This window comes from Crateriforma spongiae, assembly GCF_012290005.1.
GTDB lineage: Bacteria > Planctomycetota > Planctomycetia > Pirellulales > Pirellulaceae > Crateriforma > Crateriforma spongiae.
In genome coordinates this window covers 115,344-173,014 of record NZ_JAAXMS010000005.1, presented here as the reverse complement: position 1 = coordinate 173,014, position 57,671 = coordinate 115,344, and the positions used below count along the sequence as shown (strand labels likewise).

46 protein-coding genes (2 of these 46 cut by a window edge) are annotated in these 57,671 nt (G+C 58.0%); 30 read left to right on the top strand and 16 right to left on the bottom strand.

All coding sequences use genetic code 11. The features are described from left to right. On the bottom strand, positions 1–434 hold the 5' portion of the coding sequence (locus HFP54_RS14810; RefSeq protein ID WP_168565727.1) for a fumarylacetoacetate hydrolase family protein. 385 nt of this gene lie to the left of the window's left edge; the window shows 434 of its 819 coding nt (coding positions 1–434); it begins with the start codon at positions 432–434; the stop codon falls past the left edge of the window. A gap of 403 nt (positions 435–837) precedes the next feature. Between HFP54_RS14810 and HFP54_RS14805 the strand changes: the two genes are divergently transcribed. Next, positions 838–2,394: an arylsulfatase gene (locus tag HFP54_RS14805; RefSeq protein WP_390657576.1), complete on the top strand. Its 1,557-nt coding sequence runs from the start codon at positions 838–840 to the stop codon at positions 2,392–2,394. Positions 2,395–3,037: 643 nt separating this feature from the next. On the opposite strand, the gene HFP54_RS14800 is transcribed toward HFP54_RS14805, so the two are convergent. Then, the gene (locus HFP54_RS14800; RefSeq protein ID WP_168565725.1) at positions 3,038–4,165 is read right to left on the bottom strand and encodes a hypothetical protein; all 1,128 of its coding nucleotides are present in this window, start codon (positions 4,163–4,165) and stop codon (positions 3,038–3,040) included. Between the two features lie 894 nt (positions 4,166–5,059). Between HFP54_RS14800 and HFP54_RS14790 the strand changes: the two genes are divergently transcribed. The 3 genes from HFP54_RS14790 to HFP54_RS14780 all read left to right on the top strand — a co-directional run bounded on the left by HFP54_RS14790 (position 5,060) and on the right by HFP54_RS14780 (position 8,037). Then, on the top strand, positions 5,060–6,409 hold the full coding sequence (locus tag HFP54_RS14790) for a sulfatase-like hydrolase/transferase (RefSeq protein WP_235951837.1): 1,350 nt from the start codon (positions 5,060–5,062) through the stop codon (positions 6,407–6,409). Positions 6,410–6,668: 259 nt separating this feature from the next. Further along, positions 6,669–7,391 carry an SRPBCC family protein gene (locus tag HFP54_RS14785; protein ID WP_168565722.1) on the top strand — a complete coding sequence of 241 codons (723 nt, stop codon included), beginning with the start codon at positions 6,669–6,671 and terminating at the stop codon, positions 7,389–7,391. A 148-nt stretch (positions 7,392–7,539) separates the two neighbouring features. Further along, positions 7,540–8,037 (top strand): DUF427 domain-containing protein, encoded by a 498-nt coding sequence (locus HFP54_RS14780; protein WP_168565721.1) that lies wholly within the window; start codon positions 7,540–7,542, stop codon positions 8,035–8,037. Between the two features lie 100 nt (positions 8,038–8,137). Here HFP54_RS14780 and HFP54_RS14775 read toward each other — a convergent pair whose 3' ends face one another. The 5 genes from HFP54_RS14775 to HFP54_RS14755 form a co-directional block, all read right to left on the bottom strand. After that, complete coding sequence (locus HFP54_RS14775; protein WP_390657574.1) at positions 8,138–8,368, bottom strand: YecH family metal-binding protein; 231 nt, start codon at positions 8,366–8,368, stop codon at positions 8,138–8,140. A 111-nt stretch (positions 8,369–8,479) separates the two neighbouring features. Then, positions 8,480–10,888: an ATP-dependent helicase gene (locus HFP54_RS14770; RefSeq protein WP_146414319.1), complete on the bottom strand. Its 2,409-nt coding sequence runs from the start codon at positions 10,886–10,888 to the stop codon at positions 8,480–8,482. A gap of 326 nt (positions 10,889–11,214) precedes the next feature. Further along, positions 11,215–11,751: a hypothetical protein gene (locus HFP54_RS14765; RefSeq protein WP_390621864.1), complete on the bottom strand. Its 537-nt coding sequence runs from the start codon at positions 11,749–11,751 to the stop codon at positions 11,215–11,217. Between the two features lie 608 nt (positions 11,752–12,359). Further along, positions 12,360–13,514: a BON domain-containing protein gene (locus HFP54_RS14760; protein WP_146413149.1), complete on the bottom strand. Its 1,155-nt coding sequence runs from the start codon at positions 13,512–13,514 to the stop codon at positions 12,360–12,362. A gap of 283 nt (positions 13,515–13,797) precedes the next feature. Then, positions 13,798–14,175, bottom strand: coding sequence for a hypothetical protein (locus tag HFP54_RS14755; RefSeq protein ID WP_168565720.1), 378 nt, complete (start codon positions 14,173–14,175; stop codon positions 13,798–13,800). Here HFP54_RS14755 and HFP54_RS14750 point away from each other — a divergent pair. The 6 genes from HFP54_RS14750 to HFP54_RS14725 all read left to right on the top strand — a co-directional run bounded on the left by HFP54_RS14750 (position 14,174) and on the right by HFP54_RS14725 (position 19,272). Next, positions 14,174–15,532 carry an arsenate reductase/protein-tyrosine-phosphatase family protein gene (locus HFP54_RS14750; RefSeq protein WP_235951835.1) on the top strand — a complete coding sequence of 453 codons (1,359 nt, stop codon included), beginning with the start codon at positions 14,174–14,176 and terminating at the stop codon, positions 15,530–15,532. The two genes, HFP54_RS14755 and HFP54_RS14750, sit on opposite strands and share 2 nt — an antisense overlap. Before the next feature lie 11 nt (positions 15,533–15,543). Further along, complete coding sequence (gene rpiB, locus HFP54_RS14745; RefSeq protein ID WP_146413147.1) at positions 15,544–16,005, top strand: ribose 5-phosphate isomerase B; 462 nt, start codon at positions 15,544–15,546, stop codon at positions 16,003–16,005. Then, on the top strand, positions 16,002–17,108 hold the full coding sequence (locus HFP54_RS14740; protein ID WP_315853899.1) for a DNA polymerase III subunit: 1,107 nt from the start codon (positions 16,002–16,004) through the stop codon (positions 17,106–17,108). The genes rpiB and HFP54_RS14740 overlap by 4 nt, the downstream gene beginning before the upstream one ends. A gap of 215 nt (positions 17,109–17,323) precedes the next feature. Then, on the top strand, positions 17,324–17,800 hold the full coding sequence (rimI, locus tag HFP54_RS14735; RefSeq protein ID WP_235951916.1) for a ribosomal protein S18-alanine N-acetyltransferase: 477 nt from the start codon (positions 17,324–17,326) through the stop codon (positions 17,798–17,800). 177 nt (positions 17,801–17,977) lie between these two features. After that, entirely contained in the window at positions 17,978–18,421 is a 444-nt protein-coding gene (locus HFP54_RS14730; protein WP_146413146.1) for a PaaI family thioesterase, read from the top strand. Next, entirely contained in the window at positions 18,418–19,272 is an 855-nt protein-coding gene (locus tag HFP54_RS14725; RefSeq protein WP_168565719.1) for an MBL fold metallo-hydrolase, read from the top strand. Before HFP54_RS14730 ends, HFP54_RS14725 begins: the two co-directional genes overlap by 4 nt. Here the strand turns inward: HFP54_RS14725 and HFP54_RS14720 are convergent. Continuing rightward, positions 19,269–19,616, bottom strand: coding sequence for a hypothetical protein (locus HFP54_RS14720; protein WP_235951834.1), 348 nt, complete (start codon positions 19,614–19,616; stop codon positions 19,269–19,271). The two genes, HFP54_RS14725 and HFP54_RS14720, sit on opposite strands and share 4 nt — an antisense overlap. On the opposite strand from HFP54_RS14720, the gene HFP54_RS14715 reads away from it, so the two are divergent. Continuing rightward, a complete protein-coding gene (locus HFP54_RS14715; RefSeq protein WP_197136718.1) occupies positions 19,615–20,466 on the top strand; it encodes a sulfite exporter TauE/SafE family protein in 852 nt (283 codons plus the stop codon). The genes HFP54_RS14720 and HFP54_RS14715 overlap by 2 nt on opposite strands. Positions 20,467–20,596: 130 nt before the next feature. Next, a complete protein-coding gene (locus tag HFP54_RS14710) occupies positions 20,597–21,889 on the top strand; it encodes a Gfo/Idh/MocA family protein (RefSeq protein WP_168565718.1) in 1,293 nt (430 codons plus the stop codon). Positions 21,890–22,042: 153 nt separating this feature from the next. On the opposite strand, the gene HFP54_RS14705 is transcribed toward HFP54_RS14710, so the two are convergent. The 3 genes from HFP54_RS14705 to guaB form a co-directional block, all read right to left on the bottom strand. After that, positions 22,043–25,225: an SUMF1/EgtB/PvdO family nonheme iron enzyme gene (locus HFP54_RS14705; RefSeq protein WP_168565717.1), complete on the bottom strand. Its 3,183-nt coding sequence runs from the start codon at positions 25,223–25,225 to the stop codon at positions 22,043–22,045. A gap of 189 nt (positions 25,226–25,414) precedes the next feature. Continuing rightward, the gene (locus HFP54_RS14700) at positions 25,415–27,409 is read right to left on the bottom strand and encodes a hypothetical protein (RefSeq protein WP_168565716.1); all 1,995 of its coding nucleotides are present in this window, start codon (positions 27,407–27,409) and stop codon (positions 25,415–25,417) included. A gap of 43 nt (positions 27,410–27,452) precedes the next feature. Then, entirely contained in the window at positions 27,453–28,934 is a 1,482-nt protein-coding gene (guaB, locus tag HFP54_RS14695) for an IMP dehydrogenase (RefSeq protein ID WP_168565715.1), read from the bottom strand. A 463-nt stretch (positions 28,935–29,397) separates the two neighbouring features. Between guaB and HFP54_RS14690 the strand changes: the two genes are divergently transcribed. The 3 genes from HFP54_RS14690 to HFP54_RS14680 all read left to right on the top strand — a co-directional run bounded on the left by HFP54_RS14690 (position 29,398) and on the right by HFP54_RS14680 (position 34,418). Continuing rightward, positions 29,398–31,050 carry a prenyltransferase/squalene oxidase repeat-containing protein gene (locus HFP54_RS14690; RefSeq protein WP_235951832.1) on the top strand — a complete coding sequence of 551 codons (1,653 nt, stop codon included), beginning with the start codon at positions 29,398–29,400 and terminating at the stop codon, positions 31,048–31,050. A gap of 209 nt (positions 31,051–31,259) precedes the next feature. Next, positions 31,260–32,930, top strand: coding sequence for a sensor histidine kinase (locus HFP54_RS26205; RefSeq protein WP_168565714.1), 1,671 nt, complete (start codon positions 31,260–31,262; stop codon positions 32,928–32,930). Between the two features lie 138 nt (positions 32,931–33,068). Further along, positions 33,069–34,418, top strand: a complete 1,350-nt coding sequence (locus tag HFP54_RS14680; RefSeq protein ID WP_146414314.1) for a sigma-54-dependent transcriptional regulator — start codon at positions 33,069–33,071, stop codon at positions 34,416–34,418. A 5-nt stretch (positions 34,419–34,423) separates the two neighbouring features. Here HFP54_RS14680 and ypfJ read toward each other — a convergent pair whose 3' ends face one another. Further along, positions 34,424–35,278 (bottom strand): KPN_02809 family neutral zinc metallopeptidase, encoded by an 855-nt coding sequence (gene ypfJ / locus HFP54_RS14675; protein ID WP_146414313.1) that lies wholly within the window; start codon positions 35,276–35,278, stop codon positions 34,424–34,426. Between the two features lie 228 nt (positions 35,279–35,506). On the opposite strand from ypfJ, the gene HFP54_RS14670 reads away from it, so the two are divergent. Both HFP54_RS14670 and HFP54_RS14665 read left to right on the top strand, forming a co-directional pair. Then, positions 35,507–36,397: a YdcF family protein gene (locus tag HFP54_RS14670; protein ID WP_168565713.1), complete on the top strand. Its 891-nt coding sequence runs from the start codon at positions 35,507–35,509 to the stop codon at positions 36,395–36,397. Between the two features lie 50 nt (positions 36,398–36,447). After that, the gene (locus HFP54_RS14665; protein WP_168565712.1) at positions 36,448–37,131 is read left to right on the top strand and encodes an NAD(P)H-hydrate epimerase; all 684 of its coding nucleotides are present in this window, start codon (positions 36,448–36,450) and stop codon (positions 37,129–37,131) included. A 39-nt stretch (positions 37,132–37,170) separates the two neighbouring features. Here HFP54_RS14665 and HFP54_RS14660 read toward each other — a convergent pair whose 3' ends face one another. From HFP54_RS14660 to HFP54_RS14645, 4 genes are all read right to left on the bottom strand, one after another. After that, positions 37,171–38,427, bottom strand: a complete 1,257-nt coding sequence (locus HFP54_RS14660) for a cytochrome-c peroxidase (protein WP_168565711.1) — start codon at positions 38,425–38,427, stop codon at positions 37,171–37,173. Positions 38,428–38,556: 129 nt separating this feature from the next. Beyond that, positions 38,557–39,609 carry an A/G-specific adenine glycosylase gene (mutY, locus tag HFP54_RS14655; protein WP_235951830.1) on the bottom strand — a complete coding sequence of 351 codons (1,053 nt, stop codon included), beginning with the start codon at positions 39,607–39,609 and terminating at the stop codon, positions 38,557–38,559. 173 nt (positions 39,610–39,782) lie between these two features. Further along, positions 39,783–40,916, bottom strand: a complete 1,134-nt coding sequence (locus HFP54_RS14650; protein WP_168565710.1) for a PDZ domain-containing protein — start codon at positions 40,914–40,916, stop codon at positions 39,783–39,785. Between the two features lie 403 nt (positions 40,917–41,319). Further along, positions 41,320–42,756, bottom strand: a complete 1,437-nt coding sequence (locus HFP54_RS14645) for a Gfo/Idh/MocA family protein (RefSeq protein WP_146413135.1) — start codon at positions 42,754–42,756, stop codon at positions 41,320–41,322. A 409-nt stretch (positions 42,757–43,165) separates the two neighbouring features. On the opposite strand from HFP54_RS14645, the gene HFP54_RS14640 reads away from it, so the two are divergent. From HFP54_RS14640 to HFP54_RS14580, 13 genes are all read left to right on the top strand, one after another. Next, on the top strand, positions 43,166–44,515 hold the full coding sequence (locus tag HFP54_RS14640; RefSeq protein WP_168565709.1) for a leucine-rich repeat domain-containing protein: 1,350 nt from the start codon (positions 43,166–43,168) through the stop codon (positions 44,513–44,515). Between the two features lie 103 nt (positions 44,516–44,618). Beyond that, positions 44,619–45,533, top strand: a complete 915-nt coding sequence (locus HFP54_RS14635; protein WP_168565708.1) for a DUF58 domain-containing protein — start codon at positions 44,619–44,621, stop codon at positions 45,531–45,533. After that, a complete protein-coding gene (locus HFP54_RS14630; RefSeq protein ID WP_168565707.1) occupies positions 45,530–47,896 on the top strand; it encodes an N-terminal double-transmembrane domain-containing protein in 2,367 nt (788 codons plus the stop codon). Before HFP54_RS14635 ends, HFP54_RS14630 begins: the two co-directional genes overlap by 4 nt. Further along, complete coding sequence (locus tag HFP54_RS14625) at positions 47,893–50,409, top strand: VWA domain-containing protein (protein ID WP_168565706.1); 2,517 nt, start codon at positions 47,893–47,895, stop codon at positions 50,407–50,409. Before HFP54_RS14630 ends, HFP54_RS14625 begins: the two co-directional genes overlap by 4 nt. A gap of 214 nt (positions 50,410–50,623) precedes the next feature. Beyond that, positions 50,624–51,262 carry a hypothetical protein gene (locus tag HFP54_RS14620; RefSeq protein WP_168565705.1) on the top strand — a complete coding sequence of 213 codons (639 nt, stop codon included), beginning with the start codon at positions 50,624–50,626 and terminating at the stop codon, positions 51,260–51,262. Continuing rightward, positions 51,259–52,050: a hypothetical protein gene (locus HFP54_RS14615; protein WP_168565704.1), complete on the top strand. Its 792-nt coding sequence runs from the start codon at positions 51,259–51,261 to the stop codon at positions 52,048–52,050. The genes HFP54_RS14620 and HFP54_RS14615 overlap by 4 nt, the downstream gene beginning before the upstream one ends. 124 nt (positions 52,051–52,174) lie before the next feature. Further along, a complete protein-coding gene (locus tag HFP54_RS14610; protein ID WP_168565703.1) occupies positions 52,175–52,597 on the top strand; it encodes an OsmC family protein in 423 nt (140 codons plus the stop codon). Positions 52,598–52,643: 46 nt separating this feature from the next. Next, complete coding sequence (locus tag HFP54_RS14605; protein WP_168565702.1) at positions 52,644–53,543, top strand: hypothetical protein; 900 nt, start codon at positions 52,644–52,646, stop codon at positions 53,541–53,543. A gap of 78 nt (positions 53,544–53,621) precedes the next feature. Next, positions 53,622–54,185 carry an RNA polymerase sigma factor gene (locus tag HFP54_RS14600; protein ID WP_145299545.1) on the top strand — a complete coding sequence of 188 codons (564 nt, stop codon included), beginning with the start codon at positions 53,622–53,624 and terminating at the stop codon, positions 54,183–54,185. Continuing rightward, a complete protein-coding gene (locus HFP54_RS14595) occupies positions 54,179–54,550 on the top strand; it encodes a hypothetical protein (protein WP_168565701.1) in 372 nt (123 codons plus the stop codon). Before HFP54_RS14600 ends, HFP54_RS14595 begins: the two co-directional genes overlap by 7 nt. A gap of 125 nt (positions 54,551–54,675) precedes the next feature. Further along, the gene (locus HFP54_RS14590; protein WP_168565700.1) at positions 54,676–55,713 is read left to right on the top strand and encodes an ABC transporter ATP-binding protein; all 1,038 of its coding nucleotides are present in this window, start codon (positions 54,676–54,678) and stop codon (positions 55,711–55,713) included. A 6-nt stretch (positions 55,714–55,719) separates the two neighbouring features. Beyond that, the gene (locus HFP54_RS14585) at positions 55,720–56,631 is read left to right on the top strand and encodes a type II secretion system F family protein (protein WP_168565699.1); all 912 of its coding nucleotides are present in this window, start codon (positions 55,720–55,722) and stop codon (positions 56,629–56,631) included. Then, positions 56,631–57,671, top strand: the 5' portion of a protein-coding gene (locus tag HFP54_RS14580; RefSeq protein ID WP_168565698.1) for a type II secretion system F family protein. It continues 150 nt past the right edge of the window; the window shows 1,041 of its 1,191 coding nt (coding positions 1–1,041); the start codon lies at positions 56,631–56,633; the stop codon falls past the right edge of the window. The genes HFP54_RS14585 and HFP54_RS14580 overlap by 1 nt, the downstream gene beginning before the upstream one ends.

Sequence of the window (57,671 nt, the reverse complement as noted above, 5' to 3'; positions counted from 1 at the left end):
TCATGACCACACGTGTAACCGAACACATGATCCATGGCCTGGTCCACTGAAATGTGACGGCCTTCGCGTCCGATCACGACCACCAATTCCGCTTCGTAATCCACTTGGTCGGAAATCGCCGGCAAACGGATCGCGTCGCCGTGGCCGATCAATGCCGTGTTGAACTTGCTGAAAACCACGGGCGTGTCGGGAATCTCCGATCCCGTTTCGATCGCATGGTCACGATAGTTCAGCCCGATGCAGATCACTTTTTCCGGACGTGACACCACCGGCGGCATGACCTGTGGCGCGTCCGTCCAATCATCGGCGGGTGCGGGCATGTTGCTGATGTTCGGCAACATATCGGCCGAAAGATCCGTGCGGCTGACCCGTCCATTATCAAAGTGTGCCCAAACCAGTTTGCCTTGTTCATCGGGAACGGTGGTGATTCGCATGGTTGCGTTCCGTGGGTCGCGGGGAAAGCGTCGGGATTCGTTTGGCCCTCAATTCACCGCCTAGGACCTGTTTTCACAAGTCCCCCCAAGATCGCGGACTGGCATTTCAGTCCATTCCCACACACACGTCGGGTTCGATCTCGCAACGGATCAGGCCGCGTCATAGGCCTCGCACTTGTATGGCCTCTGTCGGAAAGGGCAATCATCACTGTCGTGATCTCGGGCGCCATCAACGTAGGTATCATAGAACGCCCCCCGACACTCCATCCCGAAATGGCAGCGTCCCCCAGCTCGACTCCTTCCTAAATCGCCCACCGTCATGACGCACGCACTCGCCAAATCAAGTCTCCGCTGCCTACGGGCGGTACGAATCAAGTCATCGGTCACTTGGGGTGTTGCCTTGATGATCGGTTTGGCGATCACTCAAACGGCCGACGCCACTGATCGCCCCAACATCGTGATCATCATCGTCGACGATATGGGCGTGTCCGACATCGGATGCTATGGCTCGGAAATCCCCACACCCAACTTGGACCAGATGGCGGCCCAGGGTCTGAAGTTTTCACAGTTCTACAACACCGGACGCTGCTGTCCGACACGCGCGACGCTGCTGACTGGGTTGTATTCCCACCAAAGCGGAATCGGCTGGATGACCACCGATCAGAAAGCCCCTGGCTATCGTGGTCACTTAAACGACCAGTGCGTGACGATCGCCGATGTCTTGGGAAACGCCGGCTACCTCACGGCGATGACGGGCAAGTGGCACGTCGGATTCAACCACGGCGTGACGCCTTGGAATCGCGGATTCGATCGCAGCTTGAATTTACCCGCCGGCGGATTGCATTTTTGGGATCAGACCGGATCCAAGGGCGGCACCAAGATGTACTTCAACGGCGAAGAAGTACCGCGGGACGACCCGCGTTTCAATCCGCCCTGGTACGGCACCGACCTGTGGACCGACCAGGGCATTCGATTCATCGACGAAGCGATCGCCGCGAACAAGCCGTTCTTCCTGTACCTGGCCCATGTCGCACCGCACTTTCCGTGCATGGCCCCGGAAGAAACGATCGCAAAGTATCGCGGTCGCTACATGGACGGCTGGGACCAATTGCGACGGGAACGCCATCGCCGCCAGATCGAAAGCGGCTTTGTGAGTGCGGACTGGGACCTGACACCGCGTCCCGAGCCGATTCCCGCTTGGAATTCGTTGAGTGCCGAAGAACGCAAACGTTATGACGACATGATGGCGATCTACGCCGCGATGTTGGAAGAGGTTGATCGGAACATTGGCAAGCTGAATGCGGCGTTAAAAGAGCGTGGGCAATTGGACAACACGCTGATCCTGTTCCTTTCGGACAACGGCGGAAATGCCGAAGCCGGTGTCAGCGGACGATACGAAGGCGACCATCCCGGCGATGCCCATTCCAATGTCTTTGTCGGTCGATGTTGGGCGCATCTCAGCAACACGCCGTTTCGCAAATACAAGCACTACAATCATGAGGGCGGTATCGCGACGCCATTGATTGCACAGTGGCCGGCCGCCATTGACCGTGACCACACTCGCAACGGCTGGGTCGACACGCCCACACATTTGATCGACTTGATGGCCACCTGTGTCGACCTCGGGCAAGCCGAATATCCGGACCAACACAACGGACAAACGATTCATCCGATGGCGGGCCAAAGCCTGCGTCCGTTGCTAACAGGGCAGGGCGATTTTGATGATCGGCCCTTGTACTGGGAACATGAAGGTAATGCGGCGATACGTGTTGGTTCCTGGAAATTGGTTCGGCAAGGCATGCGTGGAAAGTGGGAACTGTTCGACCTGGCGGCCGACCGCACCGAACAACATGACCGATCGGCCGAATATCCCAGCAAGGTCGAACAAATGCGGAAGCAGTGGCGAACCTGGGCCAAGAGCGTCAACGCCATCCCCAAGCCGACCAAAAAGAAAACCTAGAAGTATTCCAATACCATTTTTTGGCATAGGAATTTCATTGTCGCGCTGGTGTCTTCCTTGATGGCTTCGCCGGCGCCAGACCTTGTCTTTGGTTTTTTGGATTCCTGATCAGTGCCCCCCCGAGAATCGAACCCGATTGCGATCGTGTCGGCATTTCCCTGCTCATCGCTATCAATCCTGATGGATCGCTGGCACCGGATCTCCATTACAGCGCGTCCAACTTGTTTTGACGTGCTTGGCATCGCTTCGGGTAATGCAAAGCATAACGCCAAGCAATGAATGATATCGCATAGCATCCTAAACCTGAAAACCGAACGCAGAACCTGACCTCCGCAGGGCGTTCCGCTTCGTTCCTCCGGTCGACAGCGGATGCGCAGACAACGGACCGAAGTCGACGGCAGACAGAAGCCCCGCCGGCAAGAAAAGGCTCGGCGGTCTCTACTGAGCAATGCCGACGCGGCCCCGACCACACCGCGCAAATGCCTGCACCGGGAAATCACCACAAGGTGGGTGGCACCTTTCGGCAGACCAGACCGAAGATGCGCGACTCAAACTCAAGTCGCTCTATCCCGCAGCATGACACCTATAGCTGGATCGACCACTACTGGTCTAGGATTGGTCGAACGCATCGATTGAACACTCATCAACGACGCCTGCCTGCTTTGTTCTCCCGGGCATCATTCTTGGGCGATGAAATGAAAAGATCTGCCGGAGTCTCCCACGGATCGGCCCGGATGATGCCCTTGAATGGAAGTAGTTTTCCATTGCTGCGATCATATGTTTTGCCGTAGTGATCCATGACCAATTCCAAGTAATCTTCTCGCTCAGAATCGGTCCAGTGTTGAGGAACCTCTTTGCCAAAACGCCACGAGAGTTTCAAGAAGTGAATCTCGTCGAAAGCATCGCCACGGCCAAACTTTTTCCCCTGGAACTCCATTCGGCCCGGGACAAAATTCGTCCCCACGCGTTTCCACTCGCACAGCGTTCGCGAAATCACTCCCAACTGCTTCTGCTCGTTAGATACATGAGAAGTTGATACGGGCAGATATTCTTTGGTAGCATCCATAACCAGCGTGATTGAAGTACCTCGATTTTCGTCGCCCTTGCGCCACCGTGACAGCAATTTACCACCCGGTTGCTCTTCGACGGATAGAAGCTTAGAAGATCTCAAGAACTTATCTTCCATCATGCCTCGTGTCGGGCTCGTGGATCTGAGTTCGCTTGCAAGGCTGATTAGATCTTCAAAGGGATCGATATAGAAGACCTTCCCGACCCTGACGACGCCTGCCGCGGCATCGCGCTTACGCTCTTTCTCGCCATAAGAATAGAGTCGATTCGAGTTGGTTGGCCCGCCGCCAAATCGGACCTGCCCCCGACACAGCACCTTTTCGTTCCAAGTCTGTGTTTGGTAATCTCTGCCCAAAGTGCCTGGCAGGTTCAGAAATCCGTTGGCGACGTATTCAAAACGTTTCGCGCGATCTGCGATCTGAATGTAGTACAGTGGATTGACTTGCGGGTCATGCTTCTTGCCGACAAGGTACCGTTCACCCTCGATAAAAAGGCATCGACGTCTTTTTAGCATCGCATCCCGATGCACCGCGAAAGCGGCTAGACCGTCGTAGACATTTCCCACCAAACGTTCGTCGACGGATTCGACTTCATTCGTTGCTCGAGTTTGGCCAACCAGAACGCTTCCGTGGAGCGACAGGATCACTATTGCCAACACCTGCGGAACACATCTCGCGTGGCTCAGATTAAAATGCTTTGTCATTTAACACTTCTCCCGATCCTTGCGCACTACAACTTGATGGAAAATCTGTCTTGTTAGAAGCCTTCGTTCGTGGGTGTGACCCGAAACGCGTTTTCCATACCTTTGGCGGTTGTTGCACTCTTGCCAGAATCCGTTTAAGGCGTGTGAGTCAACAACCCTGACTGCGGGATCACGAGGACCAGGCACTGTTTACTAAATCAGTTTAAGGACTCGTCGCATGGCTGCGAGTTGCACGAATGCCAGGTACGAGCAAACAGCTTAACGTATCGCGTTGCAACCCGTCGTGATTCTTTTAGCCATCCAATCAAGCGTTCGACGATGTTGCGACGACGAGGCGGTTTTAAGGGGACGGAGGTCTTTTTACAGGTTCAGATGTACCTTCTCCCAGTTCCGGAGATTGCACGTGGCCTTCAATGGGAACATTCATTTTCCGTTGTGACGAGCCACGTGTGGATTTCCCAAAACGCCTGCGGCGCCGTTTTGACGACGAATGTCGGTTTCCTGGTCGCCAACTGTTTTCTATTTGTCGTTTTGGGCACCTTACGCTTGCATCCCAAAACGGTGCGTTCTTTCCGATGTGGTTGGGCTGGACATCGTCATCCATGGCGTTTCAACCGCTCGTCACTAATGTCGTGTCTCAGCGGTCTTTGGGGCTGTGACACTGGACATCATTTTCTGCTGGCGCGAGCGGGGTGCGACGGAACGGAATGCCCATCGTACAGAGACGCATGACGGTCGTTCCTGTCTTGGCCGGCTGATCCATGCTAGGTTGGTCTTTGCCGTTTTATCCTCTATTTGGCGATTATGAATCGTTCTCTTTCACCTGTTTTCCCCATTCCGATGCGACCCTTCCCTTTCGTTTTTCGATTCTCATCCCGCGTCTCTTGGTCCAGGATGACCGTGCTTCTTGTGCTGGCATCCGCGTGTTTTCATGCGACCAACGCGGAACGGGTTGAAATCGATTCGCGCCCGAACATTGTGTTGATCTTCGCGGATGACCTCGGCTACGAAACCCTTGGCTGCTATGGCGGCCTCGACTTTCAGACGCCCCGATTGGATCGGATGGCAATGGAAGGTCTGCGATTTTCGCGTGCCTACACCAGTCCGGTCTGCACTCCATCACGAGTCAGTCTGCACACCGGCCTGTATGTGATGCGACACCGCCAGACCGATGTGTTGCCGGTGCACCTGGGCACGAACAAGTTTGTCGACTTTCGGAAGATGCCGACCTTTGCACAACAATTGAGGTCGGCCGGTTACTTAACGTCCGTGACCGGCAAATGGCAGCTAGCGACGCTGGAAAAGCATCCCAACCACATCCGTGACAGCGGTTTCGATTCCTGGTGTGTCTGGCAAATCTGGAAGGAGGGTGCCAAGACGGTTCGGCACTGGAACCCGACCTTGAATCACGATGGACGCGTTCGCGAAGACGTTGCCAAACGATTTGGTCCTGACGTTTTGGTGGACTACGTCATCGACCAGATGCGGGAAGCGACGGAAGCCCACACGCCGTTCCTGATCGTGCACAACGAAATGCTACCCCACGACCCAATTGTCCAAACACCAGACGATCGATCGACGGGGCAATCCGCATCGCTGGGCAATATGATCCATTACTTAGACAAACTGGCCGGGCGGGTCCTGGACGCCGTCGATGACCTTGGCATTCGCAAAAGCACATACGTGATTTTTATGGGTGACAATGGGACCCACCAACAAGACTTTCGCAATCCGAGAGCGGGTCGACCGAAAGAACGCCCGCACACTCGGCATACCAAGGCCGGTCGCGTCGATGGCGGGAAGTACGAACTTAATGACGCGGGTACCCACGTCCCATTGATCGTCTGGGGCCCCGATCAAGTTCCAGTCGGTTCCGTTTGCGATGATCTGGTCGACGTCGTTGATTTGTTCCCGACGTTTTGCGATCTAGCCGGTCACAGCGTTCCAGACTCCATTCCCATCGATGGTCACAGTCTTGCGGCGCAATTCCAAGGACGCGTCGGCCCCAAACGTGACTGGGTGATTCACGGCATCCGGTCCGATGTCAATGTTTTCGACGGCCGGTGGCGTTGGTCCCATCGTTCGAAAACGCTGATTGACGCAAGCGAACTTCCGGAGGAGCGACACATCAACGCGTCACTGTCTGGGTCATCCGAAGCATCCACCGCGTACCAGCGTTTGAGCAACCTGTTTCAGAAGGTGTCAGCATCCCGCCCCACCGCTCCGCCCCAAAACCAGAAGTAGCGTCCCTAGGCGGGGTATGATGACTTGAGAAGAAGACGGGGGACAATTTCCATTTGAGAGGAGCGACGGGGTAGTGTCCGAAACGTCGATGGGGCGGTTTTGCCGAAGGTGGTTCTGTTGCTGGCTGGTCGCCAGTGTCAGTCTGTTTTTCGTCGGAGCCGCGTTTCACTTTTTGGTCCCCGTATTTGCGCCGCATGTGCCGGACGCGTTTGAGAACACTCATCTTTTTCGACCATGGTCAGGCTGGACATCGGCCTACATGGCGATTCACCCGCTGGTCTTTGCAGTGGTTTTTTCCGCGTTCTTTTTGGGGCTACGCGACAGAACGGCGTTTCCCGCGGGAGTTCGCGGCGGTGCGTTGTACGGGATCGGCGTTTTCCTGGTGGGCAGCCTGCCGGTTTTTCTGCTGGTCTACGCGGCCATGGCTATGACGACCGAGATCGCTGTCCTTTGGACTGTGCAAAACGCGATGCAATACTTGATCGCCGGCGCGGTGATGGGCAGCGTGGCCGACGGAGTTCATATTCAGGCGGCCGTCGAACTTCCGGCGCCAGCGAATCGCGTCTGGGACCTACTGTTGCGAAAGGATACGTTCCTAGAGATCACGCGAGGCATGATGGCGTACGAGAATACAGGCACTTGGCCGGAAACTTTGTTTTCACCTGACACAACCTTGACGACTCGCGTGCGTCCCTTCGGTATCGGTCCCGCTTCGCAGCATGAAGTACGCGTCGTGCAGGTGGACGCATCCCAGCGGGTGATCCAAACCGACGAGTCGGGAGGCCTTGTTACGACCTGGCAACACACCATGCGGATCGAATCGCTATCGGATCAGCGATGCCGATACACCGATCGCATCTTCTTGCACGCCGGCATCATCACTCCAGCGATAGGACTGTTCGCGATGGTGTTCTATCGCTATCGCCAGCACCGTTGGAAACGCTTATTGCGAAGGAGCGTTGAAAAGTCAGGCCATTCGTAATAGGCAGGCCGAGCAGTGACACAGGTCAGGTTCTGAATGCTGGCGCATCCAGCTACGGGAGGTGGCGGTGAGGGCAGGAGTCCTGAATGCTGGCGCATCCAGCTACGGGTGGGAGCAGGGTGGCTGGACATCCGGCTAACATCATGACATGCGACCTACACCCGACCCGGTCGGCCCGGGACAAGAATCCGTTTGGGACTATCCGCGACCACCGGCACTGCAGCCCGCCGGGCATCGGTTGCGGATTGTTCATGCCGGCCAAACCATCGCCGAGACGATGCAGGGTTTCCGCGTTCTGGAAACCAGCCATCCGCCGACCTACTATTTCCCGCCGGGCGATTGCCGACTGGACTGGATGCGTCCCGCCGGCGGTGGTTCGTTTTGCGAATGGAAAGGTCCGGCAAGCTATCTGGATCTTAAAATGCCGGGAGGAGTCAGCGTGCCAATGGTCGCTTGGTTCTACGCGGATCCGACGAAGCGTTTCGCCCCCATCGCTAGGTTCCTGGCCTTCTATGCGAGCAAGGTGGATGAGTGTTACGTCGGCGATTGGCAGGCGTCGCCTCAGCCGGGCGGTTTTTATGGCGGATGGGTGACACCGAACTTGGCGGGTCCGTTTAAGGGTGGCCCCGGTTCGATGGGTTGGTGAAGTGGCGCCTGAATGCTGGCGCATCCAGCTACGGGTGGCGGCGGTGAGGGCAGGGGGCTGAATGCTGGCGCATCCAGCTACGGATGGCGGCGGCGAGGTTTTAGTGGTCGCAGATTTTGTCGGGCGTGGTGGTGAAGCCGCCGTCGGTCGGGGTTAGCTTGCCGCGTTGGTCCAGGAAGACGACCAGTTCGGCGGCCGTCATGCCGCTGGCGCTGCAGGTACAAAAGCGAGCCGTGACGCCGAATCGTTCAATGATCGCGGTCTGCAGCGAATCGGCGTCATAGGCTTGTCCGCTTTCGACCATCATTCGCATGACTTCGTGACCATGGATCTCGGGCTGGTCACCGGAAACAGGATCCACGGTGGGCAGTTTGCCGTCGTCCGATCGGCCGTGCGGATTGGATGTGTCCATCGGATGGATGCCTTGTGCTGAATGGGTTGCCTATTGAACCAGACTGAGATCGGCCGCCGCATAGGCGATCAGAAAACTGGCTTCTTCGTCCGCGAATTTTACCTTCACACTACGTTTTGGTCCTCGGCCACTGACCGCGACAATCGTTCCCTGGCCGTAACTTGGATGCGAGACCACGGCGCCTTCGCGGTAGGCTCCGGGCGGAGTCGCGCCGGCGGCCATCAGGTCGGCTGCTGTTTTCAGCCCACCTGCAATGGAGACTTTGGCTTTTCCGCGTTTGGCGGTTCGCCGATACGACGATTCAGTGGCGACGGCTTCGCGCACGACATCGTCATCACCCTCGTGATCGGGCAACTGGCAAACATCTTCATCGGTGATGACGGGTGGTTGCACCTGAGACGTCTGGTCATCGGATGCCGTTGCATCATCGCCGACTTGGATTGCCGGCAAATCCCAGCTGTCGGGATAGCCGCCGTCGCTGTATTCGTTTTCGAAGAAGTCGCGGTCGACGGAGGATTCGACCAGACGCATGTCATCGCGTGGCAATTCGGTCAAGAAGGCACTTGCCACCACCGGTCGCATGTCGCCCCGGATGCTACGCCGTTTACAGTGGCTGAGTTGCAGCCACTGTTTGGCGCGGGTGATTCCGACGAACAACAACCGCCGTTCTTCCTCGTACTGAGCTTCGGTTTCGCGAGACCTGCGGTGGGGCAACAGTTCGTCTTCGACCGCGATGATGAAGACACGAGGAAACTCCAATCCCTTGGCCGCGTGCAGCGTCATCAACGTCACCCGATCGTCGGATTCTTCGAACGCGTCGACGTCCGAAACGAGGGCCACCTGTTCCAGGAATAGTTCCAGTGAGCCTTCGTCGGGATGCTGCAGATCGAATTCCACCGCCGCGTTGATCAATTCGTCGACGTTGGCAACCGGATTGTTCGTCGTGCTTTCGACGCTGGTCCGTTCCAGGTAATCGTTGAACTGTGTCTCTTCGACCAGATATCGCAACAGGTCTTCCAGCGTCGCGGTCGCTTTGACTCGCAGGCGGTCGTACAGACGCACGAAGTTCAGCACCATCGAAGCGGAACGCTTGGGCAGCGATTCGATCTCGTCGGCACGTCGGGCGGCTTCCAACATCGGAATGCCCAGCCGATCGGCATGCTGTTGGATTCGTGCGATCGTTTTCGCGCCGATCCCACGCGTCGGTGTGTTGATCACCCGCAGCAGGGCGACGTCGTGATTGGGGTTGTTGATCAGATGCAGATACGCCAACAGATCCTTGATTTCTTTGCGCTGATAAAACTCCAACCCGTTGACGATCTGGTAGGGCAAGCCCCGCTTTCGCATCGCATGTTCCAGCGATCGGGTCAGCGCGTTCATTCGGCAGAACACAGCGAAATCACGCGGCCGCAAGCCTTCGTTGTGAATCGCATCGAGGATTTGGTCCGCGATGTCGTCGGCTTCTTCATAACCGTCTTCATAAATCCGCAGAACGACCGGATCGCCTTCGGGGTGATCGGTGAACAATTCCTTGTGCTTGCGTCGACGGTTGAAGCGGATCAGTTGGTCGGCGACACGCAAGATGTTCGGGGTGCTGCGATAGTTCTGTTCCAGCCGAACGGTGGTGACGTTGGGATAGTCTTTTTCGAAGTCCAGGATGTTATTCAAATCCGCGCCGCGCCAACCGTAGATCGACTGGTCGGGATCGCCGGTGACGGCCAAGTTCGGCTGTTGGATCGACAAAGCGCGGACGATGGCGTATTGGGCCAAGTTGGTGTCTTGGTATTCGTCGACCATGATGTAGCGATAGTGCTGGTCCAGGCTGCTGCGGACGTCGGGGTTTTCGCGCAGCAATCTTGCAAAGTGGAACAGCAGGTCATCAAAGTCGACCGCGTTGGACGTCAACAGTTGTTGCTGATAGACGGGATAGACGCGTGCGGCGATCGCATCGCGGGCGGTCATCGATGAAGCGTCGGTCATCATTTCCGGCGGGATCAACCGGTTCTTGGCATGGCTGATCGACGCGGCGATCTGTTCGGGCGACGTGTGAGTCGTGCTGACGCCGGCGGCTTCGATGGCCCGCTTCATCGCCTGTTTCGAATCCGACGTGTCATAGATCGAATAGTTTTCCGACAGCCCCACCATCGATGCATAGCGACGCAGCTGTTGAGCACAAAACCGGTGAAAAGTCCCCATCCAAACGGGACGCCCGGGCGCAAGACCTTGCACCCGAGTTCGCATTTCGTCGGCCGCCTTGTTAGTGAACGTTAACGCCAAGATTTGGTGGGCGTCGATTCCGTGGTGCAGCAGGTTGGCGATGCGGTGGGTGACCACCCGGGTCTTACCGCTGCCCGGTCCGGCCAGAATCAGCAAGGGACCGTCGATGTGCTGGACCGCTTCGCGTTGGGGCGGGGTCAGGTCTCGGAGAATCGCATCCATGGCCGAGGCGTTGCCAAACGTTGAAGTCATCGAATCAGAATCGGCGTGCCGGTCTGCCCGGATCCCGTAACAGGAATCCAGATCACGGCGGCCCGCCGGTACCTGAACAAGTTTAACGTTTGCCCCAGATCCTGTCCCACCGCTTGAGCGGGGTGAACAGGACGCCGACCGCAAAAAAACGCGGTGAATCGATCGGCGTCGGCGACGGAAAGTGGCGTGACCTGTCGATGGGATGGTGGCCAATCAAAAAAAGCCCGAACCGTTGCCGGTTCGGGCTGTTCGCAAACTTTCGGTCAGAAAGTGGTCAGATCGCTGTGTGCGAGGCTTTACAGGTTGGGTGTCGTGTAAGGTTCGACGTCGCCGACCATGTGGAAGTGGTTATGGTCGATGTAGACCACTTCGATTGCTTCGCGATCATGCAGCGTGTGCGGGACCGGGTAGCCGACGGTGGTCTTTTCGTCGAAGTAGACCGTGCACTTGTAGTGGGCGTGGTGCAGTTGGGCCGGTCCGATCAAAGGATAGAAACGCGGCGGATCGACGTAATCGGCGATCTTTTCCTTGATGATGCGAACGTCGTTGCGTTGCTTTTCCCAAACGAACGGGATGCCGCCTTCGATCGGACGCGCCTTTTCCAGAGCGTGGATGATTTCATCATCGCTGGGCGGATCCAACGCGACCGGCGGTCCACCGGAGGTGGTCGGTCCCAGGATCGGCACACGGCCGTATCGTTCGTGTTGCTCGAACTTGTCTTCCTGTTTGTGTTGGAAGTACGGGCTGACGGGCAGTGGCCAGCCGACGAAGCCGAGATTGTAATTGTGCGAAACACCGTAACAGCCGGTGGACGAAACGATCACGACCGCCATGGCGGTGAGCGTCCAATGGCGTACACGCAGGCGAAGTGTGTCATTCGACATCGCCGCTCCTTCGACGCTTCTCGTGGTCTGATTCATGCTGGTCATCCGAGCAACCTTCCGTAATTTCTTGACCGTATCGCCGCCGCTGCGTTGGGATCGAAAGGACCTAAACGCACGATCTGATCGGCGGTTTGCGTAGTGTACTTATCGTGTGAACTTAGAACGATCTTGCGGGTAATTCGGAAAATCCGAAGCAAAAGGATCGCAAGGAGAGGTGCGGCGAACCGGATCAAACGCATCGAGACCGGACGCCTGGGTCCCCGAGCGACGACGGACGAGATGATCGGCGCGGCAAAGGGGGAGCCCCACCCGAGTCTTCGTAGGTAACCGTTGCCTGATTCCCCGTGCCCCATTTCCTTTGCCCTGTCCCCGTGACCCGCGACCTACCCTCCGGCGACCTGTGATCCGACTGCGCGCCAGCGGCGACGCCGGCACGAAAAAACGCCCGTCCGTCTGTGATTCACAAACGAACGGGCGTGTCGATTCAGAACATGGCGGAACCGCCGGTGCGGTCAAAGCCGGTTCAGCCGATCGGTCCTGCGTTTTGGTCTCAGGGCTTAGCGATCGGTGAAGTCCAAGTACCACCAGCCGTCATCCCATTCCAGGCTGACCTTACGCCATCCCAGCGGAACTTGCGGATAGGGGTAGAAGGGGCCGATGTACGGGAACGCCGAAGGGCTGTACTGCTGCGGATAGGTCACCGCGGCGTAGTTCGGGTAAGCGGCGTAACCTGGCCAAGCGTAGTTAGGCAGGTAGGGCTGGTCATAGCGAGGAGCCGCGGCACCTTGGTAGCCGTTCATCGGGACCGGTTGGCCCATGACGGGTGCGCCCATCACGGTGCTGGCCGGAGCCGCCTGGGTTGGCTGCATTGCACCACCGCTGCGGTACGGAGCCGCTTTGACGGGAACTTGCATCGGTGAGCTGGCCGGACGCAGGTTCATCTTTTGCAGGTTCGAAACCGGTTGGACCGGCGATTCCAGCAATTCGATCGACGCTTTGACGTCTTGGACGCCGGCGACGCTGCGGACGACATCCAAGATGGTGTCGCGTTGCTGGGCGTTGCGAGCCTTGCCTTTGACGGTGACGACACCGTCTTGGGCCGAAACGTCGACGCCGAAGCCCTTCAGTTGACCGCGGCTTTGGGCTTGGCCCAATGCGGCGATGACTTCTTGGGTCAGGTCGACCACGGGCTGAGCGATCGGTTGTTCGATCGGCTCGGCGGCGGCGGTCGGCATCACGGTGCCGGGCATGACTTCGGCGGCTTGCTCGGGCACGGCAACCGGTTCAGGCACAGCAACCGGGTCGGGGGTCGTGTCCTTTTGCAGCTTGGCGGCCGTTTGAGCGAGGGCTTCGCGGAAGCTGAATCCTTCGTCGACCTTGGCCACGGCGGCTTTGGGGCGAACGACGGTGGTGGCTTCCACGGTCACTTCGTCGACGACATTTTCAATGCCCTCGATGCCTTTGACGCTTTGCAGAACCAGTTGTTTTTGATCTTGGCCGGACACGTTGCCGCGGAACAGCACGACGCCGTTATCGACCTTCATGTCCAGCGTGAAATCCTTCAGCTGGCCCGAATCGCGGCCTTCACGCAGCCGCTGGATGACTTGTTCAGCGATTTCGCGGTCACCGGCCAGGCCGGTTGACTGCCAAACGCCCGTGGATCCGAACGCAGCGATTGTCGCCAGCGCCAATCCAAAATACTTCCGTCGCATGGAATGCCTCCCTACAGTCCTGAATCGCTCCGGTATGTCAATGCTGGAAAGCCGAGCCGCTCCGTGCGGTCGTGGGTTCACGCAATCATTTTTGGCGACTGCACCATTCCAGCGGTCAGTTCAGACCGGTGTTATGGTCTGTTTCGGTTCTGACGAAGCACCGGAGGTAGGTTTTTTCCGATTTTGACCGTGATTCCTGTGATTTGGATTGCTCGGGTGTCAAAGTTTGACGGCGTGGGAAGCTGATCCTGCTGGGAATCCTGTCACCACAGCGGTCGCCCCATCACCCCTGACGCATACCGCGAACGACCGCACCGATGGCCACGATCGCGCCGGCGGCGGGAATCATCACCAAAGCCAAGCGTGGCTGTGCGGCGATCGCCGCCAGAACCCCCAAACCGGCCATCAACGCCACCGGCGGAAACCAGCGGGCGGGGCGGCGGAGCGAGTCCCAGGCCAGCCAAACGGCCGCAAAGACCAGTCCGATGCGGAAACACGCGGCTCCGAAAAACTGGCCACCGGCGGCGGTTTCACTTTGGCGGACCACCACGGCGACGACGAACAAAATGACCGCGATCAACAGCACCGCATGACGCATCCAATCGATCCCGCCGGATCGGCGGGCGGTGGACGACGGGGACGATTTCGATCGATCGGTCATGGCGGCCATTCTAACGACCGCCGGAAAAATCGAAACTTCCGGCCCACCGTGGGGCGGCTTTTGGATCCCGGATCCGTTCGATGGATTGACGCATCCGGACCATCGGGCGGTACAATCGCGGTTTGCGGTCGCCGTCCCATCGGCGCGGACGATCGTGGCCGGCCTGTTTGCGACCACTCATTTGCCCATGCTGCTTGATCTACAATCGACCGACGACATCCGGGACATGGTCCATCGGACCGTCCAGGCTTTGGTCGAAGGTCAGGTGGTCGGGTTCCCGACGGAGACCGTTTACGCCTTGGCCGCTCATTCGCTAAGGCCCGACGCGGTCGCCAAGTTGATGCAGATTCAATCCGATTGGGGATCGACGCCGATTTTGTCGGTCCGCAGCGGCGAGGCGGCGGAAGACTTTCTGCACGGATCGTCCCCCATCGTCCGGCGGTTGTCACGGCGATGTTGGCCGGGACCGCTGATCTTGCGGACCCGTTGTGACTGGAAACAATCGGCGGCGTCACGCTTGCCCGCCGAAACCATGCGTGCGGTGTGCGGCGAAGACGACCAGATCGCCTTTCGCGTGGTCGACCAACGTGTCCTGGGACAAGTCCATCGTTACCTGGCCGCGCCGCTGGTTTTGGCCACGGCCGAAACGCTGCCGGAAACCGAGACCGGCGACCCGTGCAGCGATCCGGTGGACGCGTCGGGAACCGCGTTTCCCACGAATGCCAAGTCGATCGCACGCCGCTGTGGTGATTCGGTGCCACTGCTGCTAGATGACGGTCCGACTCGTTATGGTGGTTGCTGCAGCGTGGTCCGAGTGAAGGATCACCACTGGCAACTGATCCGCCAAGGAGTCATCGAGCGCGACGCCATGAGTCAATTTGTCAAACCCGTGATCGCCCTGGTCTGTACCGGCAATACGTGCCGCAGCCCGATGGCCGAAGTCCTGCTGCGACATCTGGTCCAGCAACGTTACGGCAGCGACGACTTGGTTCAAATCGTGTCCGCCGGCGTGGCCGCAGGCGTGGGTAGTGCCGCCAGCCCACAAGCGGTGGAAGTCATGTCCGACCGCGGGCTGGACCTGACCGAACACGGCAGCCGCATGCTGGACGACGCCTTGGTGGCGTCGGCCGACCTGATTTTGACCATGACGCGAGGCCATCGTTCGGCGATTTTGGCCGCTTGGCCTGATCTGCACGACCGTGTCCACACCCTACGCCGGGACGGCGGTGACATCGCCGATCCGGTCGGCATGCCCGTGGAATGCTATGTGCAATGTGCCGACCAGATCCAACAGGAACTGGCGGCTTGGTTGGATGCACTGGGCGATGACTTTTTTCCGGTCGAAGCGAAGACATAAGGAATCATCCGATGATGAAGGTCTGTATCGCCAGCGATCACCGGGGCTATCACATCAAGGCACGCTTGGCCCAGGCGCTGGCTCAAAACGGCTTTGAGGTGTCCGACGAAGGCACCGACAGCGATGAACCGGTCGATTACCCCGATTACGCCAAGATCGTTGCGGGCAAGGTCAGTCGGCACGAAGCCGAACGTGGCATCTTGATCTGTGGCACCGGCATCGGCACGTGCATCGTTGCCAACAAGTTTCCCGGCGTCCGCGCGGCATCCTGTTATGACGAAGTCTTGGTGGAAATCAGCCGACGTCACAACAACGTTAACGTGCTGTGCTTGCCCGGCGATCTGATCGGTGACCGCCAAATCGACGACTTGGTATTGAAGTGGTTGGCCACGGATTTTGACGGTGGTCGTCACGAAAACCGATTGAAGAAGATCGTCGACATCGAAAACTCACCGAACCTGGCCGACGCGTGAGCCCCGCTGCGACGAAATCATCCGACAACACCGCCGATCCGTCGTCGTTGCGTTCGCCGCTGTCCCAGTGGTCCGACTTGATCGGCAAAGCCCACTTAGCCGACTGGTTCGCCCACGCCATCGGTGCCGGCAAGCTGACCGGCAGCCTGTTGTTCGTCGGCCCTCACGGTGTCGGCAAGCGATCGGTCGCGATGCTGTTGGCTCGTACGTTGCTGTGTGAAACTCGCGATCCCGCCGACATGCAACCGTGCGGATCGTGCCCGGCGTGCCAACAAGTGGTCGCGCAAACGCACCCGGACTTGATCACGATCGGCAAGCCCAACGACCGGGCCTTCATTCCGCTGGATCTGTTGATCGGTCCGCCCGATGCACGGATGAGCGAAGGGTTTTGTCGTGACATTCGTTTGCGGCCGTCGCGTGGAAAACGCAAAGTCGCCATCCTGCGTGACGCCGATTTTCTGAACGAAGAAGGCGCCAATTGTCTGTTGAAGACCCTGGAAGAACCGCCGCCCGGGTCGCTGGTGATTCTGATCGGGACCAGCGAACAACGACAACTGCCCACCATCCGGTCGCGCTGCCGCGTCATCCGGTTTGCACCGCCCTCGGGCGCCGAGGCCGCCGACTTGCTGCGCCGCGGACACGGTGTCACCGAAACCAGCAACGACAAAATTGCTGATGCCGTGGCGATGTCGGCCGGCGACATGACCGTTGCGGCACGACTGTTGACCGACGGCCAAGATCAATGGCAAACGGCTTTTTTGAACTTGTTGTCCCAGCCCAACTTGGATCCCGTCGCGATCGCCAAAGCCATCACCAGTCGCGTGGACGATGCCGGCAAAGAAGCATCCAAGCGTCGCGACGCCCTGCGTGATGTATTGTCGATGGCCATTCAGCATTTCCGTCGCCAGCTTCGGCAAACCGCATCCCAGGCGACCGCCGCGACGGTGCCGGCCGGATCGAATTTATTGCTGTCCCGCGTCGACCGGTGTGTGCGGGCGATTCGCGAAGTCGATCGCAGTGCGAATCAGTCCACGCTGATCGAATGCTTGGCCGGCGACCTTGCCCAGGGCCGCACCGGAGACCGCGGGGCGATCGGATCTTAGCGGGGAAAACCGACGAATCGGACCTGCGTCGATCCGCGCCCGTTTTCTGTCTTGGTCCGTCGGCGGCCTTCTGGTAATTTCCCCTTCACGTCGTTGGAAACGACATCAACAGGCGGGTCAAATGGAGTTGGTTCCCGTCGGCTCGGTCAAACGTGCTCGAAAGGAGTTCGAGGGTGGATACGAAACAGGAATCTCTGGCCGTTCACATTCGTTGGATGATTCGTCGCGACATGCCGGCGGTGCTGGAGACGGAGACACGATCCTTCGAATTTGCATGGACCGAAGAGGACTTTATCCGTTGCCTGCGTCAACGCAATTGCATCGGAATGGTCGCGGAGATCGAAGACCGCGTGGCGGGCTTCATGATCTATGAACTGCACAAGAATCGGTTGCACATTTTGAACTTTGCCGTGCATCCGGAATTTCGCCGTCGTGGCTTAGGTCACGCGATGATCGGCAAGTTGTTGGGCAAGCTTTCACATGAACGCCGCAACCGGATCATGTTGGAAGTCCGCGAAACCAACTTGGAAGCGCAGCTGTTCTTCAAGAGCGTCGGGTTCCGTGCGATCAGCGTGCTGCGTGACTTCTATGATGACGCTGCCGAAGACGCCTATCTGATGCAGTATCGGTACCAACCGACGGCCGAAGAATTGGCCCAACCGCACAATCGCATCTCACGATTGGCCGGCTGATCCGTATTCGCGGACCGCAATCGAACGATTCACTAAAAACGCCATGGCAGGATCTGCGATGGCGTTTTTTCGTTGGCTGTGGTCAATCGTCCCATCATCGATTGCCGGGGACGTTCGGCGTGGGATTCTTGGCGGCTTGTCACTAAGCTTGCGGCAACGCCTTGAAGTGCTGCTGCTATGTATCAATCCACCCGGCAAATCGCCCATCCCCACTGCGTCGTTTGTGGCGCCGATTCCTCCGGCGGTTTGGGCATCCAATTTCGTCCCGTCAGCGAAACCGCGGTCGAAGCCATCGTGCAGTGTGACGAACGTTGGCAAGGGTATCCGGACATGCTGCACGGCGGGGTGATCTGCATGATGCTTGATGGTGTGATGACCAATTGCATCTTTGCCACTGGGGTCACGGCCGTCACCGCCGACATGAACGTGCGGTTCTTGCATCCGGTCGCATCGTCCGGCTCGATCACTTTGAAAGCGAACATCAGCGATTCGTCTTCCATGCTGTATTACCTGGAAGCCGAATTGATCCAGGACGGAAAGACGAAAGCTCGCGCGACGGCACGGTTCGTCAAACGTGCGACGAAAATGGATCCGTCCGCTGATCGACCGAAACAGCGATGAACATCGAAGTCACGGTCTTGGCGGAAAACACGGTTCGTGGGCGTCAGTTATTGGCCGAGCACGGCTGGGCCTGTTATCTGCGGTGCGGCAGCGATGGATTGCTTTGGGACACCGGCCAAGGCATGGCCATCGCCCACAACGCTCGTGAACTGGGCCTGTCCCTGACTCAGGTGCAAACGGTTGTTTTAAGCCACGGCCACTACGACCACACCAACGGACTGGCGGAAGTCTGGGATGCCAACCCTGGGGTTCAGATTGTCGGACATTCCGCTTGCACCGAAGCAAAGTTTCGACGATTGGCTGATGGCTCGGTCCGTGATGTGGGGATGAAGACGTCGATCCGCGATGGCCTGACTTCGATCAAAAATCGCTGGAACCCCTGTGACGTCTCGCGTTGCATGGTCGGGCCGCTGTGGACGACCGGTCCGGTTCCACGCATCACCGATTTCGAAGACACCGGCGGCGATTTCTATCTGGATGATGCCTGTCAGACCATCGACCCGATCGTCGACGACCAAGCGTTTTTCTTTGACACCGCCGCGGGCATTGTCGTGTTGTTGGGTTGTGCCCACGCCGGTGTAATCAACACGCTGATGCACATCTGCCAATTGCGTCCGAACCGTCCGATCGACACGGTCATCGGCGGCATGCACTTGGGATCGGCATCACAAAACCGCATCCGCGAGACGATTCGCGGTTTGACGGACTTGGGCGTTCAGCGTGTCGCGCCGTCGCACTGCACAGGATTTAGCGCCGCGGCAAAGATGCGTGCAGCCTTCGGCGATCGATGCGAAGAAACTCACGTGGGAAAACGTTGGTTGTTTTCGGCATCGGATTCAACGTTGGTCTAGCGTCGGTGCCGTACCCAAGCAACGAAGTCGCGAATGCGATCGTGTGACAGCAGGGCTTGCACCGTCCCGTAGTTCCGCCCCAATTCTTTTTCGCTGGGCACGAACCGGTGGATGGCCGAATGACAGTCGCGGCACAGCGGAATGGTCTGCTGCATTTGTTCGCGAGTGAACCGTTTCTTGAACCACTTGTTGCGATGACAGCGGCGTGGAATCAAATGATGACGCGTGGTTCCCTTGCGAGTGATCCGTCGACACAATTGGCATTGATCGGGAATCAACGCCGGCAATTCGGGACCGCAGGTCGGGCCCGACGGGTCGGTGTCGTTTTCGGATCCGGTCGTCATGGTTGGTTTCTCCGATCTTCACGAACGACTGTACCGGCGCGACAACGTGCCGTCATCGGCCGACCGCGCTTCGTTATCGCTGCCCCACCCTAAGATCCTGATGCTGACCGAACTGTCGATCCAAGAAATTTTGATGCTTGCCCTTGGTGCGGCGGGTATTGGGGTCAGCAAGTCGGGATTCCCCGGCATCAGCATGCTGCACGTCGTGTTGTATGCGTTCGTCTTCGGCGCGAAAGATTCCACCGGCGTGTTGTTGCCGATGCTGGTGGTCGGCGACTGTTGTGCGATCTACTTTTTTGGACGCAAAGCAGTCTGGCATCAGGTCCGCCGTCTATTGCCGCCGACGCTGGTCGGAATCCTGGTCGGTTGGCAATTGATGGATCGCTTGAACGAGGATCTGTTTCGCATTCTGGTCGGGTTCATCATCCTGGCGTTGACGATCGTTCAAGTGGTTCGCATGTGGCGCCCAACTTGGTTCGACCAGGTTCCCCACCAACGCTGGTTTGCGGTGTTGCTGGGTTTGTTGGCCGGGCTGACGACGATGATGGCCAATGCCGCCGGCCCCGTGGTCGCGTTGTATCTGTTGGCGGTCAGTTTGCCAAAATGGGAATTGATCGGCACCACGGCTTGGCTGTTTCTGGTGTTGAACCTGTTGAAATTGCCGCTGAGTTTTCAGTTGGGCTTGATCACTCCATCCACGTTGGCGGTCGGTGCCACATTCGCCATCGCGATTCCGCTGGGCATCTTGAGCGGACGCTGGCTGGTGTCGCGAGTCTCCCAGAAGCTTTTCAACGGCATTTTGCTGGCGTTCACCGGCATCGCCGCGCTGCGTTTGATCGGGCTGTTTTAGCCGACGCGACACACGCCTATTCCGAAAGGCGCGGCGTCATCGGGTCGCACAAAACGGACCCGATTCAGACGGCTATAATCCAGCGAACAATCTTTTCCATCCATCCGCGATCGCCCGGGAACCACTTCTGATGGCCGACAACCGACGACAATTCCTCGCCTCCACCGCATCCGCTGCTGCTGCTACCGCCGCCATGGTTCACACGTCCCCGATCGCGCGAGCGGCGGACGGATCGAAATTGAAAGCCGTCGTTCTTGGAGTGGGCTGGTACGGCATGGTAGATGCCAAAGCGGCGCTGAAGGTGGGTGGGGTGGACATCGCGGGAATCTGTGATGTCGATAGCGAACACCTGGAACAATCGGCAGAGGAACTGAAGAAGCTGCAGGGTCATCGGCCGCAAACGTTTGCCGATCACAACGAAATGCTGGACAAGGTGGATCCCGACATTGCGATCATCGGAACGCCACCGCATTGGCATTCGCTGCAATTGATCGATTGTCTGAATCGTGGCATCGACGTCTATTGCGAAAAACCACTGACGTACGACGTCCGCGAAGGACAGGCGTTGGTCAAAGCCGTCAATGACAGCGGCCGCGTCGTTCAAGTTGGTTTTCAGCGTCGTCAAAGTCAAGCGTTCGCCGAAGTCAAACAGTTCGTCGAATCAGGTAAGGCGGGCCGGATCGTTCAAGCCGACGTTCAGATCCATTACAAGGCTGGCACCAAAGATGCGACCCCTCAGGATCCACCGTCGTCGCTGGATTGGGATCGTTGGTGTGGACCGGCACCAAAAATTGCTTACAGCCCTCAAGTCGGTCACAAAAGTTGGCGTTTGGAAAAGACCACCGGCCATGGGCACTTGGTCGACTGGGGCATCCACAACATCGATGCGACCCGGATGATGATGAATCTGGATCTGCCGAATCGCATCACGGCCGATGGCGGCATCTATCAATACGACGGCATCATCACGACACCCGACACACTGTCGGTCCACTTCGAATTCGATTCGATGCCGGTCGTTTGGCGGCACCGACTGTGGGGCGCCACAGAAGCCGATCCTCAATACAAAAATGGTGTATTCTTGTTCGGCGAAGATGCCACCATTTTTTCCAGCGATCGCCAGTGGATGTTGATCCCCAAAAACAACAAGGGAGACATCGAAGTCCACGACGCTCCTGTCGATTTGGGCGGCAAACACATGGCGAATTTCTTGGCCGCCGTACGAGGCCAGGAATCGCTGGCGTGTCCAATCGAACAAGGGTTCCGTTCCACCGCGACGGTTCAGCTTGGCATGGTGGCGTACGAGAGTGGGACGACGGTTCATTTCGATCCGAAGACGCTGAACGTCAAAGGCAACGACGATGCGGCGGCGCTGTTGCGTCGTGAGTACCGCGCCCCGTACCAACACCCGTACCAGGCGTAGTGCCTGCGGGCCATCATCACCAGACGCCACCAACGAATCGTCGCCTCTCGCTCTGCGAGAGTACCGAAGAACTAAGCTCCAGCGCGGTTCCGGCACAGAAGCCCCGAGCGACCACGCTGCAGCATCGTTCGCTGACGGCTGTCTTGATGCCGCCTAAGGCGACGTCGCAACGATACGGAAACCGACGTTGAAAACCTTCTGCCACCGAGCATAGGTTCGTCTCATCGCGGCGGTGGCATCCGATGGAGGATCGAAAAAGGAACCTCCAGCCGCAACCGCGTTGTCGTCCTTTGCAGCCGAATCCGGCAACAACCACTCCGCCACGTTGCCGTGCATGTCGTGCATGCCCAACGGGTTGGCTTGAAAACTGCCCACCGCGGCCGTCACGACTGCCCCGTCGTTGAAGCGAACTGCCGATCGCTTGCCGCCTTCCAAGACCAAGTGCGGAACGCCCCCGGACCACTGCGTCACGTCGGGTGGGTGAACTTTCAACGCCGACATGACTCCGCGACCGAACGAGGCATCCGCCAAGTTTTCATACGGGGCAAAGTCATCGGACTGGTCGCCGAACCAGTACTTTGCCTCTGCGGCGTCCCCCGTTGCCAGTGTCCATTGGTGATCGGTCGGCAAACGAACCTCTAGCGACGTCTGTGTCGAAAGCCAACGACAAAACGCCATCGCTTCATCGCGGCTAACTCGGACAACCGGTTGTGAATCTTCGCCCATCCAAACCCCAGGACCATCCGGGCGATCCAATCGATGCGCGTAGAACCTGGACCGATGATCGGGATCAAACGCTTGATACTGTGCGTTGGTGATTTCCGTCGACGCCATCCAATAGGCCGTGCTCGAACCAGCCGGCTGGATCTTCACCAGCGTTAGCGATGATCCGTCCGGCATCGAAATCGATCGCTGACCGACCGACGATGCCGCCCCGCTGGCCGCCGATGCGTCGGACGGCGTGCTCGCGTTTCGATCGTCTCCGGTGCGTTTCCCTGTAACACTTTCAACGGATGAAACGTAGGGCGGTGTGGGCGGCACGTGTTCCGGATCACGTGCCGGGCCGCCATATCGCAATTGAAGCTCGCGACGGCGTGCCCTCGCGTCATCGGGGATCGGATAAACGTCGGACCACGTTCCGTGGCAGGGGCCATTTAGATCAATCCAGGTGACCAAACGATCCCAGGCCTCGGCATCCAGCTTGACACCATGATGGCCACGTCGAAGCATTTGAATCAGCGGGCTGGTTTCGGCGTGGTATTCGCCAGGGGTCAGCATTTCCACCGAATCTTCGATACCGACCCGCCGGATGTAGTGCACCAGTGCATCGTAGGCCGGCGTGTACGTCATTCGGCCCCCGGTTTCGCGGTGCATGTCTGGGTGCAGACGACTGACATACCCGATCGGCCAAGTCTCGGGGTCGTCATGTGCGTCTTCGGTCCGAAGATCGGGTGCCGCCGACTGTCCGTCATGACATCCGACACAATGGTGATCCAGTACCGGTTGGACTTCACGTTGAAAATCAAATCCGCGTGGCGGCCCGTACCAGTCACGAATTGATTGCGGTGGTTTGGTTGCCGCCAGGGTGAACTGCGTGGCGGCCGATTCCAACGGCTTTTCATGACACCCGACACACGATACGACTTCGCCGGGCATCGCGGTGAACCAGCTACGCATCAACTGGACGGCACGTCCTTGCTGATCCAGCGGCTGAACCGCCAGCGGCGTGTTGGCCGGAACTTCGAACATGGCCGACCCATCCGATTCGACGTCCACGGTGCCTTCGATCTGCATGCTATCCCAGGGACCGCCGTACCCGATTTTGTCCGGCCCGGCCAACTGTCGATAACCGAAATGGTACGAAAGCACTCGCAATCGCTGGACAGTTCCTCGCGGCACACCGTCCAGTCCCGGCCCGGCGTGCACATCGTGCAAATAGACCGTCGCACGGGTGGCCTGGGGATCGGTACGATCGGCGATCACCGGAGGCGTTGCACGTTTTTGCACCGGAGTCGGTTCCAAGAGATGATACTGGTCGTCCTTGGCAATGCGCACGATGTTGTCAAAGACATCGGCCAGATAGATTTCCCACTTGCCGCGGCGATCGCGCAACATGCTGACCAAGAAAAACTTGTCGCTGATGGGCTGTGGATGCAAGAACTTAGGCCAGTCAGGATCGATCGCAGTGTCGCGAATTACGGGCAAGACCGGTGTGCCCTGGCCACTGATCCGATGAATGATTCCGTCCTCGTTTTGCCAACCTTTGGACGGATCCAGCGTGACCAGCCATCCCATGCGTGGCGCACCGTGATACCCCGACAGTATGCTGACCAAACCGTGGTCCTTTCCGGGCAACGGTTGGCTGAAGAACAGCGAGTTGGGAAAGTAGGAATTGCTGCCGTAGATCGCCCGTTGGCCGGTCCCGTCCGGGTTCATCACCATCAACTCACGCAGAAAGATGTGGTTGATGCCGACGTAATCCCAGCGACTGTACATGACTTGACCGCTGGGCAAGACCACCGGATTGGCATCGATGTCTTGATCAAAACACAGCTGTCGCATGTCGCTGCCGTCGGCGTTGCAGCGATAAAGATTTCCCGTCGGCATCTGGCCATGGTGACAGGGCACCGATTGGTACGACGCGGTGCTGGCAAAGATGATTCGACCGTCGGGCAGATAGCAACCGTCGAAGCAATCGACATCATCCGGTGCGGTGGTGACCGGTCGCATCGATTGATCGTCGACGCCAATTTCCCACAACTTCCAGTTGACCGCATCGGATCGAGTGACCAACAAACGATCGGCGTCATAGTGCAGTCGTAAATCGCCGATGAAGCCGCCATCGTCCGGGCGAAAGAACCTGTCCATCGGCGGCTGTGCCCGATCAGCGGCGATGTCGTCCAGGCTGATCCGCACGACATCGTTGTCGTAACCGGTCTTGTCGTAACCCGCCATGGTTTCATGCGGCGCTGGCACGGCGATCCCGTGAATCGGGTTTTCGGCCCGGCGACGCACCATCAGCAAATCACCGGTCAGCCGCGGATGATCCAGTAACGCTTCGCGTCGTAAACGGACCAAGTCGGATCGCGCCGCGTCCGGATCAGATTCCGCTTTGCGTCGCAATTCATCCAAGCGTTTCAAAAACGCATCGCCACGTGGATAGTCGTGACCGTAAGTCGTCCGCAGATGTTCGACCGCCGAACGTAGATTGTCGCACTGACGATCAAAGTTCGGTGTCGCCGATGGACACGTTTCGGCCGTCATTGCATGAACGACCAACAGAACCGCGAGGACGACGAAGGTTCTCGCAGAAATTCGATACGGGCGTGGAATCATCGACCTGATTGCCGGGGTGCCGGGGACGAAATCCGTCGCCGGACAGCCGACCGGCAAACGACCGGCTTCAGTCTAGCACGCGACCGACAAACGTCCCTTTGCACCGCATGCGGCACGATGACACAGCACCGTGCACAACACTGTGCCTTGTCGGGATTAGGCCCGATGGCCCCTGAGTGATCGCGTTGATTAGGGAACCAACCAGAACGTTCCCGTCATGACAGCGGCCTGGGCGATGGCACCTCGGGCACTGATCGGCACTGCAGGGATGATCCACGGTGCACAATCGCCGGGGCGGTAATACCCCAGTGCGTACTGGCATTCGCTGGGACAATGCACGCCCATCTTGTAAGGCAGCACGGCGATGTTGGCAAAGAAGTGTGCAGACGACACCACGGGTTGCAACACCGGTCCGGCCGTGTGGCCGTAACGTTCCAAGTTGACTTCTTGGAAGTACAGCGGCTTGTGACACAGATTCGATGCTTTGTAAGTCATCGTCATTTGCTGCCATGCACGCGGCTGATAGGCGACTTGTTCCAACTGGCATTCGGTCGGCAATCCCCAGCTATCAGTCAGGACGGCCAAGTCTTCTTCGCTTAGACGATCCGTTTGGATCTCTTCCAGCGAACCGAATTCGGTTTCGATGATCGCTTTTCCATAGGCCAGGTCACGCAGTTTTCCGACCGCCAATGTCACGCCATCGACCGAACGCCAAGTGCGTACCTTTTGCTGGTCGTCCCAGCGGGATTTGAATTCTTCGTACCGATCCTGTTCCACCACATCGGGTCGGAACGGAGGACTGGGGTCCAGCGAGATGTCGCGAATGGATTGCAAACGAACTCGTTCGCGGAAATCTTCACAGGACAAACCAAGCATTGCACCGGGGACGCGTTCTTCGCGTTCCTTGCGAGCTTCTTCACGCAGCCGACGCAGATCGTCCATGTCGTCTTGGTTTTCACGCTCGAACGGATTGCTTTCCAAGTCAAAGGAATCCAAACCGAAATCGTCTTGGGGCTCCGGTGCCGGTGTGGTTTCCGGTGGCGGAAGCGTCTGCAAGCCTTCATCGGTCGGCCGTTCATTGTCGGACCGCGTTTGCGGGGCTTCCGACGTCGTCGAGTCCGGCGAAGGCGACTGTTGCATCAGATCGCGAATGCTGTCCGAAGGCGACTGGACGTTGGGTTGGCGATCCGGATTCGCAATGCTGTTGCCTAGGCCATTGGTGTCCAGACCGGCAGCGTCCGGAGGCGGCAACAAATCTTGTCGTGGCATCGCTTGACCTGTCGCCGGTGTGCCCGGATCGAACGCTTCGCCGGCGGGCGGGGGCAACAGTTCGGTGCCATCGCTGAATCCAGCGGGTGCCTCCTGAGTCGAAGGCATTTCAAATTGCGAAGGCGCCGATTGAGGTGCGGGCAGGTTTCCTCGCAAGCTGTTCATCGGACGCATTTCCGACGGCTGGACCGGATCGGCGGTCGGCTCGGGAAGACCAAATCCGTTGCCAGAATTTGCCGAATCGGCTGTACCACCGGGCGGTGCGAACAGGTCATCCAAATCCTTGGGGGCCTGCGCGGCGGTTTGACGGACCATCGATGTGCCACGGTGTGCGGCGGGCATGACGGGCGTGACCGTTGCCGAACCGCCCGCGGCCACCATCTGGTGACGTGCACGTCGGCTGGATCGCACCGATGGAACATCGGGTCGTCCAAAGGGGTGTTCAAAGAAATCGTTCGCGGCCGCCTGGTTGGCATTCGGGTCTGCCACCGGAACCGGTGCCGGCAAGCCCGCCCGCTGGATATTGCGCATCGTGGGCAACGTGGGTGTGGCCGGTCGATCGCCAGCATAAGCCGGTGCCGGCGAAGGTTGGATCGCGCTGACTTGGCGGACGGGGTACTTTGGCTGTGCGGCCGGAACGTTGGCTGCTGCAGTCGACGCGGCGACTGCGGCGGGCTGATCAGTACCGGTCGTTTTCACGCCGGCATTCGGCACACCAGCTTGTTGCACGCCGGGATTTTGCCACTGCAGATTCCATCCGGCACGCTTCGGCTGATGGGTGGCGGCAGGCTGCGTCTGGGCGGTGAACTTGGGCACCGGACGCAATTGATTCGCATGCGAGGCGTTGACCGGTGATTGGGCGTCGACCGTCCCCAGCGTCCAGGACGTTGCCAGCGTCAACGTCAACGCGGCCAACCGCCGAGCGAATCGGCGGCGGCTGTCGGATAAGATTTGGGCCCTACTTTTGGTCCGAGTGAACGTCGGGGCTGTAGTTGGGCGCTTCTTGCGTGATGGCAATGTCATGCGGGTGGTTCTCCCTCACCGTCGCTGCGGACACCCGCGTGAAGCGTGCGTCCCGTCGCAGTTCCTCGATCGTCCTGGTTCCGACATATCCCATGCCGGCACGAAGTCCGCCCACCAATTGGTAGACGTAATCGCTGAGCGGTCCTTTGAACGGCACGCGTCCTTCGACACCTTCGGGGACCAACTTGCCCGCCTCGGTGCCTTTTTGGCGATACCGATCGCTACTTCCCTTGACCATCGCCCCCATCGATCCCATGCCGCGGTACTCCTTGAAGGTACGGCCTTGGTAAAGGATGGTTTTGCCGGGACTTTCGGCCAGACCGGCAAACAGGCTGCCGATCATGACCGTGCTTGCGCCCGCGGCGATCGCTTTGGTCACGTCACCGCTGAAACGGATTCCTCCGTCGGCGATGACAGGAATGTTGTTTTGTTCCGCAACGCCGACCGCATCCATGATCGCCGTCACCTGGGGGACACCGACACCGCTGATCACCCGCGTCGTACAGATCGAACCCGGCCCGATGCCCACTTTGACGGCATCCGCACCCGCTTCGATCAGATCGCGAGTCCCATCGGCGGTGGCCACGTTTCCGGCGACCACGTCGATATCCCAATTGGTTTGTTGTTTGATTTCGCGAACGGTCTCGATCACGTTTCGGCTATGCCCGTGAGCGGAATCGACGACCAAAAAGTCGACGCCCACTCCGATCAGGCTTTCGGCCCGATCCAGGTCCCCCACTCCGATGGCGGCTCCGACGCGAAGTCGACCCTGCGGATCTTTGCAAGCCCGCGGGAATCGCTTCATCATGTCGATGTCGCGGATCGTAATCAGTCCCGTTAGTTTCCTTTCTTCGTCAATCAGCAGAAGTTTCTCGACCCTTTTTGCCGTTAAAATTCGCTCAGCTTCCTCAAGCGTTACATTCCCTACAGCCGTCACCAAATTCTCACGAGTCATGACTTCGCTGACTGGGAGAGATGGGTCTTCTAGGAAACGCAAATCACGGCGGGTCAGAATCCCGGCCAAGGTGCCGTCGTCATGCACGATGGGGATGCCGGACACGTTGGCCTTGTCCATCGTTTCGGCGGCTTTGCCGACCTGTTCGCCCGGCCCCATCGTGACCGGATCGACGATGATGCCGTTGGCCGAACGCTTTACCTTCAGCACTTCACCGGTCTGGCCGACGACGCTGAGGTTTTTGTGGATGACCCCGATGCCGCCTTCTTTGGCCAGGGCGATCGCCATTCCCGATTCGGTGACCGTGTCCATGGGCGACGACACCATCGGGATTTGCAGCGCAATGCGGTCGGTCAGACGCGTGCTGACATCGACTTCGGCGGGAACGACTTCGCTGTAGCGGGGGACCAGCAAGACGTCATCAAAGGTGACGCCCTGGACGCCGATTTTGTCTTCCAGCATGGGGGGTTGGGCTTTCTGCGGCGGTGCGGAATCTGGAAAGACATCGAATTATGCCGAACCCCTGGTCAGTTTTATAGGGGCGTTTCACGGGGTTTGGCGTGGCCTCCATCGCGATCGCTAAATCGGGGGTGTTTCGCGTATCCGAGGTCAACGCCGCGGGTACTTCGTGCCGCCGCCAACCGTTGTCATCATGGATCGGGGGCATCCTGGATCGGGATTCAACCAATCGGATCGGTGTAACCGGTCGGTCGTCATGCGGCGAATGTGTTCCTGCGGTGATTCCGACCCGATGGGCATTGCATCTCGGTTAGACTGATTGGATCGGGCGTTGCGATTTTGGCGAGCTCTTCGAGTTCCACCGGTTCCGCTTCGATTCGATCCCCCGCTTTTCACTTTTCAAAACGTTCGGTCGTGGGCTCGGTCATTCGGCCGGCCCCTGTCGTGTTCTTCGCACATGTAACGCATGGCGTCTTATCCATCCAGCTACGTACCACCATCGACGTCGTTGCCATCGGCCGCGCTGACCGGAGGCGAAGACGACGTGATCGTTGCAGATTTGGTCCACCCCGAATCGCTGGTGGACCAAACGAACGAGGACGATACGTCCAAGGGCGGCTGGCTGGGCCTGATCCGCGCGACACCAGCCTGGTTGGTCAGCACCGCCGTTCACGTGGCCCTGTTGGTCGCGTTGGGCTTGGTGACGATGACCGAGCCGCAAAAGATCATCAACGTCTTGACCGCAGCGGTCACCGACGATCGGGGCCCAGAGATCAAAGAGTTCGTCATCGAGGAGGTCGACGTGGATGTGTCGACCGAGATGGAGGAATCCGCCGACCCGCCGCCGGCGCTCAATGAATTCGAACAAGTGGTCGAATCGATCGCTCTGGACGTTCCCACCGAAGCGATCTCGGTCCCGATCGAAAGTTTCGATTTGGCCGCCAACATGGCCCCGGCCGGTGACGTGCTACAGTCGCTGCAGTCGATGGCCAGCCAGTCGCTAAGCAGCCGCGGCAAAGACATGCGGGAAGACATGCTGCGGAAATACGGCGGGACGCCCAGCAGCGAAGCCGCCGTCAGCGCGGCACTGAAATGGTTGGCACTGCACCAAGCCCCGAACGGTGGATGGACGTTCAATCACGCCAGTGTTTGCCGTGGACGGTGCGGCAATATCGGCGAACCGAAGTACTTGCGTGCGTACAACGCGGCGACGGCGCTCGCGCTGCTGCCGTTCCTGGGTGCCGGACAAACGCACTACGAAGGCGAATACCAACAAGTCGTTCGCAAGGGGCTGCTGTTCCTGATCAAGAACGGCCGCAAAGGCAAAATCAAAGGCGTCAACATGCTGGACTTCACCGAACCTGGTGGACGCATGTATTCGCACGGTTTGGCGGCGATCGCCCTGTCCGAAGCCTATGCGATGACGCAGGACCCGGCGTTGGCCGAACCGACCCAAGCGGCCCTGAACTTTATCGTTTGGGCGCAAGGCCCCGACGGCGGATGGCGGTACCAACCCAATTCACCGATGGGCGACACGTCGGTGGTCGGCTGGCAATTGATGGCTTTGAAAAGTGGTTACATGGGGCACTTGGTCGTGCCGCCACAATCGATCAGCGAATCGGTGCGTTATTTGAACCGCGTTCAAGGCAAGAACGGTGCGGTCTACGGCTACGTCGCACCGCCGGCACCCCGCATGGATGACCCGACGAAGTTGAAGATCAGTCCCGCCTGTACCGCGATCGGCCTGCTGTGCCGGATGTACACGGGCTGGCAGAAAGGCGACCCAAGACTGGAGTCCGGTGTTCAGGAATTGGCCAGAATCGGCGTCCGTCGTGACAATATCTATTACGACTATTACGCCGCCCAAGTCCTGCGTCATCACGGCGGGTCGGAATGGCAGGCGTTCAACGAGATTCTGCGGGACTGGTTGGTATCGACCCAGTCGCAGGATCGCGGCGCCAAAGGCAGCTGGCACTTCCCCAATTCACAATCGCACAAAGGCCCCGTCGAAGGCGGCCGATTGCTAAGCACCGCGTTCGCCACAATGATTCTGGAAGTCTATTACCGGCACATGCCGTTGTACGCCGACGCGGCGGCGGAAGAAGAATTCCCGCTGTAGTCTCACTGCAACGCGAAACAGGCGATTCCCCCCAGCGTTGGCAACGCCGTCAGGGATTCCTTGATTTCGGCGTCCGCCAGAATCTGGGGCAATCCGACGTGTCGCAGGTGCTGCGATCCAGATCGATCTTGTGACGTTTCGGGCCCGGCGATAATCTCGACCCTGGTGACTCAGGATGTTTCACGCTTCTGGGCAGGGAGGGCCGGCGCGTGCTACGACGACGATCGATTCGCACAAAACTATTGGCCGGACTGGTCACGCTGACGGGTGTCATTTGCTGCCTGGCTTACAGCGGGATCTCCGGACTGAACCGCTACGACCGTTTGGCACGGGTGGTCGCGGAAACCAGCAAGGAACTGCGGCTGGCCAACGATCTGCATCGCCTGGCGGTGACGCTGGACGAAAAGAACGACCGGCTGATGCAGCCGGAAGCCGAATTCGGCATGATCGAGCCGATCAGTTTCGACGAAGGCAATCTGTTTGCCGGAAACTGGCGTGACGTTTACATCAAGGAATACGACGCCGCCTGGGAACAGCTGGAACGGTCGTTGGAATCGTACAGCGTGCTGCTTGATTCGCGCGATCCCAATTTGCGTTCGTCGCTGATTTACGATTCCAGCCATAACGTCGACGAAATCGTCACATGCGTGGATTCGATCCGGCTGACCAATCAACACGCCACCGATCCACGCCAGTACCGCAAGACGCTGGACAAACACTACGACAACCTGATCGTCGCCACCGAAACCAATGCGGTGGAGATGAGCGAATCGATGGTCGGATTCACGTCCCAGGTTCGATCCAGCTATCGCACGTGGATCGCGATCGCGTGGTTTTTGTTGCTGGGTGCCATCGCCACGGTGTTGGTGATGATTTGGTTGTTTTGGACCTACATCGTTCAGCCCTTCCGCACGCTGCTGGAAGGTTCACGCATGGTGGCAAATCATGCCGCCTTTGGTCACCGAATCAGCTTGGGGACCAACGACGAATTGGACGAACTGGCATCGGCGATGAACGCGATGAGCAGCAAGTTCTCCATGGTCTATAACCACAGCGAACAGCTTCGCCAAAACCTGGAAACCGAAGTCCGCGATCGTACGCGTGAAGTGATTCGCAACGAACAACTGGCCAGCGTCGGATTCCTGGCCGCCGGCGTCGCCCATGAAATCAACAATCCGCTGACGACGATCGCTTGGGGCGCCGAGTCCTTGGAAGCCCAAGTGGCCGACCTGGACCACAGTGACGAACCGACGATCCACGGCGAAACCGCCGACTCGTTGCGTAGCACGCTGAAACAAATCCAAAGCGAAGCGTTTCGCTGTAAAGGCATCACCGATCGTCTGTTGGATTTCAGCCGGATGAGCGAAGTCCGACGCGAATCAACCGACCTATCCAAACTGGTCGACGACGTTGTGGAATTGGTCAGCAAAGTCGGTCAGTACCACTACAAGACGATTCGCACCCACCATTCCGGTCCGACAATCGCCGAAGTCAATTCGCATCAAATTCGCCAAGTCGTTTTGAACTTGATCACCAACGCGTTGGAATCAGTTGACAGCGATGGTGCGGTGGATGTTTCGGTGTTCACCGAAAACCAGAATGCCAAAATTGTCGTCGAAGACAACGGGTGTGGGATGAGCGACGAAGTGATGACGCACCTGTTCGAACCCTTCTTTACCCGGCGACAAAACGGGAAAGGCACCGGGTTGGGGTTAAGCATCACCTATCGAATCGTTTCCCAGCACGGTGGATCGCTGACGCCACACAGTGAAGGTGAAGGCCAAGGGTCACGCTTGGAAGTCACGCTGCCGCTGACCACCGAAAATGAAAACGAGACCGAACCGACGGTGCTGTCACCGGCGGTCAACATGGCGGCCTGACCACGCTGCCGGATTCAACACCATAACATCCGCCGCCACCGACCAGTCGGCCACGCCGGAATAAACGAAGCAACACTGATGCCCAGCGAAAAAACCAAACCCCGTTCCGCCAGCAAAACATCCAGCGCGACTTCATCGATGCGAATCTTGTTCGCCGACGATGAAACTCATTTGCAAACCTTGATGCGGGATGCTTTGACCCGCCGCGGTTACAACGTCACCGTTTGTCCCGATGGATTGACGGCCGTCGCGGCGCTGGAAAAAGAATCTTTCGATTGTCTAATCGTTGACATCGACATGCCGGGCATGACGGGGATCGAAGTCATCGAACGGGCTCGTGAGTTGCGCCCCGAAATCGACGCGGTCGTGATGACGGGCAAACCCAGCCAGGAAACCGCCATCGCCGCCCTGCGCAGCCACGCGTTTGACTACCTGACCAAACCATGCCCGCTGGCCGATATCGCGCGAATGCTGGAGCGGGTCGCCGCCCACCGTGACATCAAACGGCAATTGGCCGCGCTGCAACATCGTTTGCACCGCGCCGAAGGCGATTCGCAACTGGTCGGATCGGGCAACGCAATGCAGTCGGTTCAAAAGCTGATCGAAAAGGTCGGCCCCACCGAAAGCACCGTTCTGATCCGTGGTGAAACCGGTTGCGGCAAAGAACTGGTCGCCCGTGCGGTTCACGCCAACAGCCTGCGTGCGGACAAACCGTTGGTCGCAATCAATTGTGGCGCCCTACCCGAAAACTTGATCGAAAGCGAACTGTTCGGTCACTGTCGCGGTGCCTTCACCGGTGCCGACGCCGCGCGAACCGGATTGCTGGAAGTCGCCCACGGAGGCACCGTCTTCCTGGATGAAATTGGCGAACTTCCGTTGGCCGTCCAAGCCAAGTTGCTGCGGGTCCTGGAAACGGGCGACATCCGGCGTCTGGGCGACAATCAAACCGTCCAAGTCGACGCCAGGATTATCTGTGCGACGCACCGAAATCTGGAACAGATGGTGGAAGAAGGCACTTTTCGCGAAGACTTGATGTTCCGCATCAACACCTTCGAACTGACCGTTCCGCCGCTGCGTCAAAGGACCGAGGACATCGCGGTTTTGGCCGAACACCTGTTGCGTCGCCACCGCAGCGATGGAGTCTCCGGCAAACTATTCGCTCCGGAAACCCTGGCGGCGTTGGTCGCACACACTTGGCCGGGCAACGTCCGTGAACTGGCGAACGTGATCGAGCACGCGGCGATTCTTTGCGACGAACTGCCGATTACACCGGAGCACTTGCCCAGTCGGTTTGGCGAACGCCAACTGCGGAAAGAAATCCGCGAAGCCGATCCGATGACGCTAAAAGAAATGGAAATGCTCGCGATCCAGCGGTCATTGCAGCGGCACGGCGGTGACAAGAAAATCGCCGCCGAAGAATTGGGTGTCAGCCTGAAAACGCTTTACAACAAGCTGAACGCCGCCGAAGAACGACGTGCCGCCGGGTGATCGGGCTATCGCCCAAGCCCCAACGCCGTGAACGTATCGCCTTGGGACAGGTCGCCCGTTTCCAAACCCAGGTACAGCCATTTCATGCGCTGTTCGCTGGTGCCGTGGTTGAAAGATTCGGGTTGAACGTAACCGCGACTGGCCATTTGCAGGGCATCGTCACCGATGCGGCGAGCGGCGTTCAATCCTTCTTCCACGTCCCCGCGTTCGATCGTGTTCCACTTCTTGTCGGCATGATGCAGCATGACGCCGGCAAAGAAGTCCGCCTGTAATTCCAAAGCGACCGAATAGCGGTTGTACTGGACCTCCGGCAACGTTTGCCGTTTCTTGTCGACCAGGTCGGTGTAGCCAAGAAGTTTCTGCACATGATGCCCCACTTCATGTGCGACGACATAAGCTTGGGCAAAATCACCGGGAGCCCCCAATTGACGCGACAGTTGGTCAAAGAAGGATGTGTCCAGATAAACCTTTTCGTCGGCCGGGCAATAAAACGGGCCGGTTCCGCTGCTGGCCATCCCGCAGCCTGATTGCACGCGGTCCTTGAACAACACCAGCGTCGGCTGTCGATACTCGTATCCGGCTCGTCGGAACAGATCGCCCCAAACTTCTTCGGTGTCTGCAAAAATCGTTTTGACGAATTCGCCGGCTTCCACCTCGGCCTCGGACAGCTGAACTTCACCACCGCCGCCTTGCGGTGCGCCTTGGTTGGCCTGCTGAAGAAACTGTTGCGGGTTGCCGCCCAACAGAGCGATCACCACGGCAATCAGAACCACACCGATGCCGCCGCCCATCACAGCCGGTCCAGACATCGAGCGTCGGTCTTCCACATTTGTACTTTGACGACGACCACGCCACCGCATTGACTTGTCTCCCAACTGTGCTGTGCACTCGGCTATAAACTGCACGCCGACGCCCCATCGACGCCGACTTGTCCGACGGTGCTGCCAACAATCCGGCACACGATCCTGTGCAACTTCGGTGCCCAATTGTGCGTCGTCGGTGCAACGTTTTCCATAGGGGCTACGCGTCGATCCCTGAATGTGACCGCCCAGGTCTGGCAATCGCAGGATGCAAATTGAACCCAACCAATGTTTAAGAAATCTGAATCAACATCACCCGGCTTGATCGGCCCCATTATTTCGTCGGCACTGACGCTGGGCGTCATCGCCGGATGCCTGATCGCGCTGGCGTTTTGGGCCGACGGATACTCCGCGGCTCTGCGAACATTCACTTCAATGATCATGCCGGTCGGATTGGCTTGGACGATCGGCGGATTCCTGACGCTATGGTCAATCCGCCGTGGACGCTTTGGTGGCATGCTGTTGTTTGGTTTGTTCTTCGCCCTGGTCGGATTGCTGGGCAACAGCCGAATCAGCGACCGTTTGATGCGTAGTGTCGAATGGCCGATCGAAGATGCCGCCGACGGGCAATTGGAATCGACCGCCGCACCACCCTTTCGCACCATCATCGTTCTTGGCGGCAGCGTCTCCACCGGCCCCGACGGCCGATTCGAACTTGGCCCCGACGGCGAACGAATCTTCACCGCGGCCCAGTTTTGGCATCAAGGTCGCACCGAATCTATCATCTGTACCGGCAGCTCGGTGACGACCGAAGCCCCATCGACCACCGGTAGAATCTTGCTGGAATCCGCCGGCGTTCCGGCCGACAAGATCTTTGAATCTCCGGGAATGAATACGGTCGAAGAAATGCAAAACTTGAAAGCGTTCTTTGACCAACCGCCCGAGACCTTTCCGCAAGCCGGCGACGGACGAATCGGACTGATCACTAGCGCGTTTCATTTGAACCGTGCGATGCGTTTAGCTCGGGCCCAGGGATTCAAGTTCACTCCGTTGCCGGTCGCCTATCGCCAGGGCGAACTGGACAACTATGAAATTTATGACTGGGTCCCAACGGTTCAAAACCTAAAGGATTCGACGACTGCATTGCGTGAGTGGCTGGCCTATTTTGCGGGGCGTTAAAATCGACCTTGGATGCTCCGCCGGACCTTTTTGCCCAGGACAAGTCTGTCATGCCACAAACGATCACCTTCGAACAATCGCGTCGCGTGGACCAAGTCGCCATGGAACATTACGCGATGAATGGACTTGTGCTGATGGAAAACGCGGGATCAGCGGCCGCCCGGCGTATTGCACAGTTGCACCCCGGTGCCAGCGTGCTGGTTCTGTGTGGCAAAGGCAATAACGGCGGTGACGGCTATGTGATTGCCAGGCACCTGCAATTGCTCGGGTGCGATGTCCATTTGCTGGCCACTGCGACACCGGATGAGTTATCGGGGGATGCCGCCGTCAACGCGCGGATCGCCGCACGATCGGAAATGCCGATCACATTCGTCAAGTCCGTGCACGATCCAGACATCGAAGCCGCCATGGATGCGGCCGACGTGATCGTCGATTGCTTGTTGGGGACCGGGGTCAGCGGACCGCTGCGATCACCGTTTCGGGAAATCGTCTCACTGGCCAATGCCGCCGGCGCCGTTCGCATCGCGATGGATGTTCCCACCGGTTGGCCCGCCGTCCAAGCAGAAACGTCCGATGATGCAATTGCTTTCGTCGCGGACAGAACACTGACATTCGTTGCCGTCAAAGCAGGGATGAACGAAAACGACGCCGATCGTTGGACCGGCGTCGTCGAAGTCATCGGTATCGGTGTGCCGAAAAAGCTGTTGGACGATCTGGAGATACCAACAGCCTAGACATTCCCGCGGCCCAATCGCCGCATCATCGCTTCGCGTTTACTCGGGCAAACGTGCATGATGCACATCAGGAAATTCCGACGTCAGTCCCTCTTTCATGAACGCGACCAAGTCGGCCTTCTCCTGCTCGGTCAGGTTCAATGGTTTCATCTTGTCGCTCAGCCAAGGATTGGGGTGCCCGCCCTTGTTGTACCACTCAACGACTTCTTCCAAGGTCGCTTGGCTTCCATCGTGCATGTAGGGTGGTGAAAGCGCGACGTTCCGCATGGTCGGCGTTTTGAATGCGCCACGATCCTTCTCCTCTTTGGTGACCTCGTATCGTCCCAAATCGGGTTCGTCTGCATCCATCCCAACGCCAAGGTTGTGGAACTGTTCATCACTAAAGTTCGCACCGGCGTGGCACGCGGTACAGTTGGCTTTGCCGAACGTCAGCTCCATTCCTCGCCACGCTGATTCGCTCATCGGATGTTCCGCGGCGGCTTTTTTCAAAGCATTGTATTCCGCTTCCAACTCAGGTTCTTCGTCCAAGTATTCCAGGTCGTCCGCGTATGCCTTTTCGAACGACTTGACCGCTTGGGCGTAGTCGTAGGGTGCCGGCGCCGTCACGATCGCTCGCTCGAACGTCGCAATCGCTTTCCCAACGTTGTCGATCGTCAAACCATCATCAAAGATCTTTTCAAACTGGACACGATAGCCTTCGATCTCCGAAAGCGTCTGGACACAAAAGTCGTGGGTGTTGCCCATTTCGATCGGATTGGCAATCGGTCCGACCGCTTGGTCTTCCAGCGACCCGGCGCGTCCGTCCCAAAACTGCAGCGTGCTAACGATCCGGTTGTAAGAAACCGGCGAATTCCGATTCCCTTCCTGGTCATCCACGCCAATGCCGAACTGTGTGTTGGCCCCGTAGCCCTGATCCGGCGCGTGACATGACGCACAAGAGATCGTTGAATCCGATGACAAACGCGGGTCGAAATAAAGCTGGCGTCCCAATTCGATTTTCGCCCGCGTCATCGGGTTGTCTTCGGGGATGTGGATGTTCGCCTTGGCTTTGTCCAATCCCTTGGGCAACGTGACCTGCAATTCCTCGTGCACCGACGGATTGCTAAGCCACTGTTTGATTTCGCCAACGCTGACAGAACCTTCACCGGGGATGCCGGCGGTCAGTTCGGGATCGCCCAGCGTCACGCTTTCCGCAGCAGCGGTCGACGCAACCGAACCGCACGCGACCAGAGCGCAGGCCAACTTGAAATGATGGGATAGCCGAAAAACATCGGACCAAGAACTAGAACGAATCATGTGGGTCGTCTTTTTGTCGAACCAGGAGATAGGCGGGGAAATGTGATCTTGATTGGAGAGCCCCTGAAACCGGCCTCTATTCTACTGATCCGCAAAGACACTGCAAAAACCAACATGCCCGACGCCGGGTCACCCTTCGGCGTCCAGCATCTTTGCGATCTTGCGACCGGTCACGCTCAGCGGTTTTTGGCCCATTTCACCAACCGACAACCATGTCCAAGGCGATGGAGGCTGGGGCAGGGTTGCGTCATTCGGACAAACACGATGAACCGATAGACGGATCCGATACTTCGTCACCGCATGACGAATCGCCGCCAATTCGGGGCCCAAAGCCAGGGAGCACCCTAGTTGGTCGGCCAACCAACGGGTCGCCGCTTCGCCGTTATCAATGGATGAATCCACTGGTCGGGGAAAATCCCACAAGCCTGCCCAACGTCCGCCTCTGGGAATCGGTCGCATCAGATAGCGTCCCGCCCCGTCGGACAAGATTAGCGCAAATTCCGTCTTGTCTTCGTACTGGATCTTTTTCACCTTGCCGGGAATCTGCGATTGCATGCCCAGCCGCTTCGCCGCGCACAACGAACCCACAGGGCAGACGTTGCAATCAGGGTCTTTCGGCTTACAAACCAACGCCCCCAATTCCATGGCGGCTTGGTTGAAAGCGCCGCTGTCACGGCCCGGCGGACGATCCGATGGCGGCAACATCGCCTGGGCTATCTGCCACAGCGTCTTTTGATTGGGCGTTTCGCTGGGCGATCCTTCCAGTGCAACCCAGCGGCTGAAAACCCGTTGCGTGTTGCCCTCCAAAATCGGATGTCGTTGGCCGCAAGCGATCGACAAAATCGCCCCGGCCGTATAACGCCCGATACCTGGCAACGCCAAGACTTCATCAAACGTTTCGGGGAAAACGCCGTCATGTTCGGCGACGATCTTTTTGGCCGCCGCATGCAGACCACGCGCCCGGCGATAGTACCCCAGGCCTTCCCACTGTCGCATCAATTCGGCTTCGTCCGCCTCGGCCAAGTCCGCGATCGTGGGATACGAACGCAAGAATCGCTCGAAATATGGCAAGACCGTCGCGACCTGAGTCTGCTGGCACATGATCTCGCTGACCCAAACGTGATAGGGTTTGGGGTCGCGCCGCCAGGGCAATGATCGTGCGTTGTCCGCGAACCAATCCAACAATCGTTTTCGGCATCGGCTGCGCCAGGCAGTATCATTCCACTGGGGATCCAGCGGGGGCGCCGCATTGGCCGAACGTTTTTTTCCTTTGGATGTTCGACGCGTGCCTACATTCGATCCGTTTTTAACGGCGCGACTATCGGGTCGCGATTTACTGGCTGACGAATGATCCGTCACTGAACGTCCTGTCGTCCCAAGACGGCCTTCAAGACAATTTCATTGGCATCATCGCCGGGTCCACGCCGAACTTTGATTTCAATTTCTTCGCGAATGTCGGCTTTCGCAATTTCATCTTTCAGGTCAAAGAAATCTTTGATCGGCTTGCCATTCAATTCGATGATCACGTCGCCGGCGATCAAACCGGCTTTTTCAGCGGCCCCGCCACTGATGACACTTTGGATCCGGCATTCCGTCGCCGTCATGTCGGATTGAACCCCAAGGAAAGCGCCTTTGGTGATCTCCATCAACACGCCGGGAAAGGTGTCGCGGATGGTTTCGGCACCTTCGCTGTCCAAGTTCGTGCCAAACATACGCAACGATTCGACCAGCGGCAGCCGGACGATCGTATCGGTCGGTTGTTGGTCGAACTGGACGTAGTTGAAAATCAGGACACGGATCTGTTGCAGATTGGTCAGGCTTTCCAGACCACGTCGTGACAGGTCACCGTTGTTCAATTGAACATTCGTCAGCGCGGGCATGCGAGACACATGAATCAAGACGTCATCGCGACAGGCTTTGTCGTTCAAGACGACCGTATCGATGTCGCGGATCCACCGCAGCCACCGCAGCACATCGACATCGCCGTTCCAGGCGTCGTCGATCCGGATCAATGCCATCATGCGAGGTGACGTCGGTACGAACGTCGATTGCCCGATGAACACGCCCGCTTCGTTCAGCGCCTCGTACGCTTGATCCGATCGCATCGAAACGATGTTCGAAAGCGCATCACGGGCGACGACACCACGCGAGCCGACCGAATCCGCAGCGATCCGAGTCAGTTCTTCCACCGCGCCGCCTTCGTCTTCGATGCTCTGACGAACGGCCAAACGTTGCAAAATGCGAATCGCGCGGGTGATGACTTCAAAGTCACCGGACTTCGTCGCTTCGGCCAAGGCGCCGATCGCTTGGTTGCCCGCTTTTTCCAAAATCACACTGGATCGCTGACGTCGCGAATAAGAATCGCTGGCCAGTTGTTCGATCCAGTATTCAATCGATCGGCCGTCCAATTCATCGTCTTGCCGCTGGGACGATTGCGGCGCGTCCGCCGGCGGCTGCGAATGCGCGCTCGATGAAGCGACAGCAATCATCAAGCAGCACCATCCACCGGTGACGAGCATGGCCGTAAGGCGTCGGACCGAAAAAACGATCGCGCACATCGTCGTCAGAAACTTCGGCAAAAGGCGATTCAATAGCACGGTGGACTGATCAAGCGTTGTCGGTGTGCGGCGGCTTCGATTAGGAATTTTCGACAAGGCGTCATCCATGGCATGTCGTCGGGGCATGTCGTCAGTCACGGCGGGTGGGCCGATCCGCGGCGGGGCAATGACCGTTTTGAACCATTCCAATCCGGTGCCGAAACGTTCCACCCGGCCGACGGCGATCGCGGCCGGCCCGTCGTTGGAAGTGTACGAAAAAAGGCGACCACGGACTGCCGTGATCGCCCAAGTTTTTCTAATTCCGAGGGTTTCCCCGTCGGTGTCGCCACCCGAATCAGCCGGCCGTTGCGGCGGGTTCTTCGATTTCCCAGCCTTCGCGGTACTCGCGACCGACGAATTCGTTGACTTCCGGGACGTTGGTGCTGACCAGATTTTCAGCATCCCATTCAATTCGTTTGCCTTCGCCGGCACGCAGCGCAAGGTTGCCGACCAGAATGGTTTCGGTCAAACGTCCTGCATAGCCGAAGTTCGACATTGTGCCCGGGGCGTATTCGCCCTTGCACGTTTGAACGAATTCCCACTTGTGACGTTCGTCGGTGCCCGACTTGTACGGGATCCGCGGCAACTTTTGTTCGGGCAACTTGTAGTCGGCATAGTCATCCGACGGCAGCAACGAGTACTTCGCACCGTAGTCGTTTTCGCTGAACACGATGCCCTTGCTGCCGACCACGACGGCGCCGCTGGTGCCACGTTGGCCAGGGTTTTGCTTTTGCCGTTCGACCTTTTGCAGGAATCGCGACGGCAGTTGCTGCAAAATTTCATCGGGCGGCAGGTTTCCGCCGTCGTACCAAACGAACTTGCAGGCCGGCAGGCCTTCACGCTCGGGGAACTCAAACGCGATCTGCGAATTGGCGGGGTACTGTTCGCCGTTGACGATCCCCGGGTTCTGAACCGCGGTCACGGCGACCGGATCCCACAACTTCAGTGCCATCACTGGCATGTTGGTCGTGTGACAGGCCATGTCGCCCAAGGCACCGGTTCCGAAATCAACGAAACCACGCCACTTGAACGAGTGATAGGCACCTTCGACAAACGGTCGCATCGGAGCCGGTCCGATCCAAGCGTCCCAATTCAAAGAATCCGGCACCGGATCTTCGCCGGCGGGCCGCCCGGCACCCTGTGGCCAGATCGGTCGGTTGGACCAAATGTGAACTTCGGTCACGTCGCCGATGCCACCGCTTTGGATGACTTCGACCGCTTCACGCAAACCGTCTTCGCTGGTGCCCTGGTTGCCCATTTGCGTCACGACGCCGGTTTCAGCGGCCGTTTCTCGCATCAAACGGGCTTCACGGATCGACCACGTCATCGGCTTTTGGCAATAAACATGCTTGCCCATCCGCATTGCACGGACACAGGCGGCCGCGTGGGTGTGGTCGGGCGTGCTGCACGTGACGATGTCGACCTTGTCACCCAGCTGGTCCAGCATTTCGCGGAAATCATCGAACTTCGCGGCATCGGGGAATTCACGTGCCTTCTTGTCCAAGGTCTTTCGATCGACGTCGCACAAGCCGACGATGTTGACGCCTTGCTCGGCGATGTGGCTGGTGTCGCTGCTGCCCTTACCGCCGACTCCGATACAAGCGGCGGACAATCCGGTCAGGGCGCTGTCTTGTCCGCGGCTGACCGCCGCCGCGCTGGTCCAGTATCCGACACCAGCGGTCAATGCCGCCGATTGGGCCAAAAATTTACGTCGATTGCTTGGTCGCGTCATGAAGTTTCTCCGACGGCGGAACAGATTGGAAAAATGGATCCGAACGAACGAAATCGCGAGCCCCAGAAAAAGGCGGGAACGCAAGTTCCGGGAATCCGAAATCGCGTCGCAGTGAAGCGGAATCCGGCACCATCGGCCGGCTCTGGGGTTGCAGTCTGCCCTTGCAGAATACCAAGGCCGCAACAAGCAAACAATCGTCACCCCCGTGCGACCGATCGCAGCGTGTGTCGCCGGACAAGGCGATCCGTTCATTGTCAGCTTGCGCGGCGATGTTTACGCTGGCATATGGAGCGACGCCGCACGCCGTCAAACGCCAGCGTCGCTTTCCCGCCTGCCTTGCCACTGACGTCGTTTTCGGCGTTCTGACGACGTCCCGCCCCCCACAATTCCCGAATCCGTTCACGATCCGATGAAACGTTTCCTATCGCCTCTTTCGTCCGCCGCATTGGCTGGCTGTATCAGTCTGTCGCTCGCCGTCACGCTGACCGGTTGCAAGCCCGCTTCGGTGGCCCCCGAATCGAAATCGACCGAGTCGGAAAGTGCCGCAGACGCCTCGCCGGCCGCTCCACCGCTTCAACAGGACGACGAAGCCGTCGCTGCTTTGGAAGCCAACGAGAATATTGAGTTAAAGAAAGACGAATCCGGCAACGTCGTTGAAATTTCCGTCAACGGGGGCGAAGGCGTCGCCGATGCGATGGCGAATTTTGCGGGCCTGCCCTTCGTCACCAAGGCAAATTTCAGCGGTCCGGAAATGACCGATGATGGCATGCAGCACCTGCCGGAATTGGCTCAGCTGCAACGATTGGATTTTGCAGGATCGGCCATCACCAACGCGACCCTGGAACACGTCGGAAAGGTCGACGGTCTGATCGCGTTGTCGCTTCGCCGCACCGGCGTGACCGACGAAGGCTTGGCCGCCTTGGAAGAACTGAGCAAGCTGCGTGCGATTGACCTGCGAAACAGCAACATCACCGATGCCGGCATGGACAGCTTGGCCAAGATCACCACGCTGGCCGATGTGCAACTGGAATACAGCAAAGTGACCGATGCGGGCGTTGAAAAACTGGCGGATCTTCCCCTGAAATCTTTCAACGGGAACTACCAAACCACGCTGTCGGACAAGACGCTGAAGGTCTTGGGCAACATCGAAACACTGGAATCGATCCAATTGGACCAGACCGAAATCAGCGACGAAGGCATGCAGGCGATCAAGGACCTGCCCCGACTGAAACGTCTGCGGATTCGTGGCACCGACATCACCGGTGAAGGCTTGAAAGCGATCGAAGGCAAGTCGACGCTAGAGCGGTTCGAGCTTCGTGAATCATCGCTGGACGATGACGGCTTGGCGATCATCTGCGGCTTGCCCAACGTCAAGCACTTGGACATTTCCGAATGTCGGTTGGTCAGCACCGAGGGACTGAAGCAGATCGGAAAACTGAAATCGCTGACTTACCTGGGACTGTGGGAAACCGACACCGACGATGAAGTCATCGCCAGCTTTGGCGATCTGACTAATTTGGAAGACGAATTGAATCTGATGTCCACCGACATCAGCGGTGAAGCGGTCGACACGCTGGTGAAGATGACCAAGCTGAAAAAGTTGAACGTCAACGGGACCCGCCTGGGCGACGAAGAGATTCTGAAGCTTGCCGCGTTGCCGAATCTGCAGGTACTGTCCGTCGCCAACACGGACGTCAGCTATGATGCACTGGATGAAATGGAAGAAAAGTATCCGGATTTGACGGTCTTGGATTACTAAGATTTTCCCCCGCAGAAGCCTAACAGGTCACCGGGTCCCCCAATCGACCGCCACGTCCACGGTCGCGTTGCCGTAGGTCGCCGCGACCGGACGGACCCGGTCGATGACCGACGTTGGAACCAATCGCTTGTCGCTACGCCAGTGGATCGCTGCGAAAGACTTTGATCGCGTCGCCAGACTGCAGGTCTTTGCCCGCGAAGTCGTCGAAGGTTTTTGTAGCGGGCGACATCGCAGTCCGCAGAAGGGCTACAGCGTTGACTTCAAAGAACACCGGCAATACGTCCGCGGTGACGAATTGCGGGACATCGATTGGAAGGTCTACGGCAAAAGCGACAAGCTGTTCGTTCGACAGTACGAAGAAGAAACCAACCTGCGGTGCCATTTGGTCGTCGATACCAGCGGTTCGATGGCCTATGGCGGTGACCACAGCAAAGCAGACTTTGCCACCCGGCTGGCCGCATGCCTGACGTACATGATGCTGGGCCAGCAAGACGCCGTGGGATTGATCACATTCGATGATCGGCCACGCAGTGTCGTTCAGGCATCAGGTCGCCCGTCGCACTTGACTCAAGTTTTGTCGGCACTGGTTGCCCACACGCCCCAGAACGAAACCGACCTGGGAACCGCATTACGGTTGGCGGCAGGCCAGATTCGGCGGCGTGCACTGGTCGTGATCCTGTCCGACGGCATGGGCGATGTCCAGTCAATGAAGACCGCGCTGGCAATGTTTCGCAATCACGGTCACGACGTGATCTTCTTCCAGATTCTGCATCCCGATGAATCGGAATTTCCGTTTCAAGGTCGAATCCGATTTCGCGATTTGGAACATGACACAACCGAACGGACCGTGGATTCAAGCACGATTCGTCAAGCCTATCTGGATCGCTTTGCCCAACACCAAGACGACTTGAAATCCATTTGCCGGACTCACCGCGTCGACTTGGTGACTTTGTCGTCGGCCGTTGACCCGGTCGAAGGCTTGCATCGTTATGTCACCCTGCGAAGGGCCACGCGATGACGTTCATCAACGCACTACTGGCCTGGGGCGCATTGGCCTTCACCATCCCATTGGCGATTCATTTGTTCTTTCGCCATCGATTTCGCACAATCGACTGGGGAGCCATGTGGCTGTTGGACAGCGTGATCCAGCGCAACCGTCGCCGTTTGCGTTGGACGAATTGGCTGCTGCTACTGCTTCGCTGCTTGATTCCCGTCTTATTGGCCGCCGCAATGTCTCGGCCGCTGTTGCATTCTTTCCGCGTCGCCCCGGGCCAATTGGCACAAACGTTGGTGCTGATCATCGACGACAGCCAAAGCATGAATGCCGTGGATGACGAGGGCGTTTCGCGATTTCAGAAAGCTCGGAACCAAGCCTTCGAACTCGTTTCCGATCTGACACGCAACGACGAAGTCATTCTGTTGCAAAGTGGCGAACTGACCGCTGCGCCGTCGATCATCGCCCCGATCGCCGCTGCTGACCAGCTTCGACAAATGGCCCCCGGCACCGGACCGTACACTCTGGGCGACGCTCTTGACGCTGCCGTGTCTGCGCTGCGATTCGCATCGAACCCGCATCATCGAATCGTTATCATTTCCGACTTTCAGGATGGCGTTGTTCCACCAGACATCGCACCGCAACTGGAATCGATCGCCCGCCGAATCGACGATTCTGCTGTGACGCCAAACATCAGCTTGCTATCGGTGGCCGATCGGGATGAAGACCCCGGAAACGTTTCGATCGACGCCATTCGATTGGAATCGCCCATCGCGATTGCGGGTCATCGAACCACGGCCGCAGCCACCGTTCGCAACGCTTCCGATTTGCCCGTCAGCGGCGCCGACCTGCGATGGCGCATCGACGGAAAAGTGGTCGCATCGGGTTCAATCAATGTCCCTGCAAGAGCCGAAACGACGGTTCGTTTGAATTTTACCCCGGACCAGGTGGGGCGACGTCTGGTGACCGCGACGATCGATTTAAAAGACGCGTTGGTCAACGACAATCGACGAGAGTTTGCGCTCGACGTGACGCGGTCGATTCGCGTCGCCATGGTGGACGGCAGCCCGAGTGGCGAAGCCCTCACGCGGATGTCCGATTTTCTGTTCCTGGCACTTCAGCCAGGCATCGCATCGGACGACGCGTCATCCGACCCAAGCAATCGTTTCGAAGTATCTCGCTGGACGCCCGGCCAATTGGTTCGATCGTCGCCCGCGTCGCGTCCCGATGTAATCATCCTGGTCAACGTGGCGATTGACGATCCGGCACGACAGGTCATTGCGCAACATTTGGCCGATGGCGGATCGCTGGTCATCTTTGACGGCCCGCGGACCGCACCGGATCAATACAACCGTCCGCTGCTGGAGAACCAAGACGGAATCATAAGTTTGCCGGCATCTTTGGGACCACGCATCGAATCCAACGCCGATGCACCACGTCAGATTGCCGAAACCGACCAAACGTTTTCGGCCTGGGCCGGTATCGCCGGCGACCAGGACCGTGTTTGGAAAGACATCGAAGTCGCAAGCTATCGATCGTTGACAATACGGCCCGCCGGCCCTGCCGCACGGACGCTGATTCGTTTGGACGACGACACCGTCATCGCGACCATCGGCAAAGCGATCGTGGACCGGTCCGACGTCGATGAAGACGCATCGTCGGGCTCCGGCTTTGACGGGCGGATCATCCAGTTCGCTCTGGCTCCACACCCGAGCGACTGGAACCTGCCACTACGGCCCTGGTTTGTTCCTCTGATGCAACAGCTTGTTTTGGAACTGGCCGGGCAAAACAACACGGCCAATTTGTTGACCGGCCAACCTCTGATCGTTCCGTTGCCGAATTGGCCCGATGCTGCCGACATTGATACCGAAGACGACGATGGCACGCCCAGAACGTTTCGCTTGGTCGCCCCCAATGGTGAAAGGCTCGCGGAAAAGACGATCGATGCCGGACAATCGACGTCGGTTTCCCAAATTCTTCTGCGTGCTCCGACTCGCACCGCCGGTCGCTACGAGCTGACCGTTTCCAACGTGACGGGCGGGGATCGAACCGCTACGGCCGATGGTGCCACAAACACATCGCCGGATCGTGTGATCCAATGGCATCTGGCGCAGCTTCCAGCTGATGAATCCAACCTACGCCCGGTTTTGCCCGAGCGTTTGGAATCCGCGGTCCAACCGTTCGATGGTCGTGTCTTTACTTCCATCGCAGCACTACAGGACGACGAACGCTTACAGACCGAAGGTCGCGAAGTATGGCGGCCGATCTGCATCGCGTTACTGTTGTGTCTTGTTTTGGAAATCGCACTGCTGGGACGCTTGAATTCGGGCATTTCGACGGCACACCCTGTTGCCCCCAAGACCAACGTCGGGGGCATAGTGTCATGATGGCGTGGATCACCAACGTTCCCGATGGCGGGTGTCTTTTCCAAACATCGTTTTTGGGGCAATTGCGTTGGGGCACCCAGTGGCCGCCCTGGCAAGTCGTCGGACTTGCCATGCTGTCGGCGATCACCGTGTTTTGGCTGTATGCCAGGCAATTGCCCGACGTCACACGCTGGGCACGTTGGGTTCTGCCGTCGCTACGGGCGTTAGCGGTCATCGCGACGGTCATCATGTTGGGGCAACCCACCTTGCGGCAACGCAAAACCATCGGCACGCCAGGCCGCGTTCATTTTGCCGTCGACGTTTCGTCCAGCATGTTGGTGACCGATGACAGGAATGATGGCACGTCGCGGTTGCGGCGTGCCGCCGGCTTGATCGGCGGTGATGCGGGTCAGCAAGGCTGGATCGACCGTCTGCGATCGACTCACCAAGTCGGTGTTTCAGCATTTCATGACGCCGAAGTCGTCCCCATCGGATCCACCGGATTGGGATCCGACCCCGCCGATGCCGATGCCGGTCAGACCATGGCAATACGATTAAGCCAATTCGATGGTGGCGGCACGTCCCTGAACATGCCACTTTCACGTTTTTTATCGGACCATCAAATTCGCACGCGTGCCGACGACCTGTCGGCTGAAACATCGACGACGTCCGACGATGAATCGGACCGTGCTCGCCAAGCAATCGTGCTGATGACCGATGGCAGATCCACGGACACGTCCGCTGCGATTGAAACGGCCCAGCGATTGTCGTCGGCCGGTATCGAGGTGTTTGTGTTGGGTATGGGGTCTGCTGACCAGCGTCCCGATTTCGGCGTTACCCGAGTATCCGCACCGGAATCCGTCGCCGCCGATGGCGTTCTTAATGGCAGCGTCGACGTCGTGTCGCGCGGCGGGAAAAACGCACCGATCACCGTTTCGATCACTTCGGCCGACGACATTGTTTGGAGCCAGCAAATTGTCCCCCGCCGCGACGGTGTGACGTCCGTTCCGTTCCAAATCAATGTACCGGAGCTAGCGGATCAGTGGTCCACGACTAGCGGCAAGAAGCAATCCGCGGTCATGCAGTTGTCTGCTGCCGTGCAGTCCGATGCGGAAAACCGGCTGACGGAAAACGATGTCTATTCTTTCCGTGTCATCGCCAACCGCAACGACCGTCGTTTGTTGGTGATGGACGGGTCCAGTCGCTGGGAAATCCGTTATCTGCGAAACCTTTTCCAGCGTGACCCAAACTGGCACGTCGACACGCGTTTGTTCGGTCCTGGAACCGACACGCCCGATGTTGCCCGAGACGATTCGGAAGATGCGATCCCAGCCACGGCCGAAGCATACGCGGAATACGATGCCATTGTCCTTGGCGAAATCCCACCGGAACAATGGACCGATTCCGACGCGGAACGTTTGCGACAATACGTTTCCCGAGGTGGCGGGCTGATTGTTTTGGACGGTCGACTGGATCGCGTGATGACGTTGGTCGACCAAAACCTTAGCGATATCTTGCCCGTCAAACCCGCATATCGTCCGCCACCACGATTCGGTGCCACGCCGGATCCTGATCAACAGTCGCCCCAAATCGATGGCCCGGAATCGATTCGCCCAGAACAAGTCGCCATCGATTTACCCCTGTTTCAACTGGCCGATGACGCGGACTTGTCGCAACGGCTGTGGCCACAACTGCCGCCGCCACAGTCGGCCCGAGCCGTGTCGACGGCAATGGACGCCGAGGTTTGGGCGACCATCACGGATTCCAAGGGCAAAAGCTGGCCGTGGATGGTGACGCGGTTGTTCGGCAGCGGACGTGTCATTTATCTGGCTTCGGATGAAACATGGCGATGGCGTTACAAGGTTGCCGACCAGATTCATTCACAGTTTTGGAATCGCTTGCTGGCAACGGTGATGCCCGCATCGTACTTGTCCGACGACGGTTATGCGTCGATCGGTACCGACCGCATTGACTATGGCCCCGAGGACGACATCACGATCGCGGCTCGATTGCGAAACGCCGACGGCCAACCCGTCGCCGACAGCACCGTCGACGCACTGCTGTACCAAGACGATCAACTGGTCACCGTTATACCGATGTCGATCGACAATCCCGACCGTGGAACCTTTTTAGCAACCGCCAGCGGATTGAATCCGGGACGATACGACATCCGTTTGCGTGCCAGCGGTTTCCAGGAAGACGTGTTGACCGCCACTTCGCCGATCTGGGTGTCCGACCGGCTGTCCGATGAATGGGCCGATGTGTCGTTGAACGAAGACGGTCTAAGTCGTTTGGCCGGTTCGCAGCCACCACAAAGCCGGCCATCATCCCAGGGACAATCAACAGCGGAAAATCGCGACGGCTATTTTCACGAAAGCGAAGCGAACCGCTTGCTTGAAGCCTTGCGACCTTTGTCGTCCGGCCAGGTCATCCAGAATGACCACGCCCTATGGCAATCTTGGCCATGGTTTGTTCTGGTCATGTCGCTGTTGACCACCGAATGGCTGATCCGAAAACGCGTGGGCTTGGTGTAAGACAGCACATCCGCGACGAACAAAAGATTCAGAGCGACCACATGAAGCACACCATGTTCGACAACAACCGTGTTGTTTACGCTATAACCAACTTGTGCGACCCCAAAACATTTTCGAATCTAGGGACAGTCGCTACCTTGGCAGATGATTAGACGCGACAGTGCATGTCACCACGTGAAGACTCAACCTCGGTTTTATAGATTAAGGCATCCTCATGGGGCAGAAAAGGCACACGAACCTGAAGGACCCGAAAACGTTCCTCAAGAGATGGTACGCTGAGCAAAAGACAACAGATAATGCCAACTGGACATTTTACATTGGTTTGTTGCTGCTATTCTCAATGCCCCCCCACCTATTTGATGGCAAATTTTACCCGCTCCTACATTTTAACTTTCCTTTAGGTGGCGAAGGGATCCCCTGGAACTCTCGCACGCAAGCTCTTGCAAAACAGATGTACGATTCTAGTAACGAGGTTTTCAAGATCAGTACCAGCATTGCGGCGGGCATATGGGCGGCATTAGTTTTGGGGCACGACAAAGTCAAATGGCTCACACGCATCAGTAGTGCCAGAAGAACCCTTTGGTGTGCATGCACTTTGCTATTATTCTCATTCTATCAGCATCTACGATATACTCGTATGCTGACGGAGATTCAGGTACGCGCAGAAGTAATAACCCTGGAGAATCCAGCCGGCATCTTTGCGAACACAGCGTTAGCATCACCAACAGACCCGATGTTCAACGCAATTTTCGTCGGACAGAAGTTGTCGCTTATTTTCGCGGTGACACTAATTGGACTCACGGTAGCAAACACTATCAAAGATGCGTCTAGATTAACTGGGGTGGAAGAATGAAAAACCGGGTTCTACTTTGCACATTCATCGCACTACTGCTGACAACGCATTCGTACGGACAAGAAGCAATTTCTACCGAAGGCGAGCTTGCCTCGAGAAATCTATTTTCTGCCTTCGACAGCATTCGCTCGAGCATCCGCAGAATGAGGCAGCGCGGTGAAGGAAGTTTCCCGAGGGAAGGGCAAATCGCCAACAGCTTGGTGTCATCCAACGCGATCCAGGATTTTGTCCTCGAACTTACGGATGGCTACGAGGTGAGCAGCGAAGACCGTTGGGAACTCAGCGTTTCCGTGGCGTCATTTTTCTCGTACACATCGTTCGACGAGAACATTCGCACATACGTTTCGCAGATTGCGAATGAAGAAGACATCGAGCCGGAGACAAGCGCCCTTAAGGTTGAGCTCTTTATCAGCAAACTTTCTTCAGTAAGCACGCAATCGCCTGAACTGTTCTTGGTTAGAAACAACAAGTTTGACACAGCCAAATTGTCGCAAGAAATCCGAAATTCGGCGAAGGATGCATTTGCGAGCTTTAACAGATATTGCCTCGTGCGATTTACATCAAAGCCTCAGGGCGCTTTAATTGAATCAAAGCCTGACGGAGTTTTTTCTTGGGCCAGTTTTAGCCAACTCCCCAAAAGGACCAACAATGCCGCACGTTGGTTTAGGCATGGAACATACATTATGCGATTTTCGCTCCCCATTGGAGCGACTTCACCATCACGTGATTCTGTAACTCGAAAGATCGTAGTCTCTGGGTCAAGCATGACAATCCCAGTTGAGTTTTAGGGGCTAGGGATGCAGCGGTCGGCATACTCAACAAGAACGGGCTTAGACTTCGCAGAACATCAAAATGTGACCATTTTAGATTATCGCTTGGTTTGACACGTCTCTATTTACACAGGTTTTTTGCATGTCGGTTGAAATCAACGTCGTTTACCAGGGCGAACTGGCTTGCCAGGCCACTCACGATCCAAGCGGAATCCAGCTGACCACCGATGCGCCGGTGGATAACGGCGGCAGCGGATCATCATTTTCGCCGACCGATCTGGTGGCCACCGCTTTGGGATGTTGCGTGATGACAATCCTGGGGCTCATAGCCAAACGACACGACGTTGATTTGGTGGGCACACGCGTCCACGTGACCAAGGAAATGGTGACCGATCCGCTGCGTCGTATCGGATCGCTGGTGACAACCGTCACGATCCCGCCCGGCGTGTCCATGGAAGCGTCCATGCGTCAACGTTTTGAGAAAGCGGCCCGGACGTGTCCTGTCCACGCCAGCTTGCACCCGGACATCAACGCCCCGATCGAATTCGTCTATCCTGAAGGGTGACCGCAGCTGTTTCATTCGCTTCTCGTTTCCCGCAGGTTCCCTTGCCATGACGACGACGCCAGTTCATCGCAATCGCCGACCTCGCGTCATCGCCGCGGTCGTCCTGACCATCGGATGGGGCGTCATCGCGGCCACCGATTTGAATGCCCAATTGCCCCCGGAAATTACCGAAGACGAAAACATTCGCGTGACTCGGGTGACTCCCGAAGCGGCGTTGGCTCAGTTGCAACAAGAATACGCCCAGTTGCTGCGAACGGTCGGTGCCGATCACCCTGACGCTCAAGGTGTGGCCCAGCAAATCAGCCAGATCCGAATGGGCTTGGCGGCACTGGGACGACCGGTCGACGACGATGCGATGCCCAGCGAAGTCCCCGCGGTGACGGTTCCGCAAAGCACCCTTCCCCAGACCACGGTTCCAGCCGATCGGGCCGCGGCGACCGACGCATCCGCCAGTGACGGTGACGAAGCGGAATTGAGTCTGAACCCGCGACAGGTCCAATTGCTACAAGATCGCTATCGCGAATTGGAGCAATCACTGGGCACATCGCATCCGATGGTCCAGCAACTGGCCGCTTTGTTGGGCCGTTTGACGGCGGAGGTCCCGACCCCGGCGCCAGCGTTCGCCCCCGCCGCAACGCCGGCATTGCCCGCTGCGGCCCCGGGGATTCCGCCGCTTACGCCATCGACCGTCGATCCGAACAATTCGCCCGCATCACCATCGGGCGATCCGATGCTGAATCCCGAGTCGGCGGATCCCTACGACCTATTGGTGATCATGGCACGGCGGGTGGTCCGGCTGGAACAGGAAGTCTTGCGAATGCGTGACGAAATCCAGCGTTTGCGTGACAGCGATCGTGACGCACGTTTGGTCCCAGGGACCAGCGACCGTGACACCAGCACCACCCCTGATTCACTGCCCCCGGCATTGGAATCGTTGCGGCCCTAGCAACGAGAAAATCTTTTTTCCGATGAATCGTCGGGATTTTTGAATAAATCAACACGACGACCGCATCCCCGTGTTGTCATGCCGCCTACTGAACTTTCCGACCGCGTTCGTCTGCAAGCCAGACGTATCATCGAAAGCCGATCGGCCGCACTGTCGGGTCTGTACGATCTGACGGCGGTTCGATTGTTTCGTTACGCGTCCTCGATCACTCGTCACGCCCAGGATGCGGAAGACGCGGTGCAATCGGCGTTGGTCCAGGTCGCCGATCGCCCATGGATGATCGTCGATTCGGACCAACCTTGGCCGTATTTGCTGCGGATGGTCCGCAACGAATCGTTGATGATCGTCCGCAAGCGTCGACGATGGGCATTGCTGACCAGCATTTCGGACCGTCTGATCGGTCGCGGCGACGATTCACTGGACCGGCATGAAACGGAAGACCAAGTCTGGCGAGCCTTGAGCGAGTTGCCGCCCGAACAAAGCGAACCGGTCGTTCTGAAAATCTGGGAAGACCTGACGTTTGCTCAAATCGGCGAAATGCTGGAAATCCCCGCCGCGACGGCAGCCAGTCGATACCGATACGCGATCACCAAACTGCAGCAGAAGCTTCAACACGTTGCACCGGAGCATCTATCATGCTGACCAAGTGCGACCACGATGCATTGGAACCACCGTCGGTGGAACGTTTGATCGATCAAGCGGGACGTGGCATTCGCGTGAACGAAACACTGCGGTTGCGAACGATCGACGAAGCCCGACGTCGTGACCAGGAAAGATCGCTGCGACAGTCTTTGGCCGCGACGGTGTTGTTCGTGTTTGTCGTTTTGTCCGCAGTCACGTTCAGTTTTGAATTGATGCGACAAGATTTCCTGAAACATCCGTCCCAATCAACAGACGTGGTGATTCCAACCCACAATCACGAGGCGACCGTTTCACCTTGGAAACTGGTCGATGCGGTGGATCATTGGCGACGGTCTCAAGCACAACAGTGGAACGGCGGTCGTTAGTTCGATCTTCCGGCAGACTTTTCTAAACAAATTGTTCGTCGGATTGCATCATCCCTGTAAAGCCGCGAAGCATTCGGCCAAGCCGCGACGCATTCGCACCGATGCTTTGCTCGACAGGAATGATGATGCCAGATTCACCCGCACCCGATTCGCCGCCGCCGGATCGTGACCCCGCGAAGGTTGAATTTTCGCAGTGTGTGGAATTCAACCAGTTGTTGGTCGCGCTCAGCCGGGCAGAACTTTCGATGCGGCTTTATCCCGGTCGATACGGTGACGCATTTGTTGACGATTTGCGGACTTTGGAATCCGACATCGCACGTTCGATCGGCTTGGGCGGCGAACTGCCAGCGGTATTGAATGATGTGACCGTCACACCGCCACGATACGCTGCCGCGTTTCGTACTTGGGTCGGCAAAGCGGATGCGTCGGTGGCCTTTTCGGCGTTCACCCAGTCCGACCCGCGTGAATCATTGCAACTGCACGCCTGGTATCGAACCGGTGCAAGCTTGGCTGTCTTGTTGGCGGTCGCCAGCATGGTGTTTGCCATGGCGGCCGTTTTCAGTGCCCCTCGCATGGATCGATTGTTCGACGATCTGGGTCTGGACGGTGGCGACCAAACGAGCCTGCTGTGGTGGATGGCCGGCACCGTTTGTATCGCCGTCCTTGTCTTGTTGGCTGCCGGATTCTACTTCGGTCGCCACGTACTGGGCGGACTCCATGATTCGATAGCAACGTCCAATCTTTCGGCCTTCGGATCGTCCGCCCGCCGTCAATCCTTTGCATCCGACATCGCCGCTCGGACTGCGACACTGGTGTCCACGGGTTGGTCGTCTGACGATGCAGTGCGTGAATCCATCCGACTGTCGGTGAACCGAAACGATCCGCCGGGCACCTGGGGTTCACTGCTGCAGTGGGCCAGTCGTACGGAATCTAGCCCGCAAGCCGGGGACGGTGCGGACACGCCCCCCGGCCCAACCGAAGCCTCCAGCCCGGCATTTTTTCAGTCCGTGTCCAACGCGTATCAGCAACTGTCGGAATTTGGCCGCCCACGCCAATCGCTTTGGCCCGCGCTGACCCACGCATTGATCGGTGGCGTGTTGGTCGCAACGGCCGCGTATTTTCTGATCGGCCCCTATGTCCGACTTCTCATTGCGGTCAGCTGACAAGTCATGAATCAAACCAGCAGCCCACCGGAACCGCTGACCTGCGAACAAGCGTTTGCAGCGGAGATCGGCAAACGACAGGTCACCCGTCTGATGCGAGGCCGTCGGACGCTGGAACGACCCGGCGAAACCAAGATATCGGCGACATCGGCCGCAGCCGCCGTGGAACTGGCTTCGATTCGCCTGGCCAACCGGCGACGTCGGATCGCTCAGGTGCTGTATCCACTTTGTGTCTTTGTTTTGACGGTGATCGTCTTTCTGGTTTTGAATTTTACGATCATTCAAGACTTCCGACAGATGTTTTCCGAATTCGGGCTACAGCTTCCGGCACCGACCCTGTTGCTGGTCAACCTCAGCCGTGCCGCGGGCGATTCGCCGCTGGGTTTTCTGTCATGGATCGTGATCATTTCGCTGGTGATCGTTGGAATCTCCATCGCGATGATTCGATTCGCATTCGCCTATCCGCCCTTGCGATTTTTTACCGCCGGATCCATGTCACCCACCGAGACCGTGGCGGAACTAAGCAGTCTGGGTGCCGAAGCATTTCGCGGGGGTGCCGACGCAAGATATGTAGCCGACCAACTGGCGCAGGTTGCCTTCCCGGCACCGTATCGGCTTGCCCTGCAACAATTATCGGCGGTGGTCTCCGGCGAACAGACCCCCACACGCCTGGAGGATTTGGACAGTTTGCTGCCGCCCAGCTTTATCGCGGCGTTTGCGCCGCACCAATCGTCTGAAACCGCTGCCACGACGCTGGAAACAGTATCCCAGGTGTACGTCCAGCGATTGCGAATTCGCGGAGTGACCCGCGGCGGGATCCCGGCGGAAGTCGTGCTGGTCTTTCTGGGCGGCATGATCGGTTTGTTGATCATCGCGTTGATGATGCCTCTTGTCTCGCTGATTTCGGGGCTCAGCTGATGTCTTGGCAAACGATCGTTGAAAAAAGCGTGATTCTTTCATCACTGCGTTGGCTATGGCAACGGATCGAAACGTTGCTGCCTGCTGCGGTTGCGGACTTGGATTCACTTGGCAGTGCCTTTCGGTCCACGCCGGCTTTCAAGCGAGACGCGATTGCAGCGTTGCAGTTTGGCACACTGCAGTGGATCGATCACAGCCATCGTCAGGGAACCGATTTGATCAAAACTCTGGACCGTTATGCCAGCGAAAATCGCGGATGGTACCGACGACGTCTGCGATTGATGACCTCGCGGTTGCGTGAAGGCACGCCGCTCGTTGATGCAATCGAACAGACCCCGGGGGTGCTTTCGGATGAAGACGCGATTGCAATCCGCTTTGCCGTTCAGAATGGGACGTTACCCACGACATTGGAACGTCTGGCGGCACAGCCGGATCTGCTGCGCCCGCAAACGCAAAGCCGCATTCGATCCACGCTTCGCTACGCCGTTTTGCTACTGGTGGTCGGTTGGCTGGTCCTGCTTTGGATGCAGATGAATTTTATCGGCGGTGGTATTCAACGATTTTTGTTGGCGTTCCGCGATTCGATGTTGGGATGGTCGGTCCCGGACCAAGACCCTCCGCCGCTGGACCGTGCCATTTTGTGGATCGACTGGATCGGCCAAAACTGGGTGCTGTGCCTGTTGGTGATCTTTGTTGCCGGATGGTTGTTGCTGGCCCGCGCGCCTCGTCGCTGGTTGTCCCGGCGTATGGAACGCAGCGGTTGGGCACGACGAAACCGCACGCAAATCCCAACCTTGTTGGATTTGCTGGCCGATGCATCGCAGTGCGGGCGTCCCCTGGTCGCATCGGTTTCCACGCTGGGGCGATATCACTTCGACCCAAAAACCCGTCAACGTTTTCTGTTCGCACGGAACGAGATCGACCATGGCATTGCACCCTGGAAAGCCCTCGCCGAGTGCGGCGTGACCACCACCGCAGAATCCAACGCGTTGACGATCGCCCGCGATGCCGACCGGCCATGGATTTTGCGATCACTTGCC

Bases quoted from the DNA above. Each gene is read 5' to 3' on its own strand.
- HFP54_RS14660 (WP_168565711.1), bottom strand. From the start codon at position 38,427: ATGATTCGTTCTAGTTCTTGGTCCGATGTTTTTCGGCTATCCCATCAT.
- HFP54_RS14605 (WP_168565702.1), top strand. From the start codon at position 52,644: ATGACGACGACGCCAGTTCATCGCAATCGCCGACCTCGCGTCATCGCC.
- HFP54_RS14715 (WP_197136718.1), top strand. From the start codon at position 19,615: ATGGTTGGTTTCTCCGATCTTCACGAACGACTGTACCGGCGCGACAAC.
- HFP54_RS14650 (WP_168565710.1), bottom strand. From the start codon at position 40,916: ATGATTGCTGTCGCTTCATCGAGCGCGCATTCGCAGCCGCCGGCGGAC.
- ypfJ (WP_146414313.1), bottom strand. From the start codon at position 35,278: ATGCGGTGGCGTGGTCGTCGTCAAAGTACAAATGTGGAAGACCGACGC.
- HFP54_RS14680 (WP_146414314.1), top strand. From the start codon at position 33,069: ATGCGAATCTTGTTCGCCGACGATGAAACTCATTTGCAAACCTTGATG.
- HFP54_RS14785 (WP_168565722.1), top strand. From the start codon at position 6,669: ATGGCGATTCACCCGCTGGTCTTTGCAGTGGTTTTTTCCGCGTTCTTT.
- HFP54_RS14765 (WP_390621864.1), bottom strand. From the start codon at position 11,751: ATGGCGGTCGTGATCGTTTCGTCCACCGGCTGTTACGGTGTTTCGCAC.
- HFP54_RS14590 (WP_168565700.1), top strand. From the start codon at position 54,676: ATGCCAGATTCACCCGCACCCGATTCGCCGCCGCCGGATCGTGACCCC.
- HFP54_RS14805 (WP_390657576.1), top strand. From the start codon at position 838: ATGATCGGTTTGGCGATCACTCAAACGGCCGACGCCACTGATCGCCCC.
- HFP54_RS14585 (WP_168565699.1), top strand. From the start codon at position 55,720: ATGAATCAAACCAGCAGCCCACCGGAACCGCTGACCTGCGAACAAGCG.
- HFP54_RS14595 (WP_168565701.1), top strand. From the start codon at position 54,179: ATGCTGACCAAGTGCGACCACGATGCATTGGAACCACCGTCGGTGGAA.
- HFP54_RS14690 (WP_235951832.1), top strand. From the start codon at position 29,398: ATGGCGTCTTATCCATCCAGCTACGTACCACCATCGACGTCGTTGCCA.
- HFP54_RS14760 (WP_146413149.1), bottom strand. From the start codon at position 13,514: ATGCGACGGAAGTATTTTGGATTGGCGCTGGCGACAATCGCTGCGTTC.
- HFP54_RS14755 (WP_168565720.1), bottom strand. From the start codon at position 14,175: ATGACCGATCGATCGAAATCGTCCCCGTCGTCCACCGCCCGCCGATCC.
- HFP54_RS14670 (WP_168565713.1), top strand. From the start codon at position 35,507: ATGTTTAAGAAATCTGAATCAACATCACCCGGCTTGATCGGCCCCATT.
- guaB (WP_168565715.1), bottom strand. From the start codon at position 28,934: ATGCTGGAAGACAAAATCGGCGTCCAGGGCGTCACCTTTGATGACGTC.
- HFP54_RS14720 (WP_235951834.1), bottom strand. From the start codon at position 19,616: ATGACGACCGGATCCGAAAACGACACCGACCCGTCGGGCCCGACCTGC.
- HFP54_RS14640 (WP_168565709.1), top strand. From the start codon at position 43,166: ATGAAACGTTTCCTATCGCCTCTTTCGTCCGCCGCATTGGCTGGCTGT.
- HFP54_RS14600 (WP_145299545.1), top strand. From the start codon at position 53,622: ATGCCGCCTACTGAACTTTCCGACCGCGTTCGTCTGCAAGCCAGACGT.
- HFP54_RS14615 (WP_168565704.1), top strand. From the start codon at position 51,259: ATGAAAAACCGGGTTCTACTTTGCACATTCATCGCACTACTGCTGACA.
- HFP54_RS14620 (WP_168565705.1), top strand. From the start codon at position 50,624: ATGGGGCAGAAAAGGCACACGAACCTGAAGGACCCGAAAACGTTCCTC.
- HFP54_RS14780 (WP_168565721.1), top strand. From the start codon at position 7,540: ATGCGACCTACACCCGACCCGGTCGGCCCGGGACAAGAATCCGTTTGG.
- HFP54_RS14645 (WP_146413135.1), bottom strand. From the start codon at position 42,756: ATGACGCGACCAAGCAATCGACGTAAATTTTTGGCCCAATCGGCGGCA.
- HFP54_RS14635 (WP_168565708.1), top strand. From the start codon at position 44,619: ATGACCGACGTTGGAACCAATCGCTTGTCGCTACGCCAGTGGATCGCT.
- HFP54_RS14790 (WP_235951837.1), top strand. From the start codon at position 5,060: ATGACCGTGCTTCTTGTGCTGGCATCCGCGTGTTTTCATGCGACCAAC.
- HFP54_RS14710 (WP_168565718.1), top strand. From the start codon at position 20,597: ATGGCCGACAACCGACGACAATTCCTCGCCTCCACCGCATCCGCTGCT.
- HFP54_RS14665 (WP_168565712.1), top strand. From the start codon at position 36,448: ATGCCACAAACGATCACCTTCGAACAATCGCGTCGCGTGGACCAAGTC.
- HFP54_RS14725 (WP_168565719.1), top strand. From the start codon at position 18,418: ATGAACATCGAAGTCACGGTCTTGGCGGAAAACACGGTTCGTGGGCGT.
- HFP54_RS14625 (WP_168565706.1), top strand. From the start codon at position 47,893: ATGATGGCGTGGATCACCAACGTTCCCGATGGCGGGTGTCTTTTCCAA.
- HFP54_RS14705 (WP_168565717.1), bottom strand. From the start codon at position 25,225: ATGATTCCACGCCCGTATCGAATTTCTGCGAGAACCTTCGTCGTCCTC.
- HFP54_RS14750 (WP_235951835.1), top strand. From the start codon at position 14,174: ATGGCGGCCATTCTAACGACCGCCGGAAAAATCGAAACTTCCGGCCCA.
- HFP54_RS14610 (WP_168565703.1), top strand. From the start codon at position 52,175: ATGTCGGTTGAAATCAACGTCGTTTACCAGGGCGAACTGGCTTGCCAG.
- rimI (WP_235951916.1), top strand. From the start codon at position 17,324: ATGATTCGTCGCGACATGCCGGCGGTGCTGGAGACGGAGACACGATCC.
- HFP54_RS14630 (WP_168565707.1), top strand. From the start codon at position 45,530: ATGACGTTCATCAACGCACTACTGGCCTGGGGCGCATTGGCCTTCACC.
- HFP54_RS14730 (WP_146413146.1), top strand. From the start codon at position 17,978: ATGTATCAATCCACCCGGCAAATCGCCCATCCCCACTGCGTCGTTTGT.
- HFP54_RS14770 (WP_146414319.1), bottom strand. From the start codon at position 10,888: ATGGATGCGATTCTCCGAGACCTGACCCCGCCCCAACGCGAAGCGGTC.
- rpiB (WP_146413147.1), top strand. From the start codon at position 15,544: ATGATGAAGGTCTGTATCGCCAGCGATCACCGGGGCTATCACATCAAG.
- HFP54_RS14800 (WP_168565725.1), bottom strand. From the start codon at position 4,165: ATGACAAAGCATTTTAATCTGAGCCACGCGAGATGTGTTCCGCAGGTG.